We start from the raw sequence: 57,671 nt of genomic DNA, 5'->3' as shown, positions 1-57,671 counted from the left end.
TGACCGGGTTGGTCCAGCCGGATGATTCGGCGTGCGCGAATCCGTAGACGATGGCGAACAGCGCGGCGCTCACCACGAGGGTGCCCGGAATGTCGAGCTTGGGCCGCTCGGTGGTGACATGCTTGGCCAGCAGCAGCACCGCACCGACCAAGGCGACGGCGGCGAATCCGACGTTCACGAACATCACCCAACGCCAGGACGCCCATTCGGTCAGCATGCCGCCGAGCAGTAGACCGATGGCGGCGCCAGCACCGGACAACGCACTGAATATGCCAAAGGCCTTGGCTCTTTCGGACTTTTCGGTGAAGGTCACAGTAAGCAGCGAGAGCGCCGCGGGGGCCAGCAGAGCACCGAAGACGCCCTGGCCGACACGGGCCGCGACGAGGATTTCGAAGCTACTGGCCGCGCCGCCGACGACAGATGCACCCGCAAAACCGATCAGACCGATCACGAAGGTGTTACGTCGGCCGAACAGGTCACCCAGTCGGCCGCCCAACAGCAACAAACTGCCGAACGCCAGCGCGTAGCCGGTGATAACCCACTGCCGGTCGCCGTCGCTGAAACCGAGGTCCTGTTGGGCCGCGGGCAGCGCGATGTTCACGACAGTCGCGTCGAGCGTCACCATGAGCTGGGCCACACCCAGCACGACTAGCACCCACCAGCGCAAGGCGTGTGAGCCGCGACGGCCTGTCTTACCTGAGGCAGGTGCCCCGATCGTGGTAGTCATTTGTCCCCTTTGTTGCTGGTCATGTGTAGATCACTTCAGAAACCGATCTGTTTCCAATGAGGAAAACAGATCAGTTTTCAAAGCGCAACTCGAGGGGTAGCCTGTCGTCTATGACCAACCCGACAACGTCCTCGCCTGCGGCGGGCGCTGGTGCCGTTTCCTCGCGCGACCGGTTGCTCGACGCCGCGGCGAAGCTGTTCTACGAACAGGGCGTCCACATCGGCGTCGACACTTTGTGCCGAGCGGCCGGTGTATCCAAGCGTTCGATGTACCAGCTGTTCGACAGCAAAGATGATCTAATCGCCGCCAGCCTGCTGGAGCGCACGGCACCCGACTATCAGGCCTCACTGTTGCCAGCCGAAGGCGACGAACGTCCGCCGCGAGCACGGATACTGCACGTCTTCGAACGGTTTGAAGACCTGGAGCGGAGACACGACTTTCGTGGCTGTCCGTTCGTCGCTGCGGCGGTCCAAGTCAAAGCGCCCGAGCATCCGGCGAGTGTGGTCGCGCGTCGCCAGAAGGACAAGCTGACCACGTTCTTCCAGCAGGAGGCGGCACGCGGCGGTGCGAAGGACCCCGCCCGGTTGGCCCGACAGCTCACTCTCGTCTTGGACGGAGCCAGCGCCCGCTCTGTCGTACAGGCACAGCGCCTCGACTGCCTCGCAGTCGAGACCGCCAGCGCATTGCTCGATGCCGCCGGCGTCGGCGATCCCCCGGCCTGATCATCGCTATAGACAGAACTTTCGGCGTGCTCCGGTAACCTTCGGGGGCTCCGCCGAAGGGCTGTTGCGAGCCCGGTCGGCACCTCCGACCCCGCCGCCGCGGCCAACTTCAGACGCCAAATCCGTTCACGCAGCGACAAATACGAACGCGCGCACGAGGTAGTCCAGATCGTGCAGGCCCTGTGGGGTAGTTGGGAGCAGGACGAGCAGGGCCAACCGGTCCTCTTCCAGGCGGGTGGCGGCATGAACGCCTGGAACTGGCCGCCCGCTACGCTGACGGCGTTTATGCCAACCCTTACACCATCGAAGACGGGCAAGCCCAGCGCCGCGCGTTACGCGCCGCCGCTGGGCGAGCCGGACGCAACCCCGACGACGTCAAGATGTTCGCCGGGTTCATGCCGACCATCGCATCCTCCCGCCGCGCCGCACTGGACCGGAGGCGACTGCTGGACGAGTCAGTCGACCTGCGGCAGCGCGTGCGCTACCTCGGAACGATGATCGGCCTGCCACTCGGTTACCACCAGATCGATGAGCCCCTCTCTGCGCGAGAACTTTCCGACATCGAGCCCAACCCACACGACCCACGTTCCGCCCACGCCATCGAGGTGGTCCGCGAAGGATGGCCCCTGCGCGAGTCATCGCACACGGAGTCATCGACTACCATCCCGTCGTCGCCTGCACCGCCACCGACGTCGCCGACCACATGCAGAAGTGGTTCGAGGCAGGCGCCTGCGACGGCTTCTCACTCGCCATCGACGGCTACCACGACGGCGTCGACGCCTTCGTCGACCAGGTCGTCCCGATCGTGCAGGAACGCGGACTTTTTCAGCTCGATTACGAAGGCGCCACCCTGCGAGCCCATCTCGGGGCCCGCGACCAATACGGACTCGACCCACGAATCACCGAACCGTCCGGGTAATCGTTCGAGGATCAGCGCCCACGCATTCGCGCTCCCACCGCGGCTTCGGACTTGGCAATCAGCGGGATCGTCCGCGCCAATCGATGCACACCGTTCACGAATGTACAGATCCGCGGAACTGCGTTGCGCAGCGCGACAGTCGCCTCGGCAAAGCTGTCGTTCTTGATGGGCTCAGTGTCGCTCGGTCGTGGGCCGTCACCTCGCCTGCGGCCCTCCTCGAACTGTCATTCGACGAGGGCGTCGATCTCGTCGATGACGCGTTGTTCGGGGTTGCGGGCGGGATTGTGTTCGGTCATGCGGGATATACCCTTTGATAGTCGCTGTGCAATGATCGCCGGTTTACGCCGGTGTTGGAGAGTCGAGGGCCTGGATTTGGATCTCGACGCCGTTGAATGCGGCGGTGCCCGACAGGGAGTCGATTCCGCCCAGACCTGTGATCGCGATGAGGTTGGCACCCGGGTGGCTCACCGCGCGCGGTCGCGGCCACGCATCAGAGCCGGAACGTTGTGCATCCATGAGTTGAGCGAACGCGTCTGCCGCCGGCCGACGATCCCGAGTTCGGGGCGTGGCCAGATGTTCGCTCATGGTTCCTTCTAGAACAGTCGACCGACTGTGTGAGGTTGCCTGCGGGCCGCCGCCGGGCTCATGTTCGGCGCGCGCATGTCGACGACATTGCCGTCTTCGACGTTGATTCGCAGGTTAGTGTGCAGATATGGAGGCGCTGGAGCCGGCTCACGGTGCGGAGGCTGGAAGGGGTATTGCTGCGTCTCTGCTGGCGGATGTGTCCAGCCTGGCTGACGACATGCTGGCGTATATAGCCGAACGGATACCGGAGGTCGGCGGGGATGCCGAGCTTCGCGGCCTGACTCTGGGATCGTGCTCGTCGAACCTCGAAGCGGTACTTTCGATGGTTCGTCATGGGATCGATGTAGCGGCTGCGGAGGCGCCGGTAACGGCGCTCGAACACGCGCGCGCAATGGCATCACGAGGGCACAGCGTCGATGTGATGCTGCGGTTCTATCGGTTGGGTCATGAGTACTTCACCGAGAAGCTTTCCGACTCACTCACTGACTGGATCGAGGACCCCGCTGTCGCGTTGAGGACGTTTATCGATCTCGAGCGCTACGGATTTCGATACATCGACCGCATTTCCAGTCTGGTGGCCGCCGAGTACGTCGCTGAGCTCGACCGACGCCAGAACCAGGCAAGAGCCGAACGCGCCGATGTCGTGCGGGCACTGCTCGTTGGGGAACGCGTCGACATCGCTCGCGCCGAACGTGTGCTCAGCCACCGGCTCACCGGTCGGCAGATCGGTTTCGTGTGCTGGGTCGACGACCGCGGCGTCGACCTCGAGGGATTCGCTCGGCAGGTTGGAAGGTTCCTTGGGGCCGGTCACTCACTCGTCGTGGCGGACGGCCCACTCGCAGTGTGGGGATGGGCGTCGATCACGGGGGACGTGAGGACTTCGCTCACGGGCATGGCGACTGAGTTTCCCGGCGAACGCGAAAAGGTTCATATCGCGGTGGGCTCACCCCATCCGGGGGCAGCAGGCTTCCGCACCTCCCACCTCGAGGCTCTACGCACTCGCCGAATCATCGAACTGTCCGGTCGCGCGGCGCCATCGATCACCCACTTCAGCAATGTTGCCTTGGTAGACGCCATCTCGCGCGACCTGGATGCGGCGCGGGCCTTCGTCGCCGCTCAGCTCGGCGCTCTCGCACGGGACGACGCAAAAGAGCGCAGCGAGCGCGCCGCGCTCCTGGCTGTTCTCGACGCGCAAGGGAGCCTGGCGACCGCAGCGAGCACCTTGGGAATCCACCGGAACACGGTCCTGCAAAGGGTGCGTCGTGCCGAAGAGCGCAGAGGCCGGCCCGCAACGAGCAACATCGCCGAACTGCACGCAGCGCTGATCGTCTGCAATGTGCTGGGGGCCTCGGTGTTGCCCGAGCCGAAGCCGCGCTGACCGGAGCCCGAGCACGCCGGATGTGCTGACAGCACACCGGAGAGGGCTGGGATGGCCTTGTCGACCGATACCGGCCGAACATAGGTTGTGAGGTATCTCATCCCGAAGCGCGAAGGAGGAGTCCGATGTCGACCACGACTCGAGCACCCCAACCCCCAGCAGCGGCCTCGCAGCACGCGTTGCCTGATCCGGGCGAGCAGGTTCCTACGCTGTCCTGGCCGATAGTCGGCATCGGCACATTTGCGCTTGCGCTCTTCGGCCTCTCGACCTGGGCCGCGCTCACCGACACGTTGCCTGCGATCGCCACCATCGCCGCGAGCTCCGCAGCAATCTTCATCCTGTTCACCGTGCTGCACGACGCCTCGCATTACTCGATCAGCTCACATCGCTGGGTCAACGTCGCCTTCGGTCGCGTGGCAATGTTCTTCGTCTCGCCTCTGATCTCCTTCAAGTCTTTCGCGTTCATCCATATCGAGCACCACCGCAACACCAACGACGGTGAGTCCGATCCCGATCACTTCGTCAGCGCCTCGCCCTGGTGGCAGCTGCCCATCCGCTTCCCGGCCATGGACCTGCCCTACATCAGCTTCCTGGTGCGCAACCTGCGTCGCCGCCCACGCGCCGAGATTCTGGAAACGGCGGCCTTGATGACCCTTTCGGTGACGGTCATCGCGTCGGCCGCCTTCGCCGGACATCTGTGGACGCTCGCGCTGATCTACCTGATCCCCGAACGGGTCGCGATGTTCGTGCTCGCGTGGTGGTTCGACTGGCTACCCCACCACGACCTCGAAGACACCCAACGTGAGAACCGCTATCGCGCGACCCGTAACCGCGTCGGCTCGGAATGGATCCTCACTCCCCTGCTCTTGTCGCAGAACTATCACCTGGTCCACCATCTACACCCCTCCATCCCGTTCTACCGCTACGTCGCGGCCTGGCGACGCAATGAGGCCGCCTACCTCGAGCGCGACTCGGCAATAAGCACCGTCTTCGGGCAGCAGCTCGACGCCACCCAGTACCAGGAGTGGAAACGCCTCAACGGCAAACTAGCTGCACTGCTCCCGGTCCGAATGCCGCGTTCCTCCGCGGCACGCCATGCCAGCACCTACCCGATCCCTGTCACAAGCGTCGAGCCTCTGACTCCGGACAGCGTCAAGGTCACCTTCGACGTTCCCGATCACCTCAGCGACCAGTTCGCCTTCCAGGCCGGTCAACACCTGACCGTTCAACACCGCATCGACGGAAAGGAGGTGCGACGAAACTACTCGATCTGCACCTCCGCCACCTCGGGAGAACTGGCGATCGGCATACGCCACATCACCGGCGGGAAGTTCTCGAGCTTCGCGGTCGACACACTGCGAGCCGGTGACGTCCTGGAACTGATGACGCCCACGGGTAGCTTCGGCGCACCTCTCGATCCACTCGCCCGGCACCACTATGTCGCGGTAGCCGCCGGGAGCGGCATCACGCCCATCCTGTCGATTCTGCGCACCACCATGGAGATCGAGACCGAGAGCCGCTTCACCCTCTTCTACGGCAACCGAACCGCAGAGTCGACCATGTTCGCCGCCGAACTCGACGAGCTCGAATCCCGGTACGCAGACCGGCTACGCATCTTCCACATCCGTTCCGCCGAGGCGCACCACCCCGCCTCTCTTCGCGGCCGTATCGATCTGGCGATGGTTCAACGCCTCCTCGCCACCGACCTCACAACGATCGACCGGTGGTACCTGTGCGGCCCGAGCGAACTCACCACCACAATCCGCGATGACCTCGCAACCGAAAAGGTGCCGACCGAACGGATACACCTCGAACTGTTCCGCGGCACGAACCGGCCCAGACACGTCGAGAACTTCCCCGCCTCCGAAGTGACCATCACGCTGTCCGGCGCGAATCACACCGTCGAACTCGCCCCCGGTGAGACCGTCCTCGAATCCGCGCTGAAAAACAACATCGACGCCCCCTATGCCTGCCTCGGCGGCGCGTGCGGCACCTGCAAAGCCAGAGTCACCACAGGAGCAGTATCAATGGAGCAAAATTTTGCACTTCAGACGGCCGAGGCCGAGGCCGGCTTCATACTGACCTGTCAATCCCATCCCACCACCCCCACGGTCGCAGTCGACTACGACAGCTGAACTCACACATGCGCGAACACTACGAGAAGGCCGCACGGGTCACCGGCGCCGCCGTCGCCAGGGCACCCGGTGGGCCGTGGTCGGAAACTTCTGGCGGCTTGCCTCGGTCAGCGGCGGGGATGACCGCCGGTGAATCCGGTTCACACAGTCACATACCTGAGGGTGGAACGATGAGTAAAGCAACACATCGGAACAGGACCGAACAGGACTTCAATGGGCCGTTCGTGACGGGTGAGCATTTCCGGCATGGCCTGCCGATCCGTCGACAGGCACAAAAGGCTTTGGCCGACTTGAAACCGGCACAGATGCCACTGCTACTGGACGCACTCGACGAAACCGCCACACCCGTCTTCGAATACCTCGAGCCATTCGCCTGGGTGGTGCCTGAGTTCGAAGAGTTCCGCGCCTCACGAACGATCGGCCCCACTCTTGCGTGGTGGTGCAAATTTCACGGTCAATCAGCTGAATCATTGCTGGTCAATACCGAGCGCTACTTCTGCTTCGGACCTGAAGGGTCCGCCATCGGTGCCATTGAAGAGCACTCGGTGTTTGGAATGTACAGCGCGTATCGGTGCACGAGCGAGGCTACTGCCGACCGGCACGCGTACTACGCCTCCGAGGAAATGACAGCGCTCATCCGCGCCGGTAGCAAGACTTCTGCCGAAGTGAGCGTGACACCCGATGACCTGCCGTCACCTTCCGGAGTGGCGTATCTCGCCCGACCCGAAGGCGGACTCGTCCTTCTGTGGAATATCTTGTATGACACGCGTCTCTCGGTCCAGCTCGTATCGGCAGCCGGAGTAGAAGAATTCCTCGGCGACGAGGGTGAGCTCCGCCCAGGCGCGGCATACCGATACATCAACCACGTCTACCTGCCGATCCCGACCGCGGAAGCTGAACTCAGCCCACCCGAAAGCGACACTCCACCGAGCCTGCACTTGATCGACGGCCTCACCCCCGCCGGTATGGATTCGGATGTCCGGCAGGAAGCCCTCACGAGCTACCGCGGATGGACATCCGCGGAGATACTCGGGGTCTTCGTCTCCTTCACTCACATGCTCCGGCAGAAGACGACCCAGACCGAGTCCACAACAGTGTCTGCCGCGAAGTCTGCGACCACCCGGCGACGCAAGAAGCCATCACAGATCACGTACATGTCCTACCGGCCCTAGTGCTCAATGCGGACCACCGAAGACGAGACACCAACGCGCACAAACGCGCACCGTTGGACAGTGCAAGGTCACTGGACAAGGCAATGGTATCCCAGCGAACAACGCCACCACCCAAGCTGGATCTCGCCTGACCAGCTCCGCGATCTCCATCAGCTACGACAGCTACGACAGCTGATCATCCATTGACCCTCAATCAGAAACGAACCATCACAATGAACTTGACCGGGAAACTAGCTGTTGTGACGGGAGCGTCATCAGGTATTGGTGCTGCTACCGCCGCGGCGATCGCTGCTGCCGGCGCAGAAGTGATCCTCGTCGCCCGAACACCAGGGCCGCTGAAAGAAGCGGCCGAGTTGATCAAATTTCGAGGCGGCCAAGCACACGCTCTGCCCGCTGACCTTACGTCGTACTCGGAGGTCGAAGACTTGGCCGACCAGGTGCTCGGGGATATCGGTGTTCCGGACATCATCGTCAACAACGCTGGTGCCGGCCGATTCCTGTTCCTCGACGAAACCGATCCGGAAGAAGCAGTCCAGATGATGGCTGCGCCATACTTTGCAGCATTCTTTATCAGCCGTGCATTCGTGACACCGATGATAGCCCGGGGCTCCGGTAACATCATGCAGATAAATACCCCAGCTGCCACGGTTCCCTGGCCCGGGGCAGTCGGCTATGCATCAGCTCGCTATGCCATCCGCGGATTCACCGAGTCTCTTCGACAAGATCTGCGCGGCACCGGCGTCCGTGTTTCTTCAGTAACGCCCGCGAAGGTCGACACCCCCTACTTCGACCGCAACCCCGGCGCTGCCGAACGGATCCCGAGGATCGAGAAGCTCCTCGGCACTATGACTCCCGAGCAAGTCGCCGACGTCGTCGTCTCGGCGATACGCCGCGACGCGGACGATGTCCACGCACCATGGAGGTGGGCTGCACTGCACCCTATCGCGCGTGCGATCCCACGCCCATTTCATTGGTTAGCTTGGCATACCGGAACGAAGCACCCCCGAACCGTAGCGGGTGCCGCGTGAGCACGTTCGACTTCGATGTCGTGATCATCGGTTCAGGCTTCGGCGGCAGCGTATCCGCTCTCCGTCTCGTGGAGAAGGGCTACCGCGTAGCGGTACTCGAAGCCGGCCGACGATTCGCGGACCACGAATTTCCCCGAACGAACTGGGATGTGCGGCGATATCTCTGGGCTCCGAAACTGCGCTGTTTCGGACTGCAACGTGTGCATTTACTGCCCGACGTCTTGGTCATGGCCGGGGCCGGAGTGGGAGGTGGATCCCTGAATTACGCCAATACGCTCTACGAACCAACCCGCGCTTTTTATGAAGATCCTCAATGGGCGCACATCACGAACTGGCAAGAGGAATTGGCCCCCTACTTCACCGAGCCAAGAAAATGCTCGGCGTAGTGCCCAATCCCCACACAACTCCTGCTGACCAGGCAATTGCTGCCGTTGCGAAGAAAATGGGGGTCGAGGACACAGTCACAACCACCCCAGTCGGGGTATTTTTCGGACCAGAGGGACGAACCGTCGACGATCCGTACTTCGGCGGTGCGGGGCCCTCACGAACCGGTTGCACTCAGTGTGGATCGTGCATGACAGGTTGCAGAGTTGGGGCGAAAAACACCCTGGTCAAAAACTACCTGTACCTTGCCGAACAATCAGGTGCACAAATCCGACCGCTCACGACGGTGAGAGCAGTACGTCCTGGAACGGACGGCGGGTACGAGGTCCTGACGAGGCCGACCGGCCGAATCGGGCGGCGCAGGGACACCACGATCACTGCCGAACAAGTCGTCGTTGCTGCCGGGACTTACGGCACGCAACGATTGCTGTTGGAGATGGCCCAGACCGGTGAATTGTCAGGACTCTCCAGTCAACTGGGAACTGCAGTACGCACAAATTCCGAGGCTATCCTTGCAGCTACCGCACGACAACCAAGCGAAGACTACAGCCGCGGCATCGCCATCACCTCGTCCTTCCATCCCGATTCACATACCCACATTGAACCCGTTCGCTACGGCAAGGGCAGTAACGCCCTGGCCCTGCTCCAGACAGTGCTCACTGACGGAGGAGGCCGGGTACCTCGTGTTCTGAAGACTTTTGCTGTCGCGGCCCGCAACCCAGCCGCTTTTGCCCGTAGCCTGTCCGTCCGCAAGTGGTCCGAGCGCACAATCGTCGCCCTCGTCATGCAAACGGGGGACAACTCGCTACGACTCGCAACCAAGCGAGGGCATTTCGGTATGCGAAAGCTCACCAGTCGCCCCAGCCCTGGATCCGCACCACCTACCTGGATTCCCCAGGGACACAAAGCTGTCCGACTCCTAGCGCAGGAGATCGGCGGCGAGCCGGGTGGATCCATCACCGATATCGTCAACATCCCCATTACCGCCCATTTCTTAGGGGGTTGCGCAATCGGAGACTCCGCTGATTCAGGGGTCATCGATCCCTATCAACGCGTCTACGGACATCCCGGCCTGCATGTTGCGGACGGCTCCGCTATCAGCGCGAACCTCGGCGTGAACCCGTCACTCACCATAGCGGCGCAAGCGGAACGCGCCTTTGCCCTCTGGCCGAACCGCGGTGAACCCGACACTCGGCCGGCACTGGGAGCACCCTACGAAATCGTCAAACCTGTCTTACCCGCACATGCGGCCGCTACGGCGAAGACCTTGCTGGGCATACCGGGTTTCGACTGCCCGCCCAACGGCTGAAGCTCTACTCGACCATCGTCACTCCTCTGGCGTTGCTGAGTATTGGCATCCGATACAGTCTCCGGAGCTCTCATGCAGCGACCGCCTACACATAAACGGGCCGCCGGGGCACCGCAGCACCGTCCGAGGCTGCTCGTTTTCAGCCTTCGGCCCGGTTTGCGCCACGTAACGATCGGAGGTGATAACGGGACAGACGGGTCGACCGACGGCGGGAACTCGGTTCACCCATTCGCCATATCTAACTACGGCCGCTTGTCCAAACCTCTGTTGGGACAGGCCTTCTTGCGAAAACGATGAAACTATTCAAGGTCGGAGAAAATGAACCACTACAAAAGCAACGTGCGTGATATCGAGTTCAATCTGTTCGAGGTACTCGGGATCGGTGAGCTATTGGATGCCGGCGCCTACGGAGACCTCGACACCGACACCGTGCGCAACATCCTCGCGGAGGTCGCGAGGCTGGCCGAAGGCCCGGTCGCCGCGTCCTTCACCGACGCGGATCGGCATCCTGTCGAATTCGATGCACCCAACCACGCGTCGTGGTCCCGGAGCCACTGCGCAAGACCATCGAGGCCGTAAACGAGGCAGGTTGGTCGCGGCTCGGCCTACCGGAGGGCATGGGTGGTGTACCCGCTCCCGCGCCGTTGGTCTGGGCGATCAGCGAGATGCTGGTCGCGGCAAACGGATCCGCAAGCTTCTTCAACATGGGTCCAGTGATGGCCAGCGTGCTCTACAGCGTCGGCACCGATCAGCAAAAACATTGGGCCAAAGAAGGATTCGAGCGCGGTTGGGCTGGAACGATGGTGCTAACGGAACCGGACGCCGGATCCGATGTCGGCGCAGGCCGTACAAAGGCGATCGCGCAGGCCGACGGTACGTGGCACATCGAGGGCGTCAAGCGGTTCATCTCCGGCGGCGACGTCGGAGATACTGCTGAGAATCTTTTCCATCTGGTGCTTGCCCGCCCCGAGGGGGCCGGTCCCGGAACCAAAGGGTTGAGCCTGTTCTACGTTCCGAAGTTCCACTTCGACTCGGAGACACTTGAACTTGGAGAGCGAAACGGTGTGTACGTCACCGGCGTCGAGCACAAGATGGGCCTCAAGTCGTCCCCGACCTGCGAACTCACCTTCGGGGCAACGGACGTTCCCGCGGTGGGCTGGCTCGTGGGTGATGTGCACAACGGTATCGCCCAAATGTTCCAGGTCATCGAGAATGCCCGGATGATGGTAGGCACCAAGGCAGCCGGAACACTGTCCACCGGCTACCTCAACGCCCTCGCCTACGCCAAAGAAAGAATTCAAGGTGCGGACCTCACCGCACTGACAAACAAAACCGCACCCCGTGTGGCCATCACCCACCACCCCGACGTGCGACGCAGCCTGGCGATGCAGAAGGCCTACGCCGAAGGGCTCCGAGCGGTCTACCTCTACACCGCCGCACACCAGAATGCCGATGTCGCCGAGTTGGTTTCCGGCGCAGACGCCGAATTGGCCGCTCGGGTCAACGACCTACTGCTACCGATCGTCAAAGGTGTCGGGTCCGAGAAGGCCTACGAACTGCTCACCGAGAGCCTGCAGACTCTCGGCGGCTCCGGTTATCTACAGGACTACCCCATCGAGCAGTACATCCGCGATGCCAAGATCGACACCCTCTACGAGGGCACCACGGCAATCCAGGCGCAGGACCTCTTCTTTCGAAAAATCGCCCGCGACCGTGGCGTTGCACTCGCACATGTGGCCGGTCGGATACGAGAGTTCATCGACAGTGACGCCGGCAACGGTCGACTCAAGGCCGAACGGGTGCTGCTCGAGACCGCGTTGACCGACGTACAGGAAATGGCCGGGACGTTGACTGGCTATCTGATGGCTTCCCAGCAACAGCCGTCCGAACTGTACAAGGTGGGGCTCGGCTCGGTGCGATTCCTATACGCAGTGGGGGACCTGCTCATCGCGTGGCGACTGCTGGTGCAGGCCGAAGTCGCGTTGGCAGCCTTGGACCGCGACGCGTCGGCAAACAACCGGCCGTTCTATCGGGGCAAGGTTGCCATCGCGTCGTACTTCGCCAAGAACATCCTGCCTATCCTGGCTTCAACGAAGGACATCCTCGAGACCCTCGACATCGAAATCATGGAGCTGGAGGAAGAGGCGTTCTAGTTGCATGAGGCATGAACATTGGTGACGCGACGCCGGCGGGACGCGGCGGGCGGTCGTCCTCCGCGTCTTGAATGCGGTCATTGACAATTGTCGTGAACGTTCATCGACGGCGGCGCGTCGTTGCTGCTCGGCGGTGTATTCGCGGGAGTAGAACAGTTCTTCGGCGAGGATGCGGTTGTAGCGTTCGACCTTCCCGCTATGTTTCGTGTGTATGCGGTAGTGCCGCGCTTCCCGAGGCGGCGCGACTCGATACCGTCGATCAAATTTGGACCGACAGGTTCCCGAAGAGCTTCCGATCTTGTGGCGCCGACATGTGCCCGCCGCACCGACTCGTCAACCGTACGAAGGAGGATCATGACCGCCGCCGTCCCCAGCAGCTCACGCGCCGCCCGTCGCGTGTGTACCTCCGCCGACAGCAACGAGAGAACGCAGCGACATGGTTCGCGATTGCCTGCCGTGTCGATCACATTGGGGCGTTATGGGCGGAATCATGTCGGATCCCACGGTGATCGTTCGAGACTGTTGAGCTCATCGAGAACCTGGTCGACCGCGGTGGTCGGGATACGGAAGTCTTGGCCTTTCGAAGCACGGAGGCAGTCGCGTAAGTAGGCGGGCATGGCGAGTTCACGCTCGAGGTCTGCTGCGGTTCGGTTGCCCACGTTCTCCACCTGCCCCGAGCGGGCGATGATCAGAACCGCACCACGTAGCGGATTCGGGAAGAGGCCTGGCAGTGCGACATTCACGGCCACGACTGAAATTTCAGAGACGTGCCGTCGCCGCGCGTCGACGCCTCATTCATCTGGACCTGTCGTCGGTCGGACGAACCGCCGCCGACCAGTTAACCGGTATCGGGGCCCACACCCTGACCCTTCGCGGATGTATTCCGGTCGGGCGGCGACCGGTTTCGGAGCCAAATCCGACCACCGATGCAACCGACACGGACGCAGATCCGAGCTGAGCCTATGCGGGTTACGTTCGAGGGTCTCGACGGCATCAGTGAAGCAACGCGACAACGTCTTCGTCGAGAAATCCCTTCAGGCCACAACTGAAAGCATAGTTATCGTCACCTGCGACCATGTGACCGGCCCCGGTGACGTAGATCAGTGTGGCGGTCGGGATCAGCTCGAGCAGTTTCTTGGATCCTTCCCCGCTGACCACATACGACTGCTTGCCACGAACGAGCATCGTCGGAACGGTGACCGCGGCCACGGCGTCCCGCGCGCGTTCGTAGCGCACGATCGAGTCCGCTTGGCGAGTGGGTTTTCAAGGCCACTGCGCATGAAAGCCATGATTTCCGCGGTACCGGCGGTTTCGATTTTCGGTGCGATATCGACCAGGACCAAACCGCGAGCGAGATCGGGATTTTCCCCTTGCCCGATCAATGACGTCATACCGCCCATCGAGGCACCGACGAGCACCGGCTTCTCCCTCAGTTCGCCGATGATCGATGTCCCGTCGGCGACCAACGCGTCGATGCCGTAGTCCCCGTCCGGTGCCCACTGGCTGTCCTGCCCACGCGCGTCCAGAGCGATGGCGGACCAGCCGTCCGCTGCGAGGCTGCGTCCGGTGTTTCGCCAGGAATGCCGGTCCGCCCGCCGCCGTGCAGCAACAGAACCAAGCCTTTTCTGTCGGTCCAGGCGATTTCCTGGATCTGCCCGACCATGGTCGCCAATCGGATGACGTCGACGTTCGCCAGGATCGACGCAACGAGTGCGGCGATCTGGGTGTACCCGGTCGGGTCCGGGATGACCGACAGTGAGAGCGCTCACCCCGTCGCAATGCCCAGAACCAGATTGACCACCGTCGCCGGTTCGAGCACCCACAGCACAGTCGAGGCCGCCGACAGCGCATCGGCGGGAACCGATGTCAGCGCGGCGATTTGGCCGCCGAGGGTGGCGGATGCGGCCGACAGCTGGGGCAAGTCTTCCGATGCCCCGGCCTTCGAAAGCACCTCGGAGGGGCTATGTTCGGGGCCACCACACAATTCCTAAGATCTTGGTGATGACACGTCGTCCGTTCGAGGGAGCACGATGGTGAAGACCGCTCCGCCGCCGTCTGAGTTGTGAGCAGAGATGACCCCATCCATTGCGGTAACGAGCCCATGCGCGAGCATCAATCCGAGACCGTATCCGTCAACCGGCGCACTGGGTCCAGTTGTGCCACCGGCCCGTGCGAATGGAGTGAACAACCGCGGTAAGTACTCTGCGGCGATCCCCGGTCCGTCGTCGATGATCTCGATGCTGACTTCTGTCGGACTCGGGGTCGCGACGACGCATACGTTACCGTCGCGGCGTCCGTAACGAATGGCGTTACCGATGATGTTGAGGAGTATCTGGTGGAGTCGCCCCCGGTCCGCCCTCACCGTGACCCCGGGTTCGATCAAGAGTCGGATTGAGACGTCCCGATCGGAGATTGCGGATGACAGCAGCGGCACTACCTGGCGGACAGCCTTATCGACTGCGACCGACTCCACGTGCAGTGGAAGAACGCCGGCTTCTGTTCGACTGATATCGAGGACATCGGTCACCAGATCGAGCAGGTGGTCGGCCGCGAAGTTGATTCTTGCGAGTGCTTCCTGGCGCCTGGGCGCGTCGAGATCGAGGGTCGCCAGCAGTTCGGTGAACCCCTTGATTGCTTGGAGGGGAGTGCGCACTTCGTGACTTACCGACGTGAGCAAATTCGATTTCGCGTTGCTGTGTTCCTCTGCGATCTGCCTCGCCACTTCCGCTTCGTGGCGTGCCCTTCTATCGATCTCGGCAGCGAGTCGCTCGGTCAGGTCGATGAGGTTGAGCGCGAGTCTCGACGGTAGACCTTCGCGACTGCGTATTACGGAGATCGTGGCCTCGACCGGTCGTAGCTGGCCTTCTTTGCACTGCAGATGCATCTGCTGGGTGACACAGTCGGCTGCGTGCGAGAGAAGTTCGGCCTGAATGCGTGTCGAGGTACCCGAATCGACGTGTAGGACCGCGTCGAGGGGGAGCCCGACCAGCTCGTCGGGGCGGTAGCCACTCAACCGTGCAAATGCGGCATTGACTCTCTCGAACCGCTGATCGAGCTGCAATAAGGCCTCCCCCAGGGGGTTGTCGTCGAATGACCGACGAAAAAGTTCCTCGCTCTCGACGAGCTCTCCGAGCAGACGGCTGTGTTCGATGGCCACGGATGCGAGGTAGGTGAATCGGTTGACCAGCCGACCTTCGCGGTCGCTGGGACGGTGTGGTTGACCGTGATATACCGCGAATGTGCCGACTATCTCGCCGCTGGGGGCGGAGATCGGAGATGACCAGCAAGCGACGAGTCCGGAGTGTATTGCGGCGTCGCGATAATCGGTCCATCGCTCATCGGTGCGAACGTCGACGGCTACTACTGGTTTCCCGAGGAAGGCGGCTGTGCCACAGGAGCCGGCTTTCGGCCCTGGCCGAATCCCATCTATCGAGCGAAGGTAGACAGCCGGGAGATTCGGTGCGGCGCCGTGACGAAGTGCTGATCCCGTAGCATCTGCGATCAGGATTGAGCACCGCGCACCGGGCATCAGATCCTCGAGAGCGACGATGACCGCATCGAGTGTTTCCTTCAGCGGAGCGGCAGCCGCCACCAGCGCGAGGACTTCTATTTGTCGCTGCAGCAGGACGGATGCATCTGATGGTTCCAGGTCGTCGTCGCCGATCTCTGCCGGTCGGGTTCGCATCGTCATCTCCTGCGGGGTAACACGTCAAATTGATAGCCGACGCCTCGTACTGTCCGAATCACAGGGGCGACGAACTCTTTCCCGAGTTTGTTGCGCAGACGATGAATATGCTCTGTGACGGTGGCCTCCCCCAGCCATTCCGCAGTCTGCCATACAGTCTCCAATAGCTGGTGCCTTGTGAACACCTGCCTGGGATGTGTCGCGAGGAACGACAGCAAATCGAATTCTTTGGCGGTGAGTTCGACTCGCTCTCCCCCGATCGTCACCTCGCGGCTGGTGACCTCAATCTGCATCGGCCCGACTGTGAGAACCTCAGATGCGGTGAAGTATCCGGCGCGTCGTAGAAGTGAGCGCACACGTGCGGCCAGCTCACCAGGAGAGAAGGGCTTCACCAGGTAGTCGTCCGCGCCGAGATCCAAACCAATGATGCGGTCGGCTTCACCGCTACGTCCAGAGAGGATGATTACCGGGACCTCGCGAGGGATCCCGGCGCGACCGCCGCGAATTGCCCGCAGGACGTCCAACCCCCCGACAGCTTGCAGGGAGAGGTCCAGCACTATCAGCGATGGCACCTCACGCGACATGATCTGAAGCGCCGAGGCGCCATCGTTAGCCTCGGTCACGTCGAATCCGGCATCTTTGAGCTGCCAGCGCACGACGGTTCTGATGCCGTCGTCGTCATCGACTATGAGTATTCGACGACCCGAGAGGCACTGAGTGGTTGCGGCACGATCAGGATCACCATATGGCGAAGTGTTCACCCGTGTGACATTGCACGCATTGTTCCGTGATCGCTAGTCCACGTTCAGTAAATGCAGTGTTCGAAGGGTCAATCTGTTGAGATCCCGTTGATAGCCTCCGGTATGCCGGTGTGACCTCGGAGCGGCCGGTGGCGTCGGCAACGTTCGCTGGGCTGTCCGCTCCGGGCGAGTCGCTGTGCCGACAGCCCCGGTGACCGCGACCTCAATCCGGGGCGAAGACCCGCAGTCCCTCCACTGCAAATCACGTCTCCGACCGGTCCGCTGCGAAACGCGCGTACCAGCGCAAAGTGTCGGGGTCGTCGACAGAGTCCATACTCACAGCATTCTCCAGTGCCCTGCCGGTCAGCAGCTTTTTGATCGGGACTTCAAGCCGTTTCCCGTTTAGGGTGTGCGGCACGGCGGGCGCTTCGACGATCTCGTCAGGGACATGACGGGGAGTTAGGCGGGTCCGAAGCGTTCTCACGATCTTTCGTTTGAGCTCGTCGTCGAGCGCGTGCCCGGGGGCCGGAACGACGAACAGGCCCAGCCAGTACCCCTCGTCAGGCTGGTCGACCCCGATCACCAAGGTCTCGGTGATCTCCGGCATGTCCTCGAGCACGTCGTAAAAGTCGCTGCTGCCCAACCGGACGCCCTGCCTGTTGAGCGTCGAGTCCGAGCGGCCATGGATCGTGACGCTGCCGTCGGAGTGCATCGTCACCCAGTCTCCGTGCCGCCAAACACCCGGCCAGGTCTCGAAATACGAGTCCGTGTACCGCTCCGCATGAGGGTCATTCCACAGGAACACCGGCATCGAGGGCATTGGCTGGGTGACTACGAGGTCACCCACTTCGTCGACAACAGGGACGCCGTCATCGCGCCAGGCCGCGCAGTCAACACCGGCGAGCCGACCACCGATGCGCCCTACACGGACTGAGGCGTACTCGTTGGCGCCGACGAACGAGCCGGAGATGTCGGTGCCACCGCTGGTGGAATCGATCCGCAGGTCCGGACCGACGTGCTCTAGCACCCAGCGGTAGCCTGCCGAAGGCAGCGCGGAACCGCTGACCATCACGTGCCGCAGCTGGCTCAGGTCGTGTTTTTTGCAGGGCGAAACCTCGGTGCCAGCAGACGCGGTCACAACCGCGGCGCCTAGCAGCATGACGTCCGCGCGGGTGCGCGCCGCGACATCCCATACCGCGCCTGCGGGATATCCTGGACTGCCCTCGTACAAGACGATGCTCGCGCCTTGACTGAGTGCGCCGAGCTGCATGTTCCACAGCGCCCAGCCAGTCGAAGTGTAGGTGAACATCCGCTCGCCCGAGCGCAGCCCACAATACAGTCCGGACCACTTCATGCCTTCAAGGGTGATCCCGCCATGGCCGTGGACCAGGCCCTTGGGCAGACCAGTGGTGCCAGACGTGAACAGCACCCAGAGCGGATGAGAGAATTCGACTTGCTCGAACTCGAGTGGCGCGTCCTGGGCGAGCAGCTCATTCCAGGGTGTTGAGCCCTCGGGGTGCAGCCGGTCGAACACGCACGGGACGTGAACGACGTGACGCAGCGTCGGGAGGTTCTCGCGCAGCTGTGCGACGACGTCGCTGCGATCGATCTCTTTGCCATTCCAGTGGTAGCCGTCCGTGGCGATCAGCACAGTGGGTTCAAGCTGCGAAAGACGGCCGATGGTGCCATCGGGCCCGAAGTCTGGGGAACAGCATGCCCATACTGCACCGACCGTGGCGGCGGCGAGGACTCCGATCACCGCGTGTTCGGTGTTTGGTAGGTAGGCACCAACGCGGTCGCCTGGCCGCACGCCCGCCCGCCTCAACCAACCCGCCACTGCGCCCACAGACCGCCGCAGCTGCGCGAACGTGATCTGACGGGCAGGCAAGCCGCCCTCCTGGACGCACACCAGCGCGGTTGCGTCGTCGGCGCCCCGACACAAAGTCTGCTGCGCCCAGTTGAGCCGCCCTTCGGTGAACCAGCGGGTGTAGGGCATGGGATCTGCAGTGCGTACCTGCGTCCACGGTTTCGAAAACTCGACCTCGTAGTAGTCGACTATGGACGTCCAGAACCGGTCAAGGTCCTGCACCGACCATGCCCACAGGGCGTCGTGGTCGCGAAAGGCTCTCCCCTCACGCTCCTCGAGCCAATTCAGATACGCGCGGAGAGCGGACTTCTCGATCCGAGCCGCCGTCGGGCTCCACACCATGTCTGACATCGCCCCCGCTTCACCCGGCAAGCGTCGATTGAGGTCTGCTGAGCGATGTTCCATGTGCCAAACATAGTGCGGCGCGCAGACTGTGAGCGTAGTTCACAGCGGCAGTTGACGGAGCGTTGAGGTGCAAGTGAGACCGCATTGAGCGGGACTGAGTATTCTCAGAAGAGAAGTATCTGCGTGGTAGTGGACCGTCACCTCTCCTGCTCCCTTCCTCGAACTGCCATTCGACGAGTGCGTCGATCTCGTCGATGATGCGTTGTTCGCGGTTGCAGGCGGGGTTGTGTTCGGTCATGCGGAATACTCTCTGATAGTCGCCGTGCAGTGATCGCCGGTATTGGAGCGTCGAGTGCCCCGGATCTCGATCTCTACGCCGTTGAATGCGGCGGTGCCCGAGAGCGAATCTGTGTCGATCTTCTCGTCAAGGCGTGCATCGAAGAATGTCCGGTCGACTGCATTCACGAAGAGCAATCGCATTGTGTATATCCACCCTGACGAGGGCGTAAATTGCGCTGAATGCGAGCCCGTATGCCCGGTCGAGGCAATCTGTCCGGCCGAAGACGTTCCCGCCCAGTAGTGAGCCGCCTACACGGAGGCCAACGCCGGTTTCTCCGAGGAGGTCGAACCCTCCTGTGGTGCGGCGCATTCGGCAAACACGACGATGATCCCGCGTCGTCGAGGCGCTCTCGGCACGCGAGGTGTAAAGACGCCCGACTCACATCGTGCGGGTGCTGTCACACTCGGCCTGATCACCGGTTCACTTTCCTGAGGGCAATTCGATGACAGCGCTCTGCAGTAGCCGTGCAGCTCCCCGACGGAACGCAGTTCCGAATCGGGGAGTCAGTCGAGCCCTGCAGCGAGAATGCAACAACGATCACGGCTTCACGCGTTGTTCTTCTTCTTCTTCTTCTGCTTGAACGCCGTCACCGCCGACACCACCAGCGTCGAGGGGTTGGCGTGGTCCGGGAAACGCGATTGCATGTGGGCGACCAGTTCGCGCGCGTTCTCCAGACCATCGACGTTGGCCACGAATTCCTGCAAATAGTCACGCGTTTCGTCAATGCAATCGGCCGGGTCGTCGAGTTCGGGGCGCTTGTGTCCGGCGACCACCGTGGTGGGGTTCAGCGAGGCGAGGTAGTCGACGCTGGCGATCCAGTTCGGCCAGTCGTTCCGGTTGGTCATCGCCAGCATCGGGTTGACACCGTTGTAGACCACGTCTCCGGCGATCACCGCTTGCAGGGTAGGGATATGGATGATTCCGGTGGGTGAGGTGTCGGCTTGCTCGATCTCGATGGCCAGCACTTCCGTGCCATCGACGGTGAGGACCAGGCTGTCGAGCGGTTCGGGTGCCACGGCGTTGTCGAGGGCCTGTCCCGCGAAGAAATCGCGGACGTAGGCGCGATCGCTGTCGAGGTTGGCCGCGATGGCCTTGGCCACGGCCGGTACCGCCACCGCGCGGGCTTGCGGGAACCGGTTCAGCAGCCGCTCGAGACCGAAGTAGTGATCGAAGTGTCCGTGGGTGATGAAGATGGTGGTCAGCCGCTTGCCGGAGTCCTCGATCTGCTCGATCACCTCGTCGACATCGGTGGCCAGGAACTGGGTGTCAACGAGTATCGCTTCGGTCGGCCCGGTGATCAGGGTGGAGGTGGTGGGTGAGAACCAGCCGCCACCGGGCAGTTCGAACGCTTGGCAGGTATAGACGTCGATCGCCAGGTCGCTCATGCGGATTCGCCTCCACTGATCACGACGCGTGGCGGATCGACGACCTGCACTGCGCCTTCCCGCCGGATTGTGTGTGTTTGATATGTCATCAGTCGTGCTTTCTGTGAATTTTTGCTTGGGCAGGGTTGTGGTGATACGCGCTAGTTCATTCGGCTGGAAGTTGTGATGGCCAACGCAGAGATTTCGAGGCCGCTCATCCGATTTCACCTGCATGTATCGCCTCGGCCAGCGAATGGACGCGGCTGAGATGATGGGCGCCGTAAAAGTCGGCCTCGGTCAGGCGCTGCTGGTCAGCGGTGGACAATTCGGGGTGGGCGAGCGCAGCCGCGACGATGCGGCCATGCATCCAAGCCCCGACGAGAAGGCTTAGCATCGTCAGATAATCAACCGATGCGGCGTAGGCGTCACGAGGATTTGTCGCCGCGTGAGACAGGAGTGTCTCGGTGGTGTCACGCACGGTCTGCAGGGCACGATCGAGTCGTTCCGCCGTACGCGCTGCCACCGGGTGCTCAATCACCCGAAGAGGCCCGACGCTGGAGTCGATCCGATCGAACAACCGTCGCGCAGTTACTCCCCCATCTCGAATAAGCTTGCGGCCGAGCAGATCATTCGACTGGATAGCGGTAGTGCCCTCGTAGATCGGCATGATCCGAGCATCGCGATAGTGCTGCGCCGCACCCGCTTCTTCGATGAAACCCAAGCCGCCGTATACCTGGAGTCCGTCGGAGGCGATGCGCACGGCTTCCTCGGTGAACCAGGCCTTGAGGATCGGCACACAGAATTCGGCCAGCTCCGCGGCGTCGGGCGAGTCGGTGCGCTGCCAGCGGTCGAACCACTCGGCAACCTGCATCGAGAAAGCGCGCATCGCCGAAATAGAACTCGACATCGACGTCAGCAGGCGAGCAACGTCGGGATGCTCGGCGATAGGGGTACCCGACGGTCGTCCGACCACTGTGCCCTGCACTCGCTGCCGGGCATAGTCGCGAGCCTGCTGGTAGGCGAGGTCCGCCAGCCCAAGCCCCTGCAGACCGATGCCGATGCGGGCGGTGTTCATCATGACGAACATCGCCGAGAGGCCGCGGTTCTGATCTCCGACGAGATAGCCTGTCGCGTCGGCATAATCCAGCACACAGGTAGGACTGGAATGAAGGCCGAGCTTGTGCTCCAGGGAAAGAGTGGTGACGCGGTTAGGTTCACCGATACCGCCTCGGCCATCGGGGAGAAACTTCGGCACCACGAACAGCGACAGCCCGGCCAGTCCCACGGGAGCATCCGGGGTACGAGCGAGCACTAGATGCACGATGTTCTCTGTGAGGTCGTGATCTCCCCAAGTGATGAAGATCTTCTGCCCTGTCACTGCCCACGTACCGTCCTCGTTGGGGCGGGCGATTGTGCGGATTGCGGACAGATCCGTACCGGCATCTGACTCCGTCAGGTTCATCGTGCCCGTCCACTCCCCGGACACCATCTTTGCGAGATACACGTCCTTCAGGTCCGGGCTTGCGGCCGAGTGCAGCGCCGCGGCTGCACCGGTCGACAACAGCCAGCACACCGAGAACGCGGGATTGGCTGCAGACCACAACTCCGAGACCGCGTTATAGAGGAGGAATGGCGCGCCTCCGCCGTCTATCGCGGGATCGAGGCCGAACCCGACCCAACCGGCCTCGGCGAAGGAACGGTACGCCTGCTTGTACCCGACCGGGGTCGTGACAGCACCATCGGAGAGCACGCTGCCCGCACGATCACCGACAGTATTGAGCGGATGCAGCATTTCGACGGCGAAATCCGCTGCTGTAGTAAGGACTGCAGCAGCGTCGGCGGTTTTGATTTCGCCGTTCGTCACGGTCTCGAGAATGTCTGTGCCGAGGACCTCTGTGTAGAGGAAGTCGTATTGGGCAAGTGGTGCTACGTACACGGCAGAAATCCTTCTAAAATGTGAGGCCGATGGTTGTGCTCAGACCGCCGTCGAGCGGGATGACCGCACCGACCACGTAATTCGAGGCACGAGAACTCAGGAAGATCGCAGTCGCAGCGATGTCGGCGGGCTCACCGATCCGACCGACCGGGGAGGCGCCTTTCAGCTGATCGCCGACCTCAGCCAACATCGCAGCCGTCATTTTCGACGGGAACGGACCAGGCGCAATGGCATTGACCAGAATCGACGGCGCGAGCTCCGCGGCCATGTGGCGAGTGAGGTGGTGGAGGGCGGCCTTGGACGCCGAGTAGGAGAAATTGCTGACGCCCGGCACTGCAAGCCCGTCGATCGAGCCGATGTTGATCACGCGGGAAGGGTCATCTTGGTTGGACGCCTTCTCCAGGAGCGGACGCGCCATCTTGGTCAATGTGAATGGTGCCTTGACGTTGGCGGCGAGCACCCTGTCCCACGCGGAGTCGGGGAACTCGTCAAAGGGTGCACCCCAGGTTGCACCGGCGTTGTTGACCAGCACGTGAAGGCTCGGCTCCCGTGCCCCGATCGCGTCCATCAGCGCGGCACACTGTTCCTCGCTGGATACGTCGCACGGAATGGCATGCACCTCACCGAATTCCGAAAGGTTTCTCGCAGCCTCGGCACACGCGGCTTCTTTACGGGAAGAGATGTACACCCGGGCGCCTGCCCGTAGATAACCCTCGGCGATCATGTAGCCGATGCCACGAGTACCACCGGTGACCAGAACCGTCTTGCCTGAAACTGCGAACAGTTCGGGGAACATGACGTCCTTTCCGAGAATAATGAGGTGGTCTACGCACACCCTTCCCCGCAGAGTAGAGAACGATCGCTATCGCGGTCAAGTGTGAGCCTGATCGAGGACCGATCAGGAAATGCCACCGCCCACTTTAATGCAACTTGTTGCATAATGAAAAGTTGAGGTAGATGATCGTTGTGTCCGCTTGCACTCCGGCCGGAGTGCAAGCGGAGCGCCATATTACGCACTGAGCTGGGAGAAGTGACGATGACTCGAGTGGATGATCGATCGATGGCGGGCCCGACGGAGGCCGAGCTACAGTCGGCAGGGCTCCGATTCACACAGAGCGGGCCGATCGGCGAGATCACGCTGTGCACACCTGAACGACGCAATACGCAGAGCCCGGCAATGTGGCGAGCACTCGCCGCGTTGGGGCGGACGATGCCGACTGACATTCGGGTGGTCATCGTTCGCTCTGAAGGGCGTAGTTTTTCGGCCGGTTTGGATCGATCGATGCTGAAAGGCCCCGGATCTCCGCAAGACGCTGCCGACGACGAGACCCTCACCGGTCTACTCGACGGTTCCGACGTGACGATCGCGCGCACCATACGTGAGTATCAAGATGGTTTCATGTTTCTGCGCGACTCGAACTTCATCTCGATTGCCGCTGTCCAGGGACACGCTGTCGGTGCCGGCTTCCAGCTCGCACTCGCGTGCGATCTCCGGATTGTGGCCGACGACGCCATCTTCTGCATGAAGGAGCCCGCACTCGGCCTGGTGCCCGATCTGACCGGGCTCGCACCCCTCGTCCGGCAAGTCGGGTACGGCCGCGCGCTCGAAATCTGCGTCCGTGCACGCGATGTCGGCGCCACAGAGGCACTCTCGCTGGGACTGGCCCACAGTGTGGTCCCTGTCAGCGATCTCGATATCGAGGCCCAGGCCATGGCTCATTCTCTTCTGCAGGCAGATACCGCCGCCGCCCGAGAGGTCAAGCAGCTGGTGCAGTCGGCCGAGGTCGTGAACCTGGAGCATCAACGGCAGCTCGAGGCTGCGGCCCAGACACGCTTGCTACGCGCCCTCGCGGCTACGGCGGACGGGTCCGACCGACGGTTCTGAAACGATATCCCGACACATCTGCCTTGCCCCTAACCGTGGACCACCACGATTGCTCAGGGGTTCAGTCCGATCCTCGACGCGATCCCGCTGAAGGATCTGACTCGCTGCGCGAACAGCGGCACACCCGACGACGGATCAACCAGCGGTTGGTCGACGTGCACAGCATCACAGTCGAGTTCGTCGCATGCGGTGAAAGCCGATGTCGAGCAACGTATTCAGCATGCCACCGACGGAGACGGACGCGCCTCGGCGAAGGTATTCTTCCCGCAAATTGACATCATTGTCACCAGGCGAAGAGCACCTTCCCGACTCGGTCGGCCTGGGTGGCGTGAACCAGGGCATCCTGGTACTTCTCGAGCGGGTAGGTGGCGGCGATGGGGACCCGCAGGGTGCCGTCGGCGACGAGGGCGGCGAGCCGGGCATAGGCGGCGGTGAACTCCTCGCGAGGCGCTGTGTCGAGCCAGCCCTTCTGCCAGAAGCCCCGGACGTGAAGATCGCGGAAGATGAGGTCGCCCGGTCGGACGACGACCGGGGCGCCGCTCATTCCTCCGTAGCTGACGAGGGTGCCTCCGTGGAGGAGCCAGGGAGCGAGTTCCGCGACCACGTCCCCGGCGGTCGCGTCGAGCAGGAGCGAGATCCGCTCGTCCCCGAGCGCCTTCTTCAGTTGCTCACCGAGATTCGGTCCACTGACGACAACGGCGTCGGCGCCCAACTCCAGAAGCTCCGCGGCTACCTCGGGGCGGCGCACTACGTTGAGAGTGCGGTAGCCGGCCTGCTTGGCCAGGGTGATGACGGAGCGGCCCACAGCAGAGTTGCCGCCAGTCTGTCCGACCCACCCGCCCGACGGGACATCGACGAAGCGACGGAGCAGGAGATCGGCAGTCAGGGGGTTGACGCCGAGCATCGCGAGCTGGAGGACATCGGCCGCCGGATCGACCACGATGGCGTCGTCCTCGTCGATCGCGATCTGGTCCTGCCACGTGGCGTGCTTCAGGGTGGGGATGATCAGGACCCGCTCGCCGATGCGGACAGGATCGACTGCAGGGCCAACGGCGACGATTCGACCGACGCCTTCGGTGCCCAGGGTGGCGGGCAGGGCTGGGCGATGCCCATAGAGTCCCCTGATGAGGAGCAGGTCCGACGGGTTGATGGGGGCGGCTTCCAACGCCACGAGCACCTGTCCTGCTCCGGGTTCGGGAGTCTCCGACTCGATCAGCTCCGGGGCCGTGCTCGGCTTCCCGAAGGCCCGCATGTGCAACCTCTTCATCGTTACCTCCGGTCAATGGTCGAAAGACCAAGTAGTGCGTTCTTTGACAGTCCAAGGCGGCCACGGCGTGACCACGGCCCTGAACAATCCTGGTCGAGCGCACGTGTGGGGGCGCCGGATGCGCCACAGTCGCGCGGCACCCTTCTCCTGCCAGTCTTTCCGTTGGTCACAGGGCTTCAGCGTAGGCGGCTCGTAGCGAGACCTTGTCGATCTTGCCGACGGCGTTCTTGGGGATGGCGTCAACCACGAAGAACGAGGTCGGCCGCTTGTAGCCGCTGAGGTGTTGCTCAGTCAGCGCAGTCAGCGTCGCAGGATCGACGCTGACGCCTGATCGCGGTTGGACGTAGGCGACGACCACCTCTCCCCACTTGTCGTCGGGTACACCGATAACGGCCGCCTCGAGGACAGAAGGATCGGCCGTCAGGACGTCCTCGATCTCCTTGGGGTAGATGTTCTCGCCGCCACGAATAATCATTTCTTTCAATCGTGCGACCAGGAACAAGTAGCCGTCCGCGTCGAGGTAGCCGACGTCGCCGGTGTGCAACCAGCCATCCACGATCGTCTTCGCCGTCTCCTCCGGCCGACCGAGATAACCAGACATGACATTGCGGCCACGCACGATGACCTCACCAATCGTGCCGGGCTCGAGCACCGTGCCCACCTCGTCGACGATTCGGATCTCCTGACCCGGGAGGGGACGCCCCACGCTGCCGAGTCGCGGAGCCGCGAGGGGGTTGATGGTAGAGACGCACGTTCCTTCGGACAGCCCGTAGCCCTCGATGAGGCGGAACCCGAACCGAGCCTCGAAGCGGGTCAGCAACTCCGCCGAGGCGGGTGCGGCACCGCAGAGCCCGTACCGCAAGGACGACGTGTCGGGTCGAACATCGACCGGCAGCGCATCGAGCATGTTGTAGATCGTGGGCACCGCGCTGAAATAGGTGGGGCGCTCCTGCTCGACGAGGTCGAAGAAGGTCTTGGGATCGAACCGGTCGGCGATGGCGACACTGCCGCCTGCGCGCAGCGGCGTGAGTACGTTGATCATGATGCCGAAGACATGGAAGAGCGGCAGGATCAGCAAGCAGCGGTCCGCCGGCCCCACCTCGAGCCACTGGCACGCCATGTCCGTCATTGCGTCGATGTTGGAGTGGGCGAGCATCACTCCTTTCGGTACCCCCGTCGTGCCGCTGGTGTAGATCAAGAGAGCCAGCGCGGACCCGTCCAGTTGTGGTGCCGGATCCAGCCCCATCCCCTCTGAGTACAGGTCGTCGACGGCGAGCGTCGCGACGCCCGCCGCTGCCGAACCGTCCTCGACGACAAGCAGACGTGCGCCCGAATCGTGCAGCTGTCGTGCGACCTCGCCGTCGGTAAGGCTCGGATTGACCGGGGTGACGACGGCGCCGAGCCGCCAGGCCGCGAACAGCAGGAGCACGAACTCGATGCGATTCGTCAGCTTGACCGCCACGACATCATCAGAACCGATTCCGACGTCGGAAAGGTGTCGGGCCGCGCCCCGGATTCTGGTCAGCAGCTGGGCATTGGTGAGCGACTGGCGCCCATCGGATACCGCCGGCCGATCTGGGCTCGATTCGGCACGACGGTCGGGCAGAGACGCGAAGTTCATGGCAAGGCCACCTAACATGGTGTGCGAGTTCGATCGAGGTCGGAATCACCGCGTACCAGCCATATTCCGTCGGCGGCAGCAGGGCGGAGCCGCCCACTCCTCCCATGGAGCCCCCGGAAGACGGAATCGGTTCCGGCACAGTTGGGGCGCTGCCGCCTGCGGTGACCGATTCTCCGACCGCCTTGGAGGTCCGCCACAGGTGTCGTGGTTGGGGACGAACACAAACCTACGAATGCGCGAGCGGCGGCGCATAGGACAAATGCGCCGCACCCCGGTATAGGTGTGCCACCGCCGGTGAGCGGGTACCCGTCAGGCGGCACTTCGGTGCGAATCGCGCCACTGCGCGTGGATGTGTGCTCCTGTTGACATTTGGCCACAACGACTAGACGATTCAGTCTAGTCGTCGCCTCCCACGTCGCTGGCGCGAACTCACCATGGACAAGGAGCCACTTCATGAGTCACGACCGCAAGCCCGGCGAGGTCACACTCGAGACAGACGGCAACATCGCGATCATCACGGTCGAGAACGAGTCCAAAATGAACTCCTACACGCCGGACATGATGCGCCAGCTCGCCCAGCACCTGACCACATTCGACGAGGACGACTCCCTGTGGGTCGCGGTGTTCCGCTCCGCCGGGAAAAACACCACCGCAGGCTTGGACATGCCGAAGTTCTTCGGTCCTGGAGCAGACGCGGACATCGACCCGGCTCTGGTCGATCCGTTTGCTCTGGGGCGGCGGGCAACCAAGCCGATCGTGGCCGTGGTTCAGGGCATCACCTTCACCGTCGGCATCGAGATGATGTTAGCCGCCGACATCGTGGTTGCCGCCGACACCGCGCAGTTTCAGCAGCTCGAGGTCGCCCGTGGCCTCGCACCCCTCGGTGGCGCCCATTTCCGTTACCTGACCCGGACCGGATGGGGCAATGCGATGTACCACCTGCTCCGGGCCGACAAGTTCGACGCCCAGCGCGCCCTCGAGCTCGGCTTCGTCCAAGAAGTCGTGCCTTTCGGCCAGCACATCGAGCGCGGGATCGAACTGGCCCGCGAAATCTGTGCCAATGCCCCACTCGGCGTTCGAGCCACCAAGGCTTCCGCCCTGAAGTACCTCGAACAGGGCGAGTCGGCCGCCGTCGCCGCGATCGACGACGTGAAGGGCGCCGTCTTCGACAGTCACGACTTTCAAGAGGGTATCCAGTCGTTCATCGAGCGCCGCCAGGCCAACTTTCAGGGCAAGTAGTCGCAGCGGAGAACGACCCGAATTCCATTACTACCCAAACAGTTCGCCCCAAGGTGTAAGGAAAGTGACATGAGTTGCAACCTGTTTTCCATGGCCGGTAAGGCCGGGAACCCGACATGACGAATCTGAGCTTCGACTACACCGGCCGCACCGTGGTCGTGACCGGCGCCGGACAGGGGATCGGCAAGGAGATCGGCGCGCTGTTCGCCGGCGCCGGCGCCGACGTGTTCCTTGTCGATCTGGACAAGGAAGCCCTCGACCAGGCCGCCAGTGAGATCACCGCCCGCAGCGTGGTCGCCGACGTGAGCGACACCGACGCGGTTCAGCGGATCGTCGACGCGGCGGTGTCCGAGACCGGACGTCTCGACGTGGTAGTCAACAACGCCGGCATCCTGCGCGACAATATGTTGTGGAAGCTGACCGACGATGACTTCGAGAGAGTTCTTGCCGTCCACGCCGGAGGCACGTTCCGGATGACCCGCGCGGCTGTCCCCCAATTCCGCGCCCAGAACTACGGCCGGGTCATCAATGTGACCTCCTACACCGGTCTGCACGGCAACATTGGACAGTCCAATTACGCCACGGCCAAGGCCGGGATCATCGGCTTCACGAAGACTGCCGCCAAGGAATTGGCGGGCTTCGGCGTCACGGTCAACGCGATCTCCCCCAACGCCGACACACGCATGATCGCCGGCATCCCTGAGGCCAAGAAGGCCGAAATCGCCCGGCAGATCCCCGCGGGACGTTTCGCACCGCCCAGTGAAATGGCCGCGGCGGTCGCCTTCCTCGCATCCGAGGAAGCCGCATACATCACGGGCACCGTGCTGCCTGTCGACGGCGGGATCTCGATGTGACCACTACACTCAACTCGTTAGACGACATTCGAGCAGCGGCCGGCACCGACCTCGGCAACAGCCGCTGGTTCGAGCTCACCCAGGACCGCATCAACGGTTTCGCGGACACGACCGAGGATCGCCAGTGGATACACGTCGATCCCGAGCGAGCCGCCGGTGGGCCGTTCGGGACGACCGTGGCCCACGGCTTCCTGACCCTGTCCCTGATCGCCCCGATGTTCGAAGACGTCATCCCAGTGCCCTGGGCAACGGCCGGAATCAACTACGGGCTCAACAAGGTCCGGTTCCCGGCCCCGGCACCGGTTGGCAGCCGCGTGCGAGGACTTATCCGGCTCCTGGAAGTCACCGACATTTCCGGTGGCGTCCAGATGATCAGCCAAATCACCATCGAGCGCGAAGGATCGGACCGGCCAGTGTGCGTAGCCGAGTCGGTGACCAGAATCCTCGCCTGACACGCTGGATCTACGACAAACAGCTTCGCTCTCGGACCATCTGCTCGCATGTGGCCGACTCAACCTGTGCTGCAGTTCGATTCGGTTCCGCGGCCCACCGACTCGTGTGCCGGTGTCGCTCACGCGCGGTACACGCTCACCAACCTCCAGCGACAGTGCGGAGACCCCGGTTGCCCGTTTCGGCGTGATTGTTGGCGCACCGGTACCAGTAGAGGGCGCACTCGTTCTATCAGAGCCCGCTCGTGCATTCCTAGGTTGGCAGTGTCCGACACACAACCCGGCGTGAAGAGGAAAAGCACATGAATCGCGAAGACATCGAATTCAAGGGTGAAGGCGACGTCACCCTCCGCGGCTGGTTCTACCCGGCGCAGAACACCACCACCCCGGCACCGGTCATCGTCCTGACGCACGGCATGTCCGCCGTCAAGGAAATGTACCTGGACGACTACGCCAGCGTCTTCGCCGAAGCCGGCCTCAACGCGCTCGTCTACGACCACCGCAACTTCGGTGACAGCGACGGAACTCCTCGTCAAGAGCTCGACCCGGTACTCCAGTACCGGGACTATCGGAACGCGATCACCTACGCCACCACCCGCCCCGAGGTCGATGAGTCCAAGGTCGGCGTCTGGGGCTCGAGCTTCTCCGGTGGAATCGGTCTGATGGTCGCGGCGATCGACAAAAGAGTCAAGGCGGTCGTCGCCCAGGTGCCCATGATCTCGGGTCCGGCCACGTTGGACCGGCTGATCCGGCCGGACTTCCTGCCCCACGTCCGTGGGAACTTCGACGCCGACCGTCTCAACCGGTTCGCCGGTGGTGAGCCCGCGACGCTCCCGGCCGTCTCAGCCGACCCGATGGGGCAGGCCGCGATGCCCCAGCCCGATGCCTACGAGTGGTTCACCAAGGTATCGGCGGACCGGGCTCCGAACTGGAAGAACGAGATGACGGCGCGCAGTCTGGAGATGGCCGGCGAATTCGACCCCGGCAGCTTCATCAGCCAGATCTCGCCCACGCCGCTGCTGATGATCATCGCCGACGAGGACGCGTGTACGCCTTACGCTCTCGCGTTCGACGCCTACGAGCGGGCCCGCGAGCCCAAGCAGCTCGTCGTCACCCATGGCGGACACTTCGACTTCTACGAAGGTCCCGGCTTCGACGAGGTCTCCGGCGCCGCACGCGAGCACTTCGTCAAACACCTACGCGCCTGATCGATCCGTGGCTTCCAGGCGAGAGCCTGGAAGCCACACCCGCGTCCCGGGGCCGGGGAGGACCTGTCCGATCAGGGGCCGGCAAAGGACGTGTCACTTCCGTACCACCACCGGGCGCGTTGGTTCTATCAACCAGCAAGCGCGCCTTTCTACCGTGAATTGTCGTCAGCGCCCGCAGCCGCCGCCACTGACCGACCACTGCAACCGGAGGTTTCCCCATGACTACCGACACCACTTCCACGGTCCCCACCCACGCCCCCGCGGTCCCCATCCGCGCCACGGTCTTCGTCAGCCGCTGGCCCAACGTCCCCGCCGTCGAATTTCCCGGCATTCCGGACGGCACCTTCTCCCCCACCACCGCCATCCTGATCAGCGGCGAAACCGAAGTAGTCCTGATCGACGCGCTCTACCTCAAAGACGACGTCCAGGACCTCGGCGACCTGATCGAACGCACCGGCAAGAAACTCACCACCATCTACATCACCCACGACCACCAGGACCACTACCTGGGCATCGGACCCCTCAAGGAACGGTTCCCGGACGTCAAATGCGTGGCATTGCCGCACGTGATCGAGTCCATGAAAGAAACCATGGACATGCAGACCATGCAGTGGAACCTGCTCTTCGGCGACGCCGTCATCCCAGCCGGCCCGCTCCCCGAACCCCTCGACGGCCACACCCTCTACGTCGACGGCTCCCCGCTCAACATCATCGAGGTGAAACAAGCCGACGTCCACCCCACCACCATCGTGCACATCCCCGACATCGACACCGTCATCGCCGGTGATTCCATCTACAACGAGATCTACCCGATGCTCGGCCTGTCGACTCCCGCCGAATGGCAGGACTGGCTCGACACCATCGATATCGTGGAAAAACTCCAACCGAAGATGATCGTGTGCGGACACCGCAGACCCGACGGCGACGACTACGCCGTCGACACCATGATCGCCCAAACCCGTTCCTACATCCAGGACTTCATCGCCGCCTTCCCAGCCGCGAAGGACGCCGACGACCTCATCGCCACCATGTCCGCCAAATACCCCAACCACGCCAATCTCTGGACCCTGCAATTCTCCGCAATCAACGCGATCGCCGCCCGCGACGGCGCGCAATAACACAAAAACACCACACCCCGACCCGGCCGACCACACCCACCGGTCCGGGTCCCGCCAAGCCCCTCCGCTCCCGACCGCGCCCCGACCCGATAGGTACGCCATGCATTTCGCTTCCCTGCCCGACCACCGCGCCGATCTGGACCCGCACGGGCCGGCGATCTCCGACGGGCGGCAGTCGCTCACCAACGCCGAGCTGCTCACTCGTGTACGCGCGGCCTCACATCACCTGCACGACCTCGGGATCGGAGCCGGCGACGTCGTCGCCGTGAAACTGACCAACCGCCTCGAGTTCGTCGTGCTCCTCTTCGCAGCCTGGCGGATCGGCGCCACCATCACACCTGTCAATCCCAGCATGACCGACATCGAAGTCGAACGACAACTACGCGACTCCCAGGCACGCCTGCTGGTCGTCGAGGACGACTCGACCACACCGGACACCCCCACCCTCAGCGCCGACACCCTCTACACCGACCCTGCAGGGTTCGATCCGGCACCGATCCTGGACCCAGCCGCCCTCTCGCTACTCGTCTACACCAGCGGCACGACCGGCACACCCAAGGGCGTCATGCTCGACCACAGCAACATCGAGGCCATGGCCGAAATGATGGGGGTGGCACTGGCGCTGGGGCCAACGGACCGCTCCCTGCTGATCTTGCCGCTCTTCCACGTCAACGGCATCATCGTCAGCATCCTCTCACCACTACTCGCCGGCGGCAGCGCCGTCATCGTCGGCCGGTTCGACCCCAAAACCTTCTTCGACCTCGTTGAACGTGAACGTCCCACCTACTTCAGCGCGGTACCCACGATCTACAACATGCTCGCCGCGCTCCCCCCCGAACTCGTCCCCGACACCACGTCACTGCGATTCGGGGCCTGCGGAGCCGCACCCGCCTCAGACGTACTACTGACCCGGTTCGAAACACGCTACGGATTCCCACTCATCGAGGGCTACGGACTCTCCGAAGGAACCTGCGTCTCCACCTGCAACCCCGTCCACGGCCCCCGCCGCGCCGGCAGCGTCGGACTCCCCCTCATCGGTCAGGAAATCCGGATCGTCGACGACAACGGCACCGAACTGGCCAACGGCGAGGACGGTGAGGTCATCGTCCGAGGCCCCAACATCATGCGCGGCTACCTCGGTCGCCCCGAAGAAACAGCACGCACTCTCGTCGACGGCTGGCTCCACACCGGCGACGTCGGCCACTTCGACCCCGAGGGCTACCTCATCCTCGTCGGACGGTCGAAAGACATGATCATCCGCGGCGGAGAGAACATCTACCCCAAAGAAATCGAAGACGTCCTGACCACAGACCCCTCGGTCCTCGAAGCCGCCGTGATCGGTGTCCCGGACGAGAAATGGGGCGAGATCGTCGTCGCCTACGTCCAACCACGACCAGGCTCCACCATCGACACCACAGCACTGACCACACTCTGCGAACAACACCTCACCGGCTACAAACGACCCACCGCCTACATAATCAAAGCCATCCCCAAAAACGCCGTCGGCAAGATCGACAAACCCACCCTACGAAGCACGCACGCCGAAGCCAGCACAGCCCGCGTTGGTAGTTGACGGAGCGTTGGGGTGCACGAGCGACCGCGTTGAGCGGGACTGAAATTCACAAACAGAATCTGCGTCGGTGCCGATCCAGACACCCACGCACTCTGCTCCAGCCAGGCTGCACGGCCTGAACCAAGCGGTCTGAGCGTCAGCACTATCGCGTTGCTTCTTCAAGCTGAACGTATCGCCGTCGACATTGTGAGGAGCCCGATCGATGAAGCTAGCTCTCTACCTCCCGAACTTCCGCGACCACGTGACACTTCAAGAGCTCGAAGATCTCACCGTCCTCGCCGAGGACCTCGACTTCGACTCGGTGTGGACACTCGACCGGATTGTCGTCCCCGAAACCTCCGACCGGGCGGAACTACAATACCCGTTCGGCATGATGACCGACCTGCCCAATAGCGTGCCGGTCATCTCGCGGGGCAAGTGGTTTCAAGGGATGACTCTGATCCCATGGCTGGCCGCGAAGACTCAGAAGGTGCGGATCGGCATGAGCATCATCGACACCCCGTACCGTTCCCCCGGAGTCCTCGCCGCAGAACTCGCCACCCAGGACCACCTATCCAACGGCAGGCTCAACGTCGGGGTCGGGGCGGGCTGGATGCCCGAGGAGTTCGCGGCCGCCAGCGTCCCGCACCTGTTTCCCCGCCGACACGGGCATGTGCGCGAAACGATTGAGATCATGCAGGGCATCTGGTCCAACGAGTTATTCGAGTACCACGGCGAATTCGCCGACTTCCCGCTATCAGGGTTCGGTCACAAGCCGATCCAAAAGCCCGGTCCGCCGATCTACTTCTCAGGCCTCAAGGACCCCAAGCGCTCTGCAAAGCGGATCGCGAAGTACGGATTGCAGGGCTGGATCGGCATTCAGGACTCCCCCGAAGACATCAAGCGTTGGAAGGGTGAGATGAAGCGCGAGCTGGACGAACTCGGCCGGGACTTTCCCGAGGGCTTCGACATGTGCAGCATGATCTGGTTCGTCATCACCGATGAGCCGGTCGATCAGAGCCCGGCGGGCAAGGCCACGAACTTGCTTGCGGGTACGGCTCAACAAATCGAGGACAGGCTCAAGAGCTACAAGGAGGCAGGCTTGACAATGCCGCTTCTGTGGCCACCATTCAGGGACGTGCCGACCTCGAAGACCATGGACGACCTCAAACGTCTGACCGAGGAAATCATGCCCAAGGTCAACGCGAGCTGAGCTGTGGATCGTTGACGGCTACGGAGGTTGACGGAGCGCGAATCGTGTAGCGCTGAACCGGAGACTCTGCAACGACCAACCGGAGGAGCGGTTCGCCGACCAGGCGGACCGCTCCTCGCTCATTCGGTCAAGCACCTCGAAGACAGGGCACCTTGGCCGGGGCGTCAGCCACAGGCAACTCCCTCGCCGCCGATCAGATGCTGGCGGCCAGTTCCGCGCCCTCCCGAATAGCGCGTTTGGCGTCCAGTTCAGCAGCGACCGACGCTCCCCCAATGAGGTGTGTGGGTATCCCGCGTGTCAGCAACTCGTCGTAGATGTCACGCTCGGGCAATTGTCCGGCACACACGATGACCGTGTCCACGTCCAGCGTGGTGGCGCGACCGTTCACGGTGATGTGCAGACCGGCGTCGTCGATGGCCTCGTAAGTAACCCCCGACATCATCTCCACTCCGCGAGACGCAACGTGTGCCCGGTGGATCCAGCCAGTGGTCAACCCGAGGCCCGCACCCACCTTGTCGGTCTTCCGCTGAAGCAAATAGACCCTGCGTGCGGATCCCCGTTTCACCGGTGCCCGCACTCCGCCCGGAACATCCGGATCGACGTCCACTCCCCAGTGCTGGAAGAAGTCCTCGCGTGCATCCGTATCGGACGATTCCTCGTTGGTGACGAACGCGGCGATATCGAAACCGATGCCGCCGGCACCGATGATGGCGACTCGCTCACCGATCGGTGCCCTTCCGCGAAGGACATCGACATAGCTGACCACCGACGGATGCGACGCTCCGGCGATCGAGATGTCGCGTGGCTTCACTCCCGTCGCGAGGACGATTTCGTCGAAATGCTCGGACACCAACAGTTCGGCGTCAGCCTGCATCTTCAGCCGGATCGAGACACCCGCTTCCTCGAGTTCACCCTCGTAGTATCTGATCGTCTCGCGATACTCCGACTTACCCGGGATACGCCAAGCCAGATCGAACTGCCCGCCCAGCGTGGGACGGCTTTCGAACAGTGTCACCTGGTGGCCCCGTCGGGCGGCGAACGCACTGAATGCCATCCCCGCAGGTCCGGCCCCCACCACGCCGACACGTTTGCCAACCTTCGGCGGCGTGACCAGCAGCGTGAGCTCATGACCTGCACGGGGATTCACCAAGCAGGTCGTCGTCTTTTCGGCCAACGTATGGTCGATGCACGCTTGATTGCAGGCGATGCAGGTGTTGATGCGGTGCGCCCTCCCGGTGCGCGCCTTGTTCACGAAGTCCGGGTCAGCCAGCAGCGGACGCGCCATGGATACGAGGTCCGCAGAACCGCTGGCCAAGATGGCCTCCGCGAGTTCGGGAGTGTTGATCCGGTTGCTCGCGACGACCGGAATAGTCACGGCCGCGCGGATCTTCGCCGAGTAGTCTCGGAACGCTCCCGCAGGCACCGGTGACGCGATCGTCGGGATACTCGATTCGTGCCAACCGACGCCGGTGCTCAGAATCGACACCCCGGCCTGCTCGAGTTGCCGCGCCAGTTCGATCGTCTCGGTGAATGTGGAACCGTCCGGAACCAAATCGGCGACGGAGATCCGGAAAGAGATCAGAAAGTCTTCGCCGACCGATCGGCGGGTGCGGCGCACGATCTCGAGGGCGAACCGCGCCCTGTTATCGAAGTCCCCGCCCCATTCATCGAGCCGGAGATTGGTACGGGGTGCGAGGAATTCGTTGATCAGATAGCCCTCAGACCCCATGATCTCGACACCGTCGTAACCTGCGGACTGCGCCAGCACAGCCGCGGCCGCGAAGTCGTCGATCGTCTCTTCGATCTCGACCGGGTCCATCTCGCGCGGAACGAAACGATTGATCGGCGCTCGCACGGAACTCGGCGCCACTAGATCGGGATGCTTGGCATAGCGGCCGAAATGCAGCAGCTGCAGCACTATTCGACTGCCCGCGTCGTGCACCGATCGTGTCACCAGCTGGTGCCGCCGTACGTCGTCGGCGGTGGACATCGTCGCGCCCACCTCGAACGGCCTGCCGGCGTAGTTCGGAGAGACGCCGCCGGTGACGATGAGCCCGACACCGCCCCGTGCACGCTCGGCGTAGAACTCTGCCATCCTCTCGAATCCGCCTTCGACTTCTTCCAAGCCCAGGTGCATCGAACCCATCACTACCCGATTCGGCAGGGTCAGCGGCCCCACCTCCAGCGGTTCGAACAGTCTGCGGAAGGCGGTCATCGTCTCGTCCTTTGTTAGAGGCCATGTGAAGTCTTGTTGCGAACACTAGCTTTTGTGCAACTTGTTGCACAAGTAGGAACGAAACAGCGCATGCGTAAAGTTGGCGGCGTTTACATCACCGGACCATCAACGGAGGTCAGCAATCGATGTCGCTGAGGTGCGCGATCCTGACGGCGCTCGTGGAGCGCCCCTCCACGGGCAAGGAGCTCACGCGACGCTTCGACTCGTCCATCGGCTACTTCTGGCATGCCACCCACCAGCAGATCTATCGTGAACTCGGGAACATGACCGACGACGGTCTCATCCAGCCGCATGCCAGCCAGGTGAAAGGCAGGGGCGCACCTCGCACATACGAGATCACCGAAACAGGCGTGCGGTATCTACGAGAATGGGTTGGCACCGGGCAAGAGCCGGTGCCCCTCAGGGATCCGCTCCTCGTGCGCATGCGCGCCGCCGCCGTTCTGGGCGACGTCGACCTGACGGACGACATTCACCAGCATTTGGACTATCACCGGTCCCTTCTCCAGACGTACCGCGACATCGAGGATCGAGACTTCAACGGCCCCCTCACGACGCGCCGACAACGCCTCCAGCACCTGATCCTGCAGGCAGGCATCGATATCGAACTGTCCTGGACCGAATGGTGCGCGAAAGCGGCAGAGCAACTGGCGACCGAGCGGGCCGACCGGCATCGTCGCTGATCCTGACCGACGCCGCGGATCGATTGACCGTTTCGGCGTGATTGTTGGCGCACCGGTACCAGTAGAGGGCGCACTCGTTCTATCAGAGCCCGCTCGTGCATTCCTAGGTTGACAGTGTCCGACACACAACCCGGCGTGAAGAGGAAAAGCACATGAATCGCGAAGACATCGAATTCAAGGGTGAAGGCGACGTCACCCTCCGCGGCTGGTTCTACCCGGCGCAGAACACCACCACCCCGGCACCGGTCATCGTCCTGACGCACGGCATGTCCGCCGTCAAGGAAATGTACCTGGACGACTACGCCAGCGTCTTCGCCGAAGCCGGCCTCAACGCGCTCGTCTACGACCACCGCAACTTCGGTGACAGCGACGGAACTCCTCGTCAAGAGCTCGACCCGGTACTCCAGTACCGGGACTATCGGAACGCGATCACCTACGCCACCACCCGCCCCGAGGTCGATGAGTCCAAGGTCGGCGTCTGGGGCTCGAGCTTCTCCGGTGGAATCGGTCTGATGGTCGCGGCGATCGACAAAAGAGTCAAGGCGGTCGTCGCCCAGGTGCCCATGATCTCGGGTCCGGCCACGTTGGACCGGCTGATCCGGCCGGACTTCCTGCCCCACGTCCGTGGGAACTTCGACGCCGACCGTCTCAACCGGTTCGCCGGTGGTGAGCCCGCGACGCTCCCGGCCGTCTCAGCCGACCCGATGGGGCAGGCCGCGATGCCCCAGCCCGATGCCTACGAGTGGTTCACCAAGGTATCGGCGGACCGGGCTCCGAACTGGAAGAACGAGATGACGGCGCGCAGTCTGGAGATGGCCGGCGAATTCGACCCCGGCAGCTTCATCAGCCAGATCTCGCCCACGCCGCTGCTGATGATCATCGCCGACGAGGACGCGTGTACGCCTTACGCTCTCGCGTTCGACGCCTACGAGCGGGCCCGCGAGCCCAAGCAGCTCGTCGTCACCCATGGCGGACACTTCGACTTCTACGAAGGTCCCGGCTTCGACGAGGTCTCCGGCGCCGCACGCGAGCACTTCGTCAAACACCTACGCGCCTGATCGATCCGTGGCTTCCAGGCGAGAGCCTGGAAGCCACACCCGCGTCCCGGGGCCGGGGAGGACCTGTCCGATCAGGGGCCGGCAAAGGACGTGTCACTTCCGTACCACCACCGGGCGCGTTGGTTCTATCAACCAGCAAGCGCGCCTTTCTACCGTGAATTGTCGTCAGCGCCCGCAGCCGCCGCCACTGACCGACCACTGCAACCGGAGGTTTCCCCATGACTACCGACACCACTTCCACGGTCCCCACCCACGCCCCCGCGGTCCCCATCCGCGCCACGGTCTTCGTCAGCCGCTGGCCCAACGTCCCCGCCGTCGAATTTCCCGGCATTCCGGACGGCACCTTCTCCCCCACCACCGCCATCCTGATCAGCGGCGAAACCGAAGTAGTCCTGATCGACGCGCTCTACCTCAAAGACGACGTCCAGGACCTCGGCGACCTGATCGAACGCACCGGCAAGAAACTCACCACCATCTACATCACCCACGACCACCAGGACCACTACCTGGGCATCGGACCCCTCAAGGAACGGTTCCCGGACGTCAAATGCGTGGCATTGCCGCACGTGATCGAGTCCATGAAAGAAACCATGGACATGCAGACCATGCAGTGGAACCTGCTCTTCGGCGACGCCGTCATCCCAGCCGGCCCGCTCCCCGAACCCCTCGACGGCCACACCCTCTACGTCGACGGCTCCCCGCTCAACATCATCGAGGTGAAACAAGCCGACGTCCACCCCACCACCATCGTGCACATCCCCGACATCGACACCGTCATCGCCGGTGATTCCATCTACAACGAGATCTACCCGATGCTCGGCCTGTCGACTCCCGCCGAATGGCAGGACTGGCTCGACACCATCGATATCGTGGAAAAACTCCAACCGAAGATGATCGTGTGCGGACACCGCAGACCCGACGGCGACGACTACGCCGTCGACACCATGATCGCCCAAACCCGTTCCTACATCCAGGACTTCATCGCCGCCTTCCCAGCCGCGAAGGACGCCGACGACCTCATCGCCACCATGTCCGCCAAATACCCCAACCACGCCAATCTCTGGACCCTGCAATTCTCCGCAATCAACGCGATCGCCGCCCGCGACGGCGCGCAATAACACAAAAACACCACACCCCGACCCGGCCAACCACACCCACCGGCCCCGGCGCCACAACCCCTCCGCTGGTATACGCGAGCATCGGCAGCGCGGCCGGGTCAGAGCACCTTTCGTGATTCATACGCGGTGTGACCACAATCAGCGCGAATGCCCGAAGGGGTCTGTCCAGACAACGGTGTAACTGGTTGATTTGTAGCTACTTTCGTCCGGTGGACAGGCGTCCGTCAAAGGTGATCTCGCAGGCATTCAGTGCGCTGCCTTCCATCGGTTGGACCACCGTTGGCGAGCGGTGCCCGTGGGGTCGCGGCTCATGATGGCCAGGTACACGCACTTCAGGGCCGCGGCCTCAGTCGGGAAATGGCCGCGGGCTTTCACGGCCCCGCGAATTCGGGCGTCGACCGACTCGATCGCGTTGGTCGTGTAGATGATCTGCCTTACCGCGTGGTCGAACTGCAAGAACGGCACGAACTCGGCCCAGGAGTTGGTCCAGAGCCGGATGCTCGCGGGATAGCGTTTCTCCCATTTCTTACTGAACTCGGCGAACCGGTCCAGCGCGGCCTGCTCCGACGGCGCGGTGGAGGTACCTCCTTGCATGTAGTGCTTGGGGGAGAGACCCGTTTGAGGTCCTTGGCGATCTCGGCCCGGTCCTTGCGAGAGGCGTAGGCGTAGGTGTTGCGGAGGAGGTGCACCACACAGGTTTGCACGATAGCCTGCGGCCACTTGTCCGATCGAGTCGGGAAGATACTTCAGACCGTCGCACACGACTATCAGAACATCCTGCACACCGCGGTTTTTCAGCTCCGACAACACCCGAAGCCAGTGCTTCGCCCCTCCCCGTCGCCGTGCTCGCCGGCCCATAACCCTGGAGGTACCTCCCGCTCGCGGGGGCGGATGTCTCGGGTGCGGTCCACGGTCACGCCCATCACGACCGGGGTCCCTCCCGCTTGCGGAGGAGGATGCAGTCGATGAACAGCACCGGATACACCGGATCGAGCGGCCGGTTCTGCCACTCGCGCATACCGTCCATCACCCGTTCGGTGGGGGTACCTAGGTACCTCCCTGCACGCAGTGCTTGGGGGAATCGTTGAGATCATCTGCTTGGACACCTCGGCGTCATAGACCTCGGCCATGTGCGCAGAAATCTCACCGGTGGTCAATCCCTTGGCAGACAGCGAGATCACCATGTCTTCCACCCCGGTGAGCCGCCGCTGCCGCTTGGCCACGATCTTCGGCTCGAAACTCGACTCGCGATCGCGTGGAACTTCCAGCTCGACCGGTCCGGCCTCGGTCAACACGGTTTTGGCGCGTCTGCCGCCCACGGGAGTTGCCGCTGCCCCGGCCGACCGAGCCATTCTTGCCGTAGCCGAGGTGGTCGTCCATCTCGCCCTCGAGCGCGGACTCGGCCACCAGCTTGGTCAACCTCGCCAGCAACCCACCGTCTCCGGTGAGCTGCAAACCCTCGGCCCGCGCCTGATCCACCAGCTCCTGCAGCCGCGCGTCGCTGACACCCACACGTGCCGAGTTCGACTCGGCCTCACGATCAATCACATCAGTCATAATGGTGCATCTCCTTTCAGAGTTACACCGTTGTTCTTACAGTCCCGCGGCGGGACGGATGTGGTGAGGGGTCGGCGAAGAAGCCGCAGACGAGTTGCGGTGGGGGTGCCATCGATGATCGAACGCAGCGTCTACATAGATCTGATACTTGGTACCACAACCCGTGGCATCAGCGCGGGATGAACGTCTCGCAGATACCCGAAGTCTATTGCTGCACTGCAGGTTCCACCCCCACCACACGAATGACCGTACATCGACACTGGACTGCAACGTCGAGGAGGCGATCCAACCCGGCCCGGGTCTCCCACACTCTCGATCCACGCCGCCACCGCACGCCCCCTCAACACAGCAAGGTTTGCATTATCGAGTTTGCGGCATCACTCTCTCGCGCAACATGATCCAACCAGACGCCGGCCAAATAGCCGAGGTACTTACATAGAAATAGTAACGGTTCTTCGACGGCCGGATCCGGGCAAGATCGCCTGGACCGGCCGTTGTGCGCGTTATTGCCATGCCCCGCCGGCGCAGTTCTCGGGCGTAGAAATACCGTCACCCGTCGCCCTGGTCCTATTGACGGGGACGTGACATTCGTAATGTTGGTTGTGGCTTAGACCACACCGATGGTCGGGTTGCCAGCTTCGAAGGACAAGGAGAACGACATGCCGATGTGGAAGATTTACGTGCCGGAAGGTGCGTACAGCAAGGAACAGAAGAAGGCGTTCACGGACGCGATCACCGACACCTACGTGGACTTCGCGGGGCTGCCGCGGTTCTACGTCGTGGTCGTCTTCCATGACCAGCCGGTTGACTCCATCTGGATCGGCGGGGAACCGGCGAACGATTTCGTCCGCATCACGATCGATCACATTGCCCGCCGTATGCCGGAGTCGGACGATTTCCGGGATATGACCATGGCCGCTTTCGAGGACGCAATCGCGCCCCACGTCAAGGACCGCGGTTTCCGCTGGGAGATCCATATCGACGAAACCCCGATCCAACTGTGGCGGACCAATGGGATCAAGCCGCCGCCCGGAGATTCGGACGCGGAGCGGGAATGGGCGCGCCTGAACGCCGCCGTCGAGTGGGAGATGGTCTAGCGGCTCGAGCCGCGTCGAGGGTGGGCGTCTGCGCAGATACCGCCGGACATTTCGACTACCCGACCGCGTCAACACATTCGCACCTGCCCGCACGAGCCATACAGACACACTCGTCCAGCGCGCACGCCGATGTGACCTTGCCACGGTCAGAGCAACCCACACAGCTTTTCGTAGCCTCGTTACAACTTTCATTATGAGTCCACGGCAACGTCGTTGCCGCCCGGTCGTCCCACGGCCGTCACGAGAGGAATCAAAAGAATGTCCCCATCGCCCAGCGCCGAGGACCTGTACAAGTTCATCGGACTGACGTTCGAACAGGCCAAGAGCGACCCGAAGCTCGTCGAGAAGCTCTCGAGCACCGAGGGGGTACTCAAGGTGGTCACCACCGAGCCCAACGGCGTCGTGATCATCGACATCCCGCGCATGACCGCCGTCCAGGGCAGCGCCGACGCCGAGTCGGACTGCACACTCCGCATGACCGGTGAATTCGCGAACCGCTTCTGGCAGGGCGACCTGAATCTCCTCTTGTCCGTGACGTCGGGTGCGATCGGCATCGAAGGGAAGATGGCCACCCTGGCCAAGGCCATTCCGGCAGCCAAGGAACTCTTCCCGACATACATCAAGCTGCTGACGGACGCCGGCCGGGCGGACCTACTCGTTTGATCGTGCCGTTCGAACGATGGAACACCGCGTCGTGACGGACGATTCGGTCTCGACGCTCGACCTCCGCCAGGTCGAGCGTCGAGACCGCCGGACAGCGTGGGAGCGGGCGATGGCGGGCCGGCTGGTGCCGATGGGCGTCGACCTCTCGGCCGACTCGGACGAACACAACCACGGGATGTTCCGATCCCTCGACCTCAGCGATATCAAAGTCACCCAATGGGAGTGCCCTGAGCTCAAACTCCTTCGCACGAAACGAATGGTTGAGACGACGGACACTGAGGCGCTGATTCTCCTCACCGCATCGGCGGGGAGTCAGTTTCGAATGGGATTCAGGCACCGCACGTATGGAAGCCGGGTCCGCCCTCATTTCGACGACTGGAGTGGCGTACTCCTCCACCGTGTCGAGCGGGCTCCGGAAGCGGAGCGTAGTCATCCCGTTCGCCGCCCTCGCCCCTTATGACACCGGCGGCGCGATTCCCGACTGCCTGATGCTCGACAAATCTCGTCCGCTGGCGCGCCTGCTGATCAGCTTCGTGGACAGCATGGGCACAAATATCACGTCCATGGACCCCGCCGAGGTCGACGCCGCGCGCGACGCGCTGCTCACGCTCGTGGCGGGGGTGATCCGCAGCAACACCCGCGCGGCGTACGACGGACCGGCCCTGCTGCCGGCCCTGCGGTCACAGCTCGAAGGGTGGATTAAGGAACACCTGCGCGGTGGCCCGATCCGCGTGGTCGACATGGCCAAGGCGTTCAATGTCTCGAGCCGAACGGTGCATCGCGCCTTCTCCCTGACGGGAGACACCGTCGGATCGGTCGTTCGTATGCAGAGACTCGCCGGCGCACGCCGCGATGTGGTTGCCACCAGTCTCCCGATCGGGTCCATTGCCCACCGTTGGGGATACTACGACGCCAGCCATTTCGGTCGCGAGTTCAAAACTTTCTTGTCCATGTCGCCGAGCGACTATCGGGATAGTTTCGAAGTTTCCCATGTCGGCGAGCATTCCGATATGGAAATGCTGAACCCGCGATTCGCATCGACCATGAACGACTTGGCCAGCTAATTCAACTCCGCAAAGGCTCCCAGCATGACACAAGCAACCGAAGACCTGTACAAGTGCACATTTTACGCTGATGCTGATCCCAATGGCATGGCATCGTTGACTGGACTACTGCTCCAAGAAAATTTTGACAGTTTTCCGGGACGACGCAAGACAGCCGCTCGAATGACACGGCCGATTGCATTGCGCGAAGGCGGATCCGGAACGGAATGCACAATTCTCTTCGGATCTGACAAGGCCTTGGTTCTGAACGATATAGCCGGGCGACCCAGTGTCACTGTGATCGACACGACGGGCGATCAGCTGATGGCCGTGTCGCAACTGAGGATGCGGGCGGGCGGGCTGATCCCGACAGGCTTCTTCAGCAGGCAGGGCATGGCTGTGATCCGCGCAATCCTCCGCAAGGAGCTCATCGTCAAGGGGCTTATCACACACCCGATTACGGTTCTTCGGTTCATCGCGCTGATGTCGACCGCGTAAGTGTGTTCGGGTCCGATTGCTCCGAGTGCACGCGCACGCCAACGCAATCCCGAAGGGGCTGAATCCCGCTCCGGCGTACCGCTCGAGGAAGCTGGATCGAGCGCCAGGAATCCTTGGTCGACTGCGGCTTGCAGTAAGTACGGAAGTCCACCGACGTGGCAACGGACGTCCATCGTGGATTCCTGCGCTGCCTCAGCGGCCGAACAAGCCTCGATCTGCGACGGCCTCGCCTCGGCGAGCCGACGTGGTCGCCGACTCGCCCTGAGAGGGCAATGAAACACGGGTTGCAAGGCGCTGGGACAGCGCGTGAAACACGATCGAACAACTGCCTTTTGTGGTTCGACTCAAAATGCGATGTTCCTGCCGACAGGAGATCGTTTCCGGAAAATATTTGTCGCCGAAGCAACTGGCTGGCGTGGCGTGGGAATACCGCCACCGGGCGTCCTCGTCCTAGTGAGCACCACGTTCCGCTCCTAACCTAAGTTGCGACACAGACCACATACTTTGGTTCGTCACAGTGCCCGCTTCAAAGGAGGGCAACTTTGTTGCCGCCCCGGTCGTGCCACGGCCGTCACGAGAGGAACAACCAACAGATGTCCGCAACACCGACCGCCGAGGAACTGTACAAGTACATCGGCTTGGCTTTCGAACAGGCTAAGAGCGACCCGATCCTCCTCGAGAAGCTCTCGAACATCCCGGGTGTCTTCGAAATCCTCACCACCGAACCCGACGGCTCCATGATCATCGACATGCCGAACCTGACCGCCGTTCCCGGCGCAGCGGACGGCAAGGCAGATTGCACCTTCCGGATGACCGGCGAATATGCGAACCGCTTCTGGCAGGGCGACCTCAATCTGACCATGGCTGTGATGAGGGGCGACATCGGCATGGCAGGGAACATGAAAATCGTGGCGAAAGCCATTAACGCGCAAACGAAGCTTTTCCCGACTTACATCGAGCTGCTGAAGAAAGATGGACGGACGGACCTGCTCGTTAAGTGACGCCGCCTGAACGATGGAACGCAACATCGTGAAAGACGACTGGGTCTCGACGCTCGACCTCCGCCAGGTCGAGCGTCGAGACCGACAAGCCGTGCACGCCGCGATGTGGTCGCCACGGACCTCCCTTTCCCACCATTAAGGACAGGCGCCACCAGCGATTCGGGTCGCGAAGATCCGTCGTGCAGGAATTCGAGGTTGGCGGGGGTACCCGAGGGGCCGAACTCTGCCGCGTGCGTCCACATGGCATATCCCACGTGAAGCCGCATGCCAGCGACGCTAACGCACTCCGCGCCCGGCCGTCCGAGCCGGCGACCAGGCTCGCGTACGCTGACGGCTCCACCTCCACCACCTCGGGAAAGAGATCATGGCGCGGTTCGAGAACGTCAGCGTGACCAAGAAGGCCAATGTGTACTTCGACGGCAAATGCGTGAGCTACAACATTGAGCTGGCCGACGGCACCTCCAAGTCGGTCGGTGTAATCCAGCCCTCGACCCTGACGTTCAACACTGCCGCGCCGGAAATCATGGAACTGATCGACGGCGAATGCAAGGTCACGCGCGCCGGCCAGACCGACACCCTCACCTACCGCGGCGGCGAATCCTTCAACGTCCCCGGCAACAGCTCATTCGAGATCGAGGTCCTGACCACGCTGCACTACGTCTGTCACTTCGGCTGAACTGGCCGCAGTAGCGGCCGAGACTTCGACCTACGCTGTCGCATCCCCGCACAGCCGGCGCGGGTGACGACGGCGACGGACGTTGCGGTGTTCTGCTTCGCGTCGCGCGAAACACAGGCCGGACATCCGGCGAGAAACCTCGGCCTCCCCGGCGCGGACCGTCCGCATCCTGACTGCAACCATCGAATCCGTGCCAGGAGACTCGCAAAACAGGCACACCAATGTGACCCTTGCCACAGGAAAGTACACCGCGTAGCGTATCCCTAACTTCGTTACAACTTTCATTATGGACTGCGAGCAACCTCGTTGCCGTTCGGTCGCGCCACGGCCATCAGGATTGGAATCGATCACATGTCTACTTCCCGCAGCGCCGGATCTTCTCGGTCCTGTGACCACAGGCGCAATGATCGACCGGAGTATGACGACCTCGCCCAGAGTCATTCCGGCGGCCATACAGCTGTTTCCGAAGTACGTCATGCTGCTGAAGAACGCTGGACGGACCGACCTCCTCGTTCGCGGCCGCTGAAGCACAGCGTCATGAAAGACGACTCGGTCCCCACGCTCGACCTCCGCCAAGTCGAGCGTCGGGACCGCCGGTCGGCTTGGGAGAACGCGATGGCGGGGCGGCTCGTGCCGATGGGAATCGATATTTCGGCCGATGCAGAGGGCGAAGGCCACGGACTACTACGATCCCTCGATCTCAGCGACATCAAAGTCACTGAGTGGGATTGCCCCGCACTGAAAGTGAATCGCACGAAGCGATTGATCGAAACGTCGAACACCGAGGTGCTGATGCTGCTCACAGCATCCTCCGGTACTCAACACTTCGAACTGCAATCGGGTACCGCTCGCATCGAACCTGGAACCGGCCTCATCTCGACGGGTCGAGTGGCGTACAACTCCACCGTATCGTCGGGGCTCCGGAAACGTAGTGTGGTCATCCCCTTCTCCGCGCTGGCGTCATACGACACCGGCGGTTCGATCCCCGATTGTTTGATGCTGGATCAATCCCGTCCGCTGGCGCGCGTCCTGATCAGTTTCGTAGAAAGCATGGGTTCGCACGTATCGTCCATGGACGCCGCAGACGCAGAGGCGGCGCGAGAGGCGTTGCTCACGCTGGTGGCCGGGGTGATCCGGAGCAGTAGCCGGGCGGCATGTGACGGACCAACGCTGCTTCCCGCCCTTCGATCACAGCTCGAAAAATGGATCACACAGCACCTTCGTAGCGGCCCGATCCGCGTCACCGATATCGCCAAGGCGTTCAACGTCTCGAGCCGTACGGTACATCGCGCCTTCTCTCTCACGGGCGATACCGTCGGGTCGGTTGTGCGCATGCAACGACTCGCTAGCGCACGCCGCGACGTGGTCGCCACTGACATTCCGATCGGGTCCATTGCCCACCGCTGGGGTTACTACGACGCAAGCCATTTCGGTCGCGAGTTCAGGAAGTTCCTATCGATGTCGCCCAGCGACTACCGGGATTGCTTCAGCATCACCGGTGTCGAGATGCAGGCGGAAACGGACACCCTGAACCCGCACTATGCGTCGACAATGAATGATCTGGCCAGCTGAATCGGCTCCGAAGCGGCACGCATTGTTCCATTCGGGCCCGACCATGCACCCGATCAGGGTTCTCCGGCTGATTACCCTCGCGCCGGTGGATCAGCGGCGCTGCGGTCCGACTCCCGCGAATGCGCGCGCAATGCATTTACAAGCGAAGACTGTGCTGACTCCACGGTATCGCCCAGTCCCACAAGCAAGTTCACCATCGTCGGTTGCAGGACCTGGTCGACCGGATCGGGGAACTGGGCGAAGTGACCGCCCAACTCCAGAGTGACGAATCCGTGTACGCAGCTCCAGAGCTGCGTGGCGATCACTTCCGGATTCTCGCCGCCGCGGATGCGGCCACTTCCTACGAATCGGGCACATTGGCTGACCAGAATCGAATAGGCAGTCTGAAACGCCTCGGACTGGGCAGCGGAACCCGAGCGGGCTGGCCTGAGCTGCCGGTATCCACGGCGCGTCGCGAGGCCGAACATCAGGTCATAGAGATGCGGATTAGCCTGGGCCAGCTGTCGGCATGCCAACGCAATACCGAAGAGATCCGCGGCAGGATCGTCACTGGCGGGTACCGCCTCGAAGGCAAGGGCGAGATTTTGGAAGCCTCTGTCGACCACGGCCTGAAGCAGCTCAGGCAGTCCACCGAGATGATAATAAACGGACATCGTGGACACCTGCGCCGCTTCAGCGACCGAGCGCGCTTTGATCTCCGATGGGCCCGCCTCTGCGAGCAGAGTCGTCGCCGCGTCGACCAGCCGCTCGATGATCTGTTCGGACGTCAATCGAACAGTGGCCTCCTTGTCGGGGCTCGGCATCCGCGTCCACCTCCCCCAGTTCGCATCGCCCCGTATGAAAGGGCCTTGGAACGAGGTTACAAGACGCTGCACGCGTCGCGCTGACCCAGAACAGCGTCGCCGCGGCGTCCGAGAAGCCATGACGGTTCGATTTCGCGGATACAACGTGAAAGAACATTCGCTATACTCGACTGATGGCAAAAACGGCAAACACCTCCGCCCTGGCGCCTCGGGACCGCCTCATGGCCGCGGCGCAGCTGTTTTACACCGAAGGCGTCCGGGCCGTCGGGGTCAACCGGCTGCTCGAAGAGGCGCATACCCCGATCATGACTCTCTATCGGCATTTCGGTTCGAAGGAGGGCCTCGTCGAGGCGTTCCTCCTCGACAAGGACCGTCGTGTACGTGCCAAGTTCGAACGTGAGGTCGAACAGGCCGGGGATACCGGCCGGGAGCGCGTGCTGGCGGCGTTCGACTTCCTCGGACGATTGATCGAGGACCCGGAGTACCGAGGGTGCACATTCATCAACGTCGCAGTGGAAATGGCCGACCAGGAACACAACTTCGTGGATATCGCGGTGGCTCACAAGAACTTCGTTCGAGAAATCTTCGCGCGGTACCTCACCGAAGCCGGCATCGAACAGACCGAGCCGCTGGCCACCCAACTTCTGATTTTGATGAACGGTGTTTTCGTCAGCGCCCAAATGCATTCGAACTTCCGGGAAGCGGCTTCTCAGGCCCGCCTGGCTGCTGAGGTTCTTCTCGATGCCGCGCTTGCCGCGGAAGCGACGAAGAAGGCCGCTTCGTAGTTCGTCGCCTCCTTCGGTGTTCAGGTGGTACTGGTCAGCCGCGCTCGTCCTGCGCGTGCTCCACGACCCAGCCCGCGATCTGTGTTCGTGAGGTGAACCCAAGTTTGGTCAGGATGTGTTCCACGTGACCCTGCGCGGTGCGCGGCGATATCACCAGTCTGGCGGCGATGGCTTTGTTGGTGAGGCCCTGCGCTACCAGGTCTGCGACCTCCCGCTCACGCTTGGTCAGGCCCGTCGCACTGCTACCGGCGAGCGGTGTCGCGGTCTGGGGGCCCTCGCCGAGGGCGTAGGCGACGGCTTCCTCGAATCCCAGGAGCGCACCCTCCCTTCGGGCCGCCTCGAACGCACGCTCACCCAGGGCAGTGCGAGTGAGCCGCTCGCAGTCCTCGTGGCGGACAAGCAGGGTGGGGAACAGCACCGAGGAGCTTCCCAGGGCACGCCCCAGCGCCTCCGCGGCCCCCATCAGGATGGCGGCGCGTCGTGCGCCGTCCTCGGTGCCGGCGATCCACGCCAGAGCCTCCAGGGTCATCGCGGCAGTGAACGGATCGTCCACCAACCGGGTCAGCCGCAAGCACTGTTCCAGCAGTTCCTCCGCCTGACCGCGATCGCCCTGCTGCAAGACCGCCACTCCCAGCGCCCACAGTGAATACGACCGGTATACCGATTCACCGTGTGATTCTGTGATGTCCAGAACCTGCTGATGGCAGCCGACGGCCCGCGGAACATCTCCCTGCAATTCGTACACCAGCCCGAGCATCATCAGCATCCACACCCGCGATGACAGGTCGCCGCGGGCGCCGAACACCCCCAGTGCCTCTTCCATGCGGGTGCAGGCGTGGGGAAGGTCGCCGCTGACGAGGCCCAGGAGGCCGTCTGCATGGGTGATGCGTGCGCGGGCCAGCGGGTCGGTTATCTGCGGGGTCAGCGCCTGCGCTTCTTCCACCAGGGCCCTCGAGGCCGGCAGGTCACCCTGCACGCCGGCGAACACGCTGGCAGCGTACAGCGCCCCCACTCGTGAAGCGGTCGGCTGCTCGGGATTATGGACCAGGGCCCGGTCGAGCCAGTGCCGCCCCTCTCGGAACATGCCGCGGGACAGCCAGAACGGGAACAGGGCCGCCGCTATCCGGAGACCGGCCTCGGCGCCGGTTTCGGGCGCCTCCGACAGGCAAAATTCCATCGCCTCACGCAGGTTCGACTGTTCCCTCTCGAGCCGCGCAATCCACTCCAATTGCTGCGGACCGATCCATTCGGCTTCGACCTGCAACACCAAACGCTGATACCAATCCCGGTGCCGTCGTCGCAATACCGGATGGATACCGGTCTGCTCAGCCTTCTCCTTGCCGTAGTCGCGCAGGGTCTCGAGCATCCGGAACCGCACCGCCGAGCCGGCGTCTTCCCGGATCAGGATCGACTTGTCGACCAATGCCGTCACTGTGTCGAGCAACTCCTCCGGAGTCAGGTCCTCCCCGCAGACCGCCTCGGCAGCATCCAGTTCGAAACTTCCCGCGAACACCGACAGCCTGGCCCACAGCTGCTGTTCCCGAGACGTACAGAGCTCGTGACTCCAGTCTATGGACAGCCGCAGAGTCTGCTGGCGTGTCGGTGCACCGCGATTGCCGAGGGTCAGCAGCGTGTATCGGTCGGTCAGCCGCTCCAGAATCTGCTCGGGCGACATCGCCCGCAACCGTGCCGCCGCCAACTCGATCGGCAACGGTAGGCCGTCGAGTTGGTGGCAGATTCGGACCACCGTCACCCGGTTGTCCTCGGTAAGTTCGAATCCGGGCACGGCGGCTGCGGCGCGCTGTGCGAACAACGTCACCGCGTCGTACCCGGGCAGCGCCCGCAGCGACGGCTCGCGGTCTGGGGCGGGGACCCTCAGCGGGGGCACGCGCAGCACCGCCTCCCCGCCGATACTCAGGGGTTCGCGGCTCGTGGCCAGGATCCGCAGCTGCGGACAGGTGCGCAGCAGCATCTCGGCCAATGCCGCGACCGCCTCCACCACCTGTTCGCAGTTGTCCAGTACAAGCAAAAGGTGCTTGGAGGTGAGAAACTCCGCCACCACGTCGTCGAGCTGTCGCGCAGGCTGATCCCGCAGCCCCAGGGTTGCGGCCACCGTGTCCATCAGCAATGACCCGTCCCGCAACTCGCCCAGTTCGACCAACCAGACTCCGTCACCGAATCCCCGCCGGACATCGGCGGCCAGCCGAAGCGCCAGACGCGTTTTCCCGACACCACCGATCCCGGTCAACGTCACCAGACGAGAGGCCGACAGCAGCTGCTTCGCCTCGGTCGACTCATGGCGGCGCCCGACGAAGCTGGTGAGCTCGAGCGGCAGGTTACTCAACGGAGTCCTCACGGCGGGTGCCGTCGACGGTATAGGTGGCGGGGCTGCCGTGGATCTCGGGCGGGCGCGCGCCGGATCCGGATCGCGTCGGTGCGCGCCCGGTTCGCCGGACAGGGCCATCTCGTCGACGGGGAAGCCGTGGTGGAGCTGGATCCGCCGCAGTTCATCGCCGAAGTCGGCGGCGGTGGCAGGACGCTGCCGCGGATCGGTGGCCATGGCCCGGTCGACTATCTCGGATACGTCGTCGGGAACGCCGTGCTCGCGCAGATCCGGGACCGGCTGGGTGGTGATCCGTAGGAAGTGAGCAACCACATGCTCACCGCTGTGGCGCTCGAACGCGGCGTGACCGGTGATGGCGCAGAACACCGTCGCACCGAGACCGTAGATATCGGAGGCCTCAGTCGGAGGTTCGCCGCTGAGCACCTCGGGTGCGGTGTAGGCCGGCGACCCGGTCACGGTGCCGGTGGCGGTCTCGAATCCGCCGGTGATATGGGCGATGCCGAAATCGGTCAGCGCCGGCTCCCCGTAGTCGGTGAGCAGGATGTTTCCGGGTTTGAGGTCCCTGTGCAAGACGCCGAGACGGTGTGCGGTCTCGAGCGCACCGGCCATCTTCACCCCGAACCTGAGTGCTACCTCCAACGGCAGTGGGCCGTCGTGGCGGATCCGGACGTCGAGCGAATCCTGCGAGTGGTAGGGCATCACGATGTAGGGGCGACCGCTGTCGGTGGCACCGACATGCAGTGCGCTCACAATGTGCGGATGTCCTGTGAGACGGCCCATCGCCCGCTGCTCCCGGAAGAACCGAACCCGGTTCTCCTCGTCGAGGTCCGCAGCAAGGACCTTCACCGCCACAATGCGGTCCAGCGCCGGTTGCACGCAGCGGTAGACGACACCGAACCCGCCCCGGCCGATTTCGTGGGCGTCCTCGAACCCCGCAGCGCTCAACTCCGCCGTGACCGTGTGGGCCACGCCGCGCTGGGTTTCGAACGGATCACCTGCGGCCATCGGAGTGTCCTCACCGTCTACCCGAAGAGCGAGAACGAGACCTGGACGATCCGATCCTCGATAAGGCAACCTGCCTCACCTCGAGAAGAATGTGCCTTCAGGATATCGCCGCCTGACAGGCAAATGGGACTGCGATTCAGCATCGGGGCAACAAACGGGCTTCGACGACGCTGGGCCGTCGTCGAGGTCGCCGCTGCTCACGGCATGTCCACACGTTGATCCCGTCAGCGCCGAGGGCGAGGGTGCTCGGGGAACGGCCTGATCTACCCGAGCCGCCCCCATAGCGGCGCTCTCGCGTGCGGACTGCCGCCGGCACTTAACTTGATTATTTGTCAGTTGCCGATTTTTGGCAGCAGCAACGCGATGCGTAGTTTCTGGTCGATCGTCTGCGACAGAGTAAGCGTCTCATCCAGCTTCTGGCCGAGTGCCTGCGCGTTGACGTTGGCATCGCCCAGGGTCGCCGCGATCCCGCCGAGCGGCACAACGGCCGCACCGGCCTGTTCGCCTGCGCCCTGACCGGCCGAAATGGTTCCCGCTAAGGGAGCGTCAGCCTCGGTCAGCGTGGCACCGAGGGTATCGAGTTGGTCACCGAGGGTGCCCAGCACCTGATTCGCACGGGTGAGGGAATCGATGACGCCGATCACCTCCGGCAGCCCCTGTCGTGCCGCCTCGGCTGCAGGTGGCAATTGATGCGCCCCGTCGAGCGCCTCATCGGTCGTCTTGTCGAGCGTGTTCACCTGCACGACAACGTCATTCAACGTGTCATTGGTGACGCCCAGATCTCTCGTGAGAATCAACAAGCCGCTCAACACCGCAATGGTGAATGCCAGGGTGATCGCCCAGGACAACCGAAACTTTTTCTGAATGTGCATGTTCACTCCGTCGAACGACAAAATCGACTGTCCGGATGCTCAAGGATGAGGCAGCGGCGGTAATGGTGGTGCCTCGAAACCCAACGGCGGGATACCGAGACTGTTGAAGGTAGGGCCGACCACCGCGAGGAGCGGACCGAACTCCCGAACATGGGCAGCCTCTTCCTGGATCGTCGCCAGCGTCGAGGCGATACCCGACATCTTCGGGCCGAGAGCGAGAAGAGTGAGCTGCATTGTGGTCAAACCGTCGTGGATACCCTGCAGTTCGGTGGCGACGGAACCAACCGCCGTCGCCAACCCATCGACGGTGGCGCCGGCCTCGCCGGAACGCGCGGTAACGCCTGTCACAACGTCCGGCAAAGGTGCCGCGATACCCGCGACCTGCGATGCATTGCCGGTCAATGCCGCTGACAGTGGGGATAATTCGACGCTCCGACCGGCCAACACGGCTAGGTCGTTCGACATGGGTCCGAGAACTTGGATATCCGCCGCGAGCCGCGCGTGCTTCGGCTCCAGTTCGGCGGTGAGCTCGTCGAGTCTTTCGGCCGAATCGATCACCTGCACGCTCAAGGCCGATGGTCGACCGAGAGGGTCGCTGATATCGCGGAACGTGGGAAAAAAGCCATTGATCACGCACAAGCCGATGGCGGGCGCCACGCCGAATGCCAGCACAACCGAGGCAAAAGTTCGACTGCCTACCATTACTTCCCTCCCGTCGGCGCCGGGATCACATTGCCCTGCGCTGGAAGCGGCGCGAGTTTGACCGTCGTACGCTCGAGTTCGGCGTTGAGCTGATCGGCCAGTTGCAGCGCGGCCAGAAGCCGATCGTTCACCTTGACCACCGCCGCGTCCGCGTCGGCGGAGATGGCGTGTAGCGATCCCGCCGCGCCCTGCAGCGACGAGGAAACGCCATGGAGCTGGTGGGCGATATCGACGTCGTTATGACCGGCAGTAACCAACGTCCGCATGTCCGGCAGCATTGCGGCCAGCTGATCAACGTCCGCGGCGGTCGCCGCATTCAATTCCGCCAGCACGATTTTCAAGTCTGAAAGCTCTTTTCGGACACGAGCCGGTGCGGCCAGATCGGCACGCTCGTCGAAATACTGGTTGGCTTGCCTGAAGTTGTCCACGATGGCGCGGGTACTTTGCCGAACCGCCAGCCCCTCCTGAATCGCGATCAACACGAGCACGAGTAGCACGGCAGACATGACCGCCGCTAGTCTGCCCAGCCATTCGGTGGCAACTGAAAACTTGGTGACAGGGTGAGTGACCGCGGACCTGTCTGATTGTGGAGTAGCCGAGGGCAACATGGCAGTTTGAGGTCCAGCCATGTCGGAACGACTTCTCAGGCTTCGGTCTTTACGTCGCATTTCACGTCCAGTCGGTCGAGAGGCATAAGTGGCGGGTCGGTATTCAGCCCGGCAGTGGAAGCATCTGGTTGATTGTCGCCGCGGATTCGACAGCAGTCTGTAAGTCGGCGATCAATCCCTCGATCACCGCCAACAGGTCTTCCCCCTGCTGACCGAACGCCTGGGCGGAGTCCACCAGCGGAAGGATGACGTTATGCACCTCACCGAGAATCTGCGCGATCGCGGCAAGTTGCTCATTGGTGATCTGGGCTCCTTGGGCGGTGCTCGACAGAGACGCAGCGACCGGCGTGATGGCGTGATCCAGTCGCGCCAGGAGTGGCCCCAACGCCCTGATGGAGTCGAGCGCCGACTCCGCAGTACCGGTCAGCTGGGTCAGTTCCCCGAGCTCCGCGGTCAGTTGATCGTTGACGTCGAGGAAGCTCTCGGAAACACCGACACTGGTGGCGTTGACTCGTTGCTGGTTCTCCAGGCTCCTGTTCAGGTTGAAGATCACGACTGACAGCAGGCCGAGTACGCCAACGGCTACCAGGGCGAGAACGGTTCTGGCCGGCCCACCCGGTCGTCCGAAAAACACCATGAGTTGCTTACCTTCCGGACAGATCGGTGGCTGCGGATTCCACGGAAAGACGTGTGTCGTGTACTCGAGCGGCCGTCACACGCACGTCGTCGAGGATGGCGGCCATCGTCGCGCGGTTATCCGACAATGCGGTGGCCGCACTGTTCGCCGGCGCTCGCAGTGCGCCAACGCGAGCGCTGAGGGTATCGAGAGACCCGACCAGGCCGTCGATGTCGACGCCCGTATGGTCGAGAATCTCCTGTAGATCTACCGATATCGTTCCGATGAGGGTGCCGAGTTCTGCCGACACCGCTTCGCCCATGCCGAGAACATCGGTCAGGCACTGACGCACCTTGTCCAGTGCCGCAAAAGCACTCACCGTCACCCGCTCGTGCTCGACAAGCCGAGCCAGCGCGGGGTTGTAGTGATCTGCCGCCTCGACAGACTGCTGCAGGCGCCCCGGCGTCGCGGTGAGATCGTAAATTCTCGGACCGAGATAGAAAACGCCGAGTGGGATCAATGCCAGCACCACCACTCCACGACCGATCCGGGTACCGCGTGAGACTTCACGTCTGGATGACACCGATCGAAGCACAGTGGTGTCGACCTCGACCTCGGCCTCGGGCTCGGCGCCGTTGCGCGCGACGGCGCCGAGCCTGTGCGGGAAGCCCTCCATCATGACACCACCGGCACAGGCGCAGCTAGGTCGTCGCTGTCGTACAGCGTGACGAGAAGGTCCGGGGTGACGACGGCTGTCATTGGTGCTCCTGGACTGTGACCGAGGTCCCGCTCGCCGGTTGGCTGTGGGACGCATCACAGAATGGTAGAGACCGTTCTCTACACCGTCAAGAGGTTGCTGTCGCCGCGTTTACAACGAAGGTCAGTAGAGAGACTCGAGGAGCGCTGCATCGTAAGGATCGGCATCGTTCAGGCGACCGGCGAGCGCTTTGCGAGCCCATTCGGGGTCGGCGATCAGCGCGCGGCCGACTGCAACGAGGTCGAATTCATCGCGTTCAGCACGGTCGAGCAGCCCAGTGATGTCCGCAACCGCAGTATGGGTCGGCCTGCCATCTGGGCCGGCGAACTCCTTGTCCAGACCCACGGATCCGACCGTAACCGATGCCTTACCAGTGACTTTCCTGGCCCAACCGGCAAGGTTCAGGTCGCTGCCTTCGAACTCCGGAAGCCAGTAGCGCCGAGTAGAAGCATGGAAGACATCGACGCCGGCGTCGGCCAGCGGCGCCAGGATCGCCTCCAGTTCCGTGGGCGTGTGGGCGATGCGCGCGTCGAACTGTCCCGACTTCCACTGCGACAGCCGGAAGAAGATGGGGAAGCCGGGCGTGACTGCCGCCCGGACCGCCTCGACGACCTCAGCGGCGAAGCGAACCCGGGATGCGAGGTCACCGCCATAGGCATCGGTACGCCGATTGGTTCGTTCCCAGAGGAATTGATCAACAAGGTAGCCGTGGGCACCGTGCAATTCCAGACCATCGAATCCCAAGTCTTGCGCGGCCGCGGCCGCGGTGGCGAAGGTACCGATAA

The 57,671-nt window shown here is 62.9% G+C and carries 50 protein-coding genes and 5 pseudogenes (2 of these 55 running past the window's edge); 29 read left to right on the top strand and 26 right to left on the bottom strand.

Going from position 1 to position 57,671, the window contains the following annotated elements:
- Positions 1-727: the 5' portion of an MFS transporter gene (locus tag NOF53_RS04065; protein WP_255965759.1), read on the bottom strand. Its footprint begins 761 nt before the window's first position; the window shows 727 of its 1,488 coding nt (coding positions 1-727); it begins with the start codon at positions 725-727; its stop codon lies beyond the left edge, outside the window.
- 110 nt (positions 728-837) lie between these two features.
- Here NOF53_RS04065 and NOF53_RS04060 point away from each other — a divergent pair, with 110 nt between their 5' ends.
- Positions 838-1,449 (top strand): TetR/AcrR family transcriptional regulator, encoded by a 612-nt coding sequence (locus NOF53_RS04060; RefSeq protein WP_255965757.1) that lies wholly within the window; start codon positions 838-840, stop codon positions 1,447-1,449.
- A gap of 191 nt (positions 1,450-1,640) precedes the next feature.
- Positions 1,641-1,877: pseudogene (locus tag NOF53_RS27875) on the top strand (LLM class flavin-dependent oxidoreductase); the annotation flags it as partial.
- Positions 1,878-1,904: 27 nt separating this feature from the next.
- Here NOF53_RS27875 and NOF53_RS04055 read toward each other — a convergent pair.
- Positions 1,905-2,045: a hypothetical protein gene (locus NOF53_RS04055; protein WP_255965755.1), complete on the bottom strand. Its 141-nt coding sequence runs from the start codon at positions 2,043-2,045 to the stop codon at positions 1,905-1,907.
- Positions 2,046-2,068: 23 nt separating this feature from the next.
- Here NOF53_RS04055 and NOF53_RS04050 point away from each other — a divergent pair, with 23 nt between their 5' ends.
- On the top strand, positions 2,069-2,368 hold the full coding sequence (locus NOF53_RS04050; RefSeq protein WP_255965753.1) for a hypothetical protein: 300 nt from the start codon (positions 2,069-2,071) through the stop codon (positions 2,366-2,368).
- A gap of 339 nt (positions 2,369-2,707) precedes the next feature.
- On the opposite strand, the gene NOF53_RS04045 is transcribed toward NOF53_RS04050, so the two are convergent.
- Complete coding sequence (locus tag NOF53_RS04045; protein WP_255965752.1) at positions 2,708-2,953, bottom strand: hypothetical protein; 246 nt, start codon at positions 2,951-2,953, stop codon at positions 2,708-2,710.
- A 127-nt stretch (positions 2,954-3,080) separates the two neighbouring features.
- Between NOF53_RS04045 and NOF53_RS04040 the strand changes: the two genes are divergently transcribed.
- The 6 genes and pseudogenes from NOF53_RS04040 (at position 3,081) to NOF53_RS04015 (ending at position 12,512) form a co-directional block, all read left to right on the top strand.
- On the top strand, positions 3,081-4,331 hold the full coding sequence (locus tag NOF53_RS04040) for a PucR family transcriptional regulator (protein ID WP_255965750.1): 1,251 nt from the start codon (positions 3,081-3,083) through the stop codon (positions 4,329-4,331).
- Positions 4,332-4,456: 125 nt separating this feature from the next.
- Positions 4,457-6,466, top strand: a complete 2,010-nt coding sequence (locus NOF53_RS04035) for a fatty acid desaturase (protein WP_255965748.1) — start codon at positions 4,457-4,459, stop codon at positions 6,464-6,466.
- 170 nt (positions 6,467-6,636) lie between these two features.
- Positions 6,637-7,638, top strand: coding sequence for a hypothetical protein (locus tag NOF53_RS04030; protein ID WP_255965746.1), 1,002 nt, complete (start codon positions 6,637-6,639; stop codon positions 7,636-7,638).
- A gap of 182 nt (positions 7,639-7,820) precedes the next feature.
- Entirely contained in the window at positions 7,821-8,666 is an 846-nt protein-coding gene (locus NOF53_RS04025) for an SDR family NAD(P)-dependent oxidoreductase (protein WP_255965745.1), read from the top strand.
- Positions 8,663-10,359: pseudogene (locus tag NOF53_RS04020) on the top strand (GMC oxidoreductase). The gene NOF53_RS04025 and the pseudogene NOF53_RS04020 overlap by 4 nt, the downstream one beginning before the upstream one ends.
- 318 nt (positions 10,360-10,677) lie before the next feature.
- Positions 10,678-12,512, top strand: a pseudogene (locus NOF53_RS04015) (acyl-CoA dehydrogenase).
- Positions 12,513-13,000: 488 nt separating this feature from the next.
- Here NOF53_RS04015 and NOF53_RS04010 read toward each other — a convergent pair.
- The 8 genes from NOF53_RS04010 to NOF53_RS03975 form a co-directional block, all read right to left on the bottom strand.
- Positions 13,001-13,261: a hypothetical protein gene (locus tag NOF53_RS04010; RefSeq protein ID WP_255965817.1), complete on the bottom strand. Its 261-nt coding sequence runs from the start codon at positions 13,259-13,261 to the stop codon at positions 13,001-13,003.
- 244 nt (positions 13,262-13,505) lie between these two features.
- On the bottom strand, positions 13,506-13,748 hold the full coding sequence (locus NOF53_RS04005) for an alpha/beta fold hydrolase (protein WP_255965743.1): 243 nt from the start codon (positions 13,746-13,748) through the stop codon (positions 13,506-13,508).
- Positions 13,631-14,281 (bottom strand): alpha/beta fold hydrolase, encoded by a 651-nt coding sequence (locus NOF53_RS27870; protein WP_374212560.1) that lies wholly within the window; start codon positions 14,279-14,281, stop codon positions 13,631-13,633. Before NOF53_RS27870 ends, NOF53_RS04005 begins: the two co-directional genes overlap by 118 nt.
- On the bottom strand, positions 14,278-14,463 hold the full coding sequence (locus tag NOF53_RS27865; RefSeq protein WP_374212559.1) for a hypothetical protein: 186 nt from the start codon (positions 14,461-14,463) through the stop codon (positions 14,278-14,280). The genes NOF53_RS27870 and NOF53_RS27865 overlap by 4 nt, the downstream gene beginning before the upstream one ends.
- A gap of 36 nt (positions 14,464-14,499) precedes the next feature.
- Complete coding sequence (locus NOF53_RS03990) at positions 14,500-16,203, bottom strand: sensor histidine kinase (protein ID WP_255965741.1); 1,704 nt, start codon at positions 16,201-16,203, stop codon at positions 14,500-14,502.
- Complete coding sequence (locus NOF53_RS27670; RefSeq protein WP_255965739.1) at positions 16,200-16,958, bottom strand: response regulator transcription factor; 759 nt, start codon at positions 16,956-16,958, stop codon at positions 16,200-16,202. The genes NOF53_RS03990 and NOF53_RS27670 overlap by 4 nt, the downstream gene beginning before the upstream one ends.
- 241 nt (positions 16,959-17,199) lie before the next feature.
- Positions 17,200-19,176, bottom strand: a complete 1,977-nt coding sequence (locus tag NOF53_RS03980) for an acetoacetate--CoA ligase (RefSeq protein ID WP_255965737.1) — start codon at positions 19,174-19,176, stop codon at positions 17,200-17,202.
- A gap of 267 nt (positions 19,177-19,443) precedes the next feature.
- Positions 19,444-19,614, bottom strand: a complete 171-nt coding sequence (locus NOF53_RS03975) for a hypothetical protein (protein WP_255965815.1) — start codon at positions 19,612-19,614, stop codon at positions 19,444-19,446.
- On the opposite strand from NOF53_RS03975, the pseudogene NOF53_RS03970 reads away from it, so the two are divergent.
- Positions 19,555-19,726 (top strand): annotated as a pseudogene (locus NOF53_RS03970) (ferredoxin family protein); the annotation flags it as partial. The gene NOF53_RS03975 and the pseudogene NOF53_RS03970 sit on opposite strands and share 60 nt — an antisense overlap.
- Positions 19,727-20,034: 308 nt before the next feature.
- Here NOF53_RS03970 and NOF53_RS03965 read toward each other — a convergent pair.
- From NOF53_RS03965 to NOF53_RS03955, 3 genes are all read right to left on the bottom strand, one after another.
- On the bottom strand, positions 20,035-20,874 hold the full coding sequence (locus NOF53_RS03965; protein WP_255965736.1) for an MBL fold metallo-hydrolase: 840 nt from the start codon (positions 20,872-20,874) through the stop codon (positions 20,035-20,037).
- Positions 20,875-21,067: 193 nt separating this feature from the next.
- Positions 21,068-22,789 carry an acyl-CoA dehydrogenase family protein gene (locus NOF53_RS03960; RefSeq protein WP_255965734.1) on the bottom strand — a complete coding sequence of 574 codons (1,722 nt, stop codon included), beginning with the start codon at positions 22,787-22,789 and terminating at the stop codon, positions 21,068-21,070.
- Between the two features lie 13 nt (positions 22,790-22,802).
- Positions 22,803-23,585 (bottom strand): SDR family oxidoreductase, encoded by a 783-nt coding sequence (locus NOF53_RS03955; protein WP_255965733.1) that lies wholly within the window; start codon positions 23,583-23,585, stop codon positions 22,803-22,805.
- Between the two features lie 240 nt (positions 23,586-23,825).
- Here NOF53_RS03955 and NOF53_RS03950 point away from each other — a divergent pair, with 240 nt between their 5' ends.
- Positions 23,826-24,674 carry an enoyl-CoA hydratase/isomerase family protein gene (locus NOF53_RS03950; protein WP_308213776.1) on the top strand — a complete coding sequence of 283 codons (849 nt, stop codon included), beginning with the start codon at positions 23,826-23,828 and terminating at the stop codon, positions 24,672-24,674.
- Between the two features lie 283 nt (positions 24,675-24,957).
- On the opposite strand, the gene NOF53_RS03945 is transcribed toward NOF53_RS03950, so the two are convergent.
- Together NOF53_RS03945 and NOF53_RS03940 are read right to left on the bottom strand one after the other, a co-directional pair.
- On the bottom strand, positions 24,958-25,941 hold the full coding sequence (locus NOF53_RS03945) for a zinc-dependent alcohol dehydrogenase family protein (RefSeq protein WP_255965730.1): 984 nt from the start codon (positions 25,939-25,941) through the stop codon (positions 24,958-24,960).
- Positions 25,942-26,107: 166 nt separating this feature from the next.
- A complete protein-coding gene (locus NOF53_RS03940; protein WP_255965728.1) occupies positions 26,108-27,562 on the bottom strand; it encodes a class I adenylate-forming enzyme family protein in 1,455 nt (484 codons plus the stop codon).
- A gap of 453 nt (positions 27,563-28,015) precedes the next feature.
- Between NOF53_RS03940 and NOF53_RS03935 the strand changes: the two genes are divergently transcribed.
- From NOF53_RS03935 to NOF53_RS03905, 7 genes are all read left to right on the top strand, one after another.
- On the top strand, positions 28,016-28,801 hold the full coding sequence (locus NOF53_RS03935) for a crotonase/enoyl-CoA hydratase family protein (protein WP_255965726.1): 786 nt from the start codon (positions 28,016-28,018) through the stop codon (positions 28,799-28,801).
- Positions 28,802-28,917: 116 nt separating this feature from the next.
- A complete protein-coding gene (locus NOF53_RS03930; protein ID WP_255965724.1) occupies positions 28,918-29,655 on the top strand; it encodes an SDR family oxidoreductase in 738 nt (245 codons plus the stop codon).
- Positions 29,652-30,107, top strand: coding sequence for a MaoC family dehydratase (locus NOF53_RS03925; RefSeq protein WP_255965722.1), 456 nt, complete (start codon positions 29,652-29,654; stop codon positions 30,105-30,107). The genes NOF53_RS03930 and NOF53_RS03925 overlap by 4 nt, the downstream gene beginning before the upstream one ends.
- A gap of 299 nt (positions 30,108-30,406) precedes the next feature.
- Positions 30,407-31,312, top strand: coding sequence for an alpha/beta hydrolase (locus NOF53_RS03920; RefSeq protein ID WP_255965714.1), 906 nt, complete (start codon positions 30,407-30,409; stop codon positions 31,310-31,312).
- Between the two features lie 218 nt (positions 31,313-31,530).
- A complete protein-coding gene (locus NOF53_RS03915; protein ID WP_255965713.1) occupies positions 31,531-32,430 on the top strand; it encodes an MBL fold metallo-hydrolase in 900 nt (299 codons plus the stop codon).
- A 100-nt stretch (positions 32,431-32,530) separates the two neighbouring features.
- On the top strand, positions 32,531-34,003 hold the full coding sequence (locus tag NOF53_RS03910) for a class I adenylate-forming enzyme family protein (protein ID WP_255965721.1): 1,473 nt from the start codon (positions 32,531-32,533) through the stop codon (positions 34,001-34,003).
- A 202-nt stretch (positions 34,004-34,205) separates the two neighbouring features.
- Positions 34,206-35,195 carry an LLM class flavin-dependent oxidoreductase gene (locus tag NOF53_RS03905; protein ID WP_255965719.1) on the top strand — a complete coding sequence of 330 codons (990 nt, stop codon included), beginning with the start codon at positions 34,206-34,208 and terminating at the stop codon, positions 35,193-35,195.
- Positions 35,196-35,388: 193 nt separating this feature from the next.
- On the opposite strand, the gene NOF53_RS03900 is transcribed toward NOF53_RS03905, so the two are convergent.
- A complete protein-coding gene (locus NOF53_RS03900; protein ID WP_255965718.1) occupies positions 35,389-37,410 on the bottom strand; it encodes an NADPH-dependent 2,4-dienoyl-CoA reductase in 2,022 nt (673 codons plus the stop codon).
- Positions 37,411-37,556: 146 nt separating this feature from the next.
- Between NOF53_RS03900 and NOF53_RS03895 the strand changes: the two genes are divergently transcribed.
- From NOF53_RS03895 to NOF53_RS03885, 3 genes are all read left to right on the top strand, one after another.
- Complete coding sequence (locus NOF53_RS03895; RefSeq protein ID WP_255965716.1) at positions 37,557-38,111, top strand: PadR family transcriptional regulator; 555 nt, start codon at positions 37,557-37,559, stop codon at positions 38,109-38,111.
- Between the two features lie 152 nt (positions 38,112-38,263).
- Entirely contained in the window at positions 38,264-39,169 is a 906-nt protein-coding gene (locus NOF53_RS03890) for an alpha/beta hydrolase (RefSeq protein WP_255965714.1), read from the top strand.
- 218 nt (positions 39,170-39,387) lie between these two features.
- Positions 39,388-40,287, top strand: coding sequence for an MBL fold metallo-hydrolase (locus NOF53_RS03885; protein WP_255965713.1), 900 nt, complete (start codon positions 39,388-39,390; stop codon positions 40,285-40,287).
- A 196-nt stretch (positions 40,288-40,483) separates the two neighbouring features.
- On the opposite strand, the pseudogene NOF53_RS03880 reads toward NOF53_RS03885, so the two are convergent.
- A pseudogene (locus NOF53_RS03880) lies at positions 40,484-41,844 on the bottom strand (IS256 family transposase).
- A gap of 659 nt (positions 41,845-42,503) precedes the next feature.
- Here NOF53_RS03880 and NOF53_RS03875 point away from each other — a divergent pair.
- The 7 genes from NOF53_RS03875 to NOF53_RS03845 all read left to right on the top strand — a co-directional run bounded on the left by NOF53_RS03875 (position 42,504) and on the right by NOF53_RS03845 (position 48,394).
- Positions 42,504-42,941 carry a tautomerase family protein gene (locus tag NOF53_RS03875; RefSeq protein WP_120660776.1) on the top strand — a complete coding sequence of 146 codons (438 nt, stop codon included), beginning with the start codon at positions 42,504-42,506 and terminating at the stop codon, positions 42,939-42,941.
- A gap of 258 nt (positions 42,942-43,199) precedes the next feature.
- Positions 43,200-43,604, top strand: a complete 405-nt coding sequence (locus NOF53_RS03870; RefSeq protein WP_255965709.1) for an SCP2 sterol-binding domain-containing protein — start codon at positions 43,200-43,202, stop codon at positions 43,602-43,604.
- Between the two features lie 398 nt (positions 43,605-44,002).
- Positions 44,003-44,668, top strand: coding sequence for an AraC family transcriptional regulator (locus tag NOF53_RS27665; RefSeq protein WP_255965708.1), 666 nt, complete (start codon positions 44,003-44,005; stop codon positions 44,666-44,668).
- Positions 44,669-44,692: 24 nt separating this feature from the next.
- Positions 44,693-45,145, top strand: a complete 453-nt coding sequence (locus NOF53_RS03860) for a hypothetical protein (protein WP_255965706.1) — start codon at positions 44,693-44,695, stop codon at positions 45,143-45,145.
- 593 nt (positions 45,146-45,738) lie between these two features.
- Positions 45,739-46,146 (top strand): SCP2 sterol-binding domain-containing protein, encoded by a 408-nt coding sequence (locus NOF53_RS03855; protein ID WP_255965704.1) that lies wholly within the window; start codon positions 45,739-45,741, stop codon positions 46,144-46,146.
- A gap of 364 nt (positions 46,147-46,510) precedes the next feature.
- Positions 46,511-46,822, top strand: coding sequence for a pyrimidine/purine nucleoside phosphorylase (gene ppnP / locus NOF53_RS03850; protein WP_255965703.1), 312 nt, complete (start codon positions 46,511-46,513; stop codon positions 46,820-46,822).
- 615 nt (positions 46,823-47,437) lie between these two features.
- Positions 47,438-48,394 (top strand): AraC family transcriptional regulator, encoded by a 957-nt coding sequence (locus tag NOF53_RS03845; RefSeq protein WP_255965701.1) that lies wholly within the window; start codon positions 47,438-47,440, stop codon positions 48,392-48,394.
- 71 nt (positions 48,395-48,465) lie between these two features.
- Here the strand turns inward: NOF53_RS03845 and NOF53_RS03840 are convergent, their stop codons facing one another.
- Positions 48,466-49,197 (bottom strand): TetR/AcrR family transcriptional regulator, encoded by a 732-nt coding sequence (locus tag NOF53_RS03840; protein WP_255965700.1) that lies wholly within the window; start codon positions 49,195-49,197, stop codon positions 48,466-48,468.
- 173 nt (positions 49,198-49,370) lie between these two features.
- On the opposite strand from NOF53_RS03840, the gene NOF53_RS03835 reads away from it, so the two are divergent.
- On the top strand, positions 49,371-49,982 hold the full coding sequence (locus tag NOF53_RS03835; protein ID WP_255965698.1) for a TetR/AcrR family transcriptional regulator: 612 nt from the start codon (positions 49,371-49,373) through the stop codon (positions 49,980-49,982).
- 34 nt (positions 49,983-50,016) lie between these two features.
- On the opposite strand, the gene NOF53_RS03830 is transcribed toward NOF53_RS03835, so the two are convergent.
- From NOF53_RS03830 to NOF53_RS03800, 7 genes are all read right to left on the bottom strand, one after another.
- Entirely contained in the window at positions 50,017-53,331 is a 3,315-nt protein-coding gene (locus NOF53_RS03830) for a protein kinase domain-containing protein (RefSeq protein ID WP_255965696.1), read from the bottom strand.
- 332 nt (positions 53,332-53,663) lie between these two features.
- Positions 53,664-54,203, bottom strand: a complete 540-nt coding sequence (locus NOF53_RS03825) for a hypothetical protein (RefSeq protein WP_255965694.1) — start codon at positions 54,201-54,203, stop codon at positions 53,664-53,666.
- Between the two features lie 39 nt (positions 54,204-54,242).
- A complete protein-coding gene (locus NOF53_RS03820) occupies positions 54,243-54,905 on the bottom strand; it encodes a hypothetical protein (protein ID WP_255965692.1) in 663 nt (220 codons plus the stop codon).
- Positions 54,905-55,411: a hypothetical protein gene (locus tag NOF53_RS03815; RefSeq protein WP_255965690.1), complete on the bottom strand. Its 507-nt coding sequence runs from the start codon at positions 55,409-55,411 to the stop codon at positions 54,905-54,907. The genes NOF53_RS03820 and NOF53_RS03815 overlap by 1 nt, the downstream gene beginning before the upstream one ends.
- Positions 55,412-55,616: 205 nt before the next feature.
- Entirely contained in the window at positions 55,617-56,150 is a 534-nt protein-coding gene (locus tag NOF53_RS03810; RefSeq protein WP_255965689.1) for a hypothetical protein, read from the bottom strand.
- Positions 56,151-56,157: 7 nt separating this feature from the next.
- Positions 56,158-56,808, bottom strand: a complete 651-nt coding sequence (locus NOF53_RS03805; RefSeq protein WP_255965687.1) for a hypothetical protein — start codon at positions 56,806-56,808, stop codon at positions 56,158-56,160.
- 201 nt (positions 56,809-57,009) lie between these two features.
- A protein-coding gene (locus NOF53_RS03800) for an NADH:flavin oxidoreductase (protein WP_255965685.1) crosses the window boundary here: on the bottom strand, positions 57,010-57,671 show its 3' portion. It continues 463 nt past the right edge of the window; 662 of the gene's 1,125 nt are visible here — the last part of the coding sequence; its start codon lies beyond the right edge, outside the window — the gene reads right to left on this strand; its stop codon occupies positions 57,010-57,012.

The sequence above is a fragment of the Rhodococcus tibetensis genome (genome assembly GCF_024438035.1).
Classification (GTDB): domain Bacteria; phylum Actinomycetota; class Actinomycetes; order Mycobacteriales; family Mycobacteriaceae; genus Rhodococcus_F; species Rhodococcus_F tibetensis.
Note: the sequence above shows the minus strand (reverse complement) of the source record. Positions and strands in the feature narration are given on the sequence as shown.

Coding starts and splice junctions, on each gene's coding strand:
- NOF53_RS03915 (WP_255965713.1), top strand. CDS start 31,531: ATGACTACCGACACCACTTCCACGGTCCCCACCCACGCCCCCGCGGTC.
- NOF53_RS03860 (WP_255965706.1), top strand. CDS start 44,693: ATGACACAAGCAACCGAAGACCTGTACAAGTGCACATTTTACGCTGAT.
- NOF53_RS03805 (WP_255965687.1), bottom strand. CDS start 56,808: ATGATGGAGGGCTTCCCGCACAGGCTCGGCGCCGTCGCGCGCAACGGC.
- NOF53_RS03920 (WP_255965714.1), top strand. CDS start 30,407: ATGAATCGCGAAGACATCGAATTCAAGGGTGAAGGCGACGTCACCCTC.
- NOF53_RS04040 (WP_255965750.1), top strand. CDS start 3,081: ATGGAGGCGCTGGAGCCGGCTCACGGTGCGGAGGCTGGAAGGGGTATT.
- NOF53_RS03990 (WP_255965741.1), bottom strand. CDS start 16,203: ATGACGATGCGAACCCGACCGGCAGAGATCGGCGACGACGACCTGGAA.
- NOF53_RS03840 (WP_255965700.1), bottom strand. CDS start 49,197: ATGCCGAGCCCCGACAAGGAGGCCACTGTTCGATTGACGTCCGAACAG.
- NOF53_RS04030 (WP_255965746.1), top strand. CDS start 6,637: ATGAGTAAAGCAACACATCGGAACAGGACCGAACAGGACTTCAATGGG.
- NOF53_RS03875 (WP_120660776.1), top strand. CDS start 42,504: ATGCCGATGTGGAAGATTTACGTGCCGGAAGGTGCGTACAGCAAGGAA.
- NOF53_RS03900 (WP_255965718.1), bottom strand. CDS start 37,410: ATGACCGCCTTCCGCAGACTGTTCGAACCGCTGGAGGTGGGGCCGCTG.
- NOF53_RS03815 (WP_255965690.1), bottom strand. CDS start 55,411: ATGTCTGCCGTGCTACTCGTGCTCGTGTTGATCGCGATTCAGGAGGGG.
- NOF53_RS03835 (WP_255965698.1), top strand. CDS start 49,371: ATGGCAAAAACGGCAAACACCTCCGCCCTGGCGCCTCGGGACCGCCTC.
- NOF53_RS03890 (WP_255965714.1), top strand. CDS start 38,264: ATGAATCGCGAAGACATCGAATTCAAGGGTGAAGGCGACGTCACCCTC.
- NOF53_RS03855 (WP_255965704.1), top strand. CDS start 45,739: ATGTCCGCAACACCGACCGCCGAGGAACTGTACAAGTACATCGGCTTG.
- NOF53_RS03955 (WP_255965733.1), bottom strand. CDS start 23,585: ATGTTCCCCGAACTGTTCGCAGTTTCAGGCAAGACGGTTCTGGTCACC.
- NOF53_RS03965 (WP_255965736.1), bottom strand. CDS start 20,874: ATGAGCGACCTGGCGATCGACGTCTATACCTGCCAAGCGTTCGAACTG.
- NOF53_RS03935 (WP_255965726.1), top strand. CDS start 28,016: ATGAGTCACGACCGCAAGCCCGGCGAGGTCACACTCGAGACAGACGGC.
- NOF53_RS03825 (WP_255965694.1), bottom strand. CDS start 54,203: ATGCACATTCAGAAAAAGTTTCGGTTGTCCTGGGCGATCACCCTGGCA.
- NOF53_RS03845 (WP_255965701.1), top strand. CDS start 47,438: ATGGCGGGGCGGCTCGTGCCGATGGGAATCGATATTTCGGCCGATGCA.
- NOF53_RS04050 (WP_255965753.1), top strand. CDS start 2,069: ATGGCCCCTGCGCGAGTCATCGCACACGGAGTCATCGACTACCATCCC.
- NOF53_RS03940 (WP_255965728.1), bottom strand. CDS start 27,562: ATGAACTTCGCGTCTCTGCCCGACCGTCGTGCCGAATCGAGCCCAGAT.
- NOF53_RS03930 (WP_255965724.1), top strand. CDS start 28,918: ATGACGAATCTGAGCTTCGACTACACCGGCCGCACCGTGGTCGTGACC.
- NOF53_RS04060 (WP_255965757.1), top strand. CDS start 838: ATGACCAACCCGACAACGTCCTCGCCTGCGGCGGGCGCTGGTGCCGTT.
- NOF53_RS03885 (WP_255965713.1), top strand. CDS start 39,388: ATGACTACCGACACCACTTCCACGGTCCCCACCCACGCCCCCGCGGTC.
- NOF53_RS04045 (WP_255965752.1), bottom strand. CDS start 2,953: ATGAGCGAACATCTGGCCACGCCCCGAACTCGGGATCGTCGGCCGGCG.
- NOF53_RS03950 (WP_308213776.1), top strand. CDS start 23,826: ATGACTCGAGTGGATGATCGATCGATGGCGGGCCCGACGGAGGCCGAG.
- NOF53_RS03820 (WP_255965692.1), bottom strand. CDS start 54,905: ATGGTAGGCAGTCGAACTTTTGCCTCGGTTGTGCTGGCATTCGGCGTG.
- NOF53_RS03905 (WP_255965719.1), top strand. CDS start 34,206: ATGAAGCTAGCTCTCTACCTCCCGAACTTCCGCGACCACGTGACACTT.
- NOF53_RS03870 (WP_255965709.1), top strand. CDS start 43,200: ATGTCCCCATCGCCCAGCGCCGAGGACCTGTACAAGTTCATCGGACTG.
- NOF53_RS03895 (WP_255965716.1), top strand. CDS start 37,557: ATGTCGCTGAGGTGCGCGATCCTGACGGCGCTCGTGGAGCGCCCCTCC.
- NOF53_RS04035 (WP_255965748.1), top strand. CDS start 4,457: ATGTCGACCACGACTCGAGCACCCCAACCCCCAGCAGCGGCCTCGCAG.
- NOF53_RS03945 (WP_255965730.1), bottom strand. CDS start 25,941: ATGAAGAGGTTGCACATGCGGGCCTTCGGGAAGCCGAGCACGGCCCCG.
- NOF53_RS03830 (WP_255965696.1), bottom strand. CDS start 53,331: ATGGCCGCAGGTGATCCGTTCGAAACCCAGCGCGGCGTGGCCCACACG.
- NOF53_RS03910 (WP_255965721.1), top strand. CDS start 32,531: ATGCATTTCGCTTCCCTGCCCGACCACCGCGCCGATCTGGACCCGCAC.
- ppnP (WP_255965703.1), top strand. CDS start 46,511: ATGGCGCGGTTCGAGAACGTCAGCGTGACCAAGAAGGCCAATGTGTAC.
- NOF53_RS03810 (WP_255965689.1), bottom strand. CDS start 56,150: ATGGTGTTTTTCGGACGACCGGGTGGGCCGGCCAGAACCGTTCTCGCC.